This window comes from Clostridium sp. 1001283B150225_161107_B6 (assembly GCF_015556325.1).
Taxonomy (GTDB): Bacteria; Bacillota; Clostridia; order Lachnospirales; family Lachnospiraceae; genus Enterocloster.
The window spans coordinates 57672-115342 of sequence record NZ_JADNMD010000012.1; the positions used below are offsets into that span (position 1 = coordinate 57672).

The following is a 57671-nucleotide window of genomic DNA, read 5'->3' on the forward strand; positions in this document are numbered from 1 at the left end:
AGAGGCGGGAATCATGAAGAACACAGGAGCTGTCCTGGCAGCGGCAGGACTGTCCTCGCGCATGGGGGATTTCAAACCCCTGCTGCCCTTTGGGGACTCTACCATAGCATTTCATATCACGTCCATGCTCAGGAGGCTGGGGGCGGACCCGGTCATCGTGGTCACAGGCTACAGGGCAGAAGAGCTGGAGGACCACCTGAAAGGCACGGGCGCCTGTTTTGTCAGGAATACCGGATACCGTTACACACAGATGTTTGATTCCGTGAAGCTGGGAATTCAGGCTGCACTGGAAGGGTGTGACCGAATCATGGTCATGCCCATGGACCTTCCGGCCATAACGGATGATATCATGTGGGTTTGCAAACAGGAAATAAGCCGAAGAAAATGTAAGAGGCATTGAGGAGCTTTATATTTACAGCCATCCGCCGTATGTGGTATACTCAAATCAACGTTGTTTATGGGATTAAATAACGCTGTTTGAAGAATATGGCCTTTCTGGCTGCCTCATATTGTAATTTAAATGCTTCTGTGTTACACTGGAACTATAAACTAGGTCGGACGACCTATTCGGTATCGGCAATGCATGGAAACGAGGTGGCATATGAGGACGATATACCTGATAAGGCATGGGGAACCGGAACGCACCGGACATGTAAGCAGATGTCTTGGACACACAGATGTTGCACTGAGCATCAGAGGCAGGAAGGAGAGTATGGAGCTGGCTGACTGGTTCAGAAGCCGTCCTGTGGAGGCTGTTTATGCAAGCCCTCTTTCCAGGTGCATGGAAACGGCGGAGTACATTGCCGGAGAGCACCAGAAGGTTCGGCAGGACCAGGGACTGGTGGAGCTGGACGCAGGTGAATGGGAGAATATGGATTTTACTGAAATCCGCAGCCGGTATCCTGAACTCTATGAAGAGAGGGGACGTTCCATGGGCACGGTTCCGCCTCCGGGAGGAGAATCCTTTGCCCAGGGAGGAAAACGGCTTGAAGCTGCCCTGAACCGCATTCTGGAAAAGACCCGGGGGGATGTGGCTGTGGTGACCCACTGCGGCGTGAGCCGCGGCCTGCTGTGCGGTATTCTGGGCTGGGATATTAACTGTGTGCTGGAAGTTCCCCAGCCATACGGGGGTATCAGCCGGATTCTGGTTGACGGGGACGGCGGTTTCAGGGGATTTTATGAGCAGACCGGGGTAAAGCCCCTTCTCTATCCTGACCACGGCATCTGCCGCAGACTGTCGGACCGTTACGGTGTTCCGGAGCATATCCGGCTTCATGAGGCTGCCGTGGCAAGGCTGGCACATCAGTGGGCTGTCAGGCTGGGAGCGCTGGGTTATGACATAGACCCGGAGCTTCTGAGGACAGCCGGGCTGCTTCACGATATTGCGCGTCTTCAGCCGGACCATGCAAGGGCAGGGGCTGAGGTCCTGCGAAAGGAAGGATACCCGGTGATGACCAGAATCATCAAGAGCCATCACAGGCTGGAGGGCGGGGAAGAGTGCGGACTGACGGAGAGCTCCCTTTTGTTCCTGGCGGATAAGATGACGCTGGAGGACAGGATGGTGGATATCGACCAACGTTTCCGGCAGAGCGCGCCCAAATGCACCACTCCCCAGGCCAGAGAGAACCATAGACTTCAATATAATCAGGCTCAGGCAGTCAGACATTGCCTGGAAACAGCCCTGGGAGGCCTAAAGGCAGCGGATGCTTTTAGAGCCAGTCCCCAGGCGTCTGTGGGCATGAAGGTCCGGATACGGGAATGGGCTGCCGGCTGAGCATAAGGAGATGAAGTCACATGGAAGGAAATAATTCAACCAAGACCAAACTGATTAAAGCTGGTATTAAGCTTTTTTCACAGTATGGATATGCAGCCACATCCACCAGGATGATTGCTTCGGAGGCAGAGGTAAACCTGTCGGCCATTGCATTTCATTTTTCCAACAAGGAGAGGCTTTACGTGGCATGCCTGGAATATATGCTGGAAAAGGTAAAGAGCTATTATGAGGCGTCCTACATGGAGATTGAGGGAACCTTTGAGCAGAACGCCATGACGCCCGGGAAGGCCTATGAATTTCTTGAAAAACTGATAGACCTTCAGATAGAGGTGGCCTTTGCGCCCCAGTATAAGACCACCCTTGCCCTGATATACTGGGAGAACAACGGCCCCGGGGATATGAGGCCTTTGTCGGCAGCTGCCTTTGACCGGCAGGAACGGGTGATGGCAGAGCTGATTCAGACCGTTGCCCCTGTTTCCACGGCCCAGGCAGTCATAGCCAGCAGACATATCAACGGCTCCATCATATCCTTTGGCGAGCACCGCGGATTCATAGAGGACCTGATTCCGGAACCCCTGGAGGGGGAGCCCGTGCCCTTCTGGATACGTGAGGAGATAAAAGGAAATTGTATGGCCATTGTAGAGCGGCTGACGAAGCCGGAGCTGTTTCCGCCCCATCTGACTATATGACGGCATCCCGGTTTTTGGCGGATTCTGGGGAAAATAGAGTATAAGGCCAAAATGGTACTTGGACGATATTTACAAATGAGAATAACCCTTTGAGGTGCATTGTGCACAACCTCGAAGGGTTATTTTAGGTCCTGATATATAAAAAATGCACAAATAAATAAATTGATATTTATATATCATTGACAAAAGTGTCTCATTGTGATAAAAATAAATCAAACGACCGACCTAGATTAGCACAATCTTAACAAATATATCCCATTCACTTAATCCAGATAAGGAGGCAAGGAAACGTTATGAAGAAACAGTATGTTACTCTGACGGTAAACGGGAGGGAATATCGTTTCTCAATCGGGGACGGATTCGGACAGGTTCCCCCCTCAGAGACACTATCCCAGACCCTGCGAAAGAGGCTCCAGCTGACCGGCTCCAAGGAGTCATGCAGTGAGGGGGCCTGCGGGTGCTGCACCGTGCTCATGGACGGAAAGGGGGTCACGTCCTGTATGCTGCTGACCGTGGATTGCGACGGAAAGGACATTGTTACCATAGAAGGACTGGAGGACCCTGAGAAGGGACTGGACCCGCTGCAGCAGGCATTCATTGACGAGTACGCATTTCAGTGCGGTTACTGCACGCCGGGAATCATCATGGCTGCCAAGGCCCTGCTGCTGGATAATCCCCATCCCACGGGAGATGAAATCAAGGAAGCCATGTCAGGCAATTACTGCCGCTGTATCAGTCATTACACGGTACTGCGGGCCATTAACAGGGTGGCGGGGAACGAGGAAGACCATCTGGCCGTGATGCACAGGGCCAATGATGATGTGGAAAATCCCATTCCGGTACGCCAGGAACTGTTCTTAAGTCCCTATGCCAATGGTACAAACAGCGACCATTCATTGGATTAGAAGGAGGGTATTGAAGAATGAGCAAGCTTGAATATCGCGATATCAAACAGCCCAATTACCGCCATGTGGGCAAGTACACACCCAGAAAAGACGCAAAGGACATTGTGACAGGAAAGGCTATTTTCCTGGATGATTTTTCAGTGCCTCACATGCTGTACGGAAAGACAAAGAGAAGTCCTTATCCCCATGCCAGAATCCTTTCCATCGACACATCCAGGGCAGAAGCCCTGCCGGGTGTAAGGGCTGTCATTACCCATAAGAACATGCCGGAGCGGTGGGGGCTGGGCCTTCCTGTGCACAGGCTTCTGATGGAGGACAAGGTTTACTATGTAGGAGATTTGGTGGCCCTGATTGCAGCCGACACAGTGGAGATTGCAGAGGAGGCCATAGACCTTATCGACGTGGAATACCAACAGCTGGAAGCCGTGTATACGGCTGAGGACGCCCTGAAGGAAGGGGCGGTGGAGATATATCCCAGGTTTAAAGGGAACCATGTGGACAACGGTATCAAGTATTTCCAGCCCGACGGTCCCTGGTGGCAGATTATCCGAGGGGATGTGGAAAAGGGATTTGAGGAAGCCGCCTATGTGGCGGAAGATAAGGTGGCATTTGACAAGATGCCCTCGCCTCTGGCCCCGGAAACCCCGTCCTGCATCGCCAAATACGAGGGCGGGAATGAATATACCATATGGGCTTCATCCCAGAGCTCCCATATCCTTAAGCTCATGGGCGAGGGAAGAATTCCCAATTCCAACCTGAGCGTAAAGACCTTTAACGTGGGAGGCAGCTACGGCAACAAGCAGTCCCTTATGACAACCGTGCTCTCTGCCTCCATGCTGTCCCTGGTTACCAAGCAGCCGGTAAAAATCGTGCTCACAAAGGCGGAGCAGCTCATGGCCTACGAGGTGCGCCTGGGCAGCACCATTACCGCTAAGGTGGGAATGGACAAGGAGGGCTATGTAAGGGCCGTGGAAGGCGACTGGCTGGTGGATACGGGAGCCATAGCAGACTCCGTACAGGGCCAGGTGGGCGTGGGCCTTGGCGAGGCGCAGCTGGTGTGCGCCAAATGTCCCAACTGGTATATGGACAGCCATATTGCAGTGACCAACAAGCAGGCGGCAGGTATTGTACGAGGCTACGGCGGCCAGGAGCTGAACAGCTGTCTGGAGCGTCTGATGTGCGCCGTGATGAAGAAGGGCAATTTTGACCCCCTGGATGTGTTCAAGAAAAATTATATTGCGCCCGGGGACCGGTTCATCTGGCGGGACGGGCGGTGGTGGCAGAGCCGTTCCTCCCTGTTCTTCCCGGAAGCAATGCAGAATGCGGCGGACCGCTTTGGCTGGGCCGATAAATGGAAGGGCTGGAATGTGCCCACATGCGTCAACGGCACAAAGGCCAGGGGAATCGGCATGGGCGTAATCGGAAATGCCGACATCAGCGAGGACAACACGGAGGCCATTGTCAGGATTGTTCCGGATTTGGTTGGAAGCCGCAGGGCGTCCACAGCCATTATTGAGTGCGATATCACGGAGTCCGGCATGGGAACCAGAAGCAATGCGTGTAAGATTGTGGCCGAGGTTCTTAACGTACCCGTGGAAAAGGTGTCCATCACGGAGCCAGGCTCCAAGTTCAATCCGTCCAACTACGGTCTGTGCGGTTCCAGAGGTACCATCACCACAGGCAAGGCAGTATCCCTGGCAGCCATGGAGGCAAAGAAAAAAGCTCTGGAGCTGGGCGCCCTCTACTTTAAGCGTTCCGTGGACCAGCTGGACACAAAGGACTTTATGGTCTATGTGCGGGATAACCCGGAATTGGTGGTGCCTATGTTTAAGCTGGCTCCCAAGGAGCTCAGCATTGTGGGATACGGAAAGCACATGGAAATGTTCAATATCCCCAGCTGCATGGCCATATTCGTGGAGGCAGAGGTGGACCTGGAAACAGGCAATACCAAGCTGGTGAAGGTGGCCGGAGGTACGGACATCGGCCAGATTATTGATTCCAAGGCAGTGGAGATGCAGCTGCACGGAGGCTTCGGCTCAGCCTGTATCGATACAGCCATATTTGAGGAGTGTATCCTGGACCCGTCCACAGGAAGGCTTTTAACCTCCAGCCTCATTGATTATAAGTGGAGGACATTCAATGAATTCCCGCCATATGACGCCTATATCATGGAATCCCAGATTGATTCCTTCATGTTTAAGGCCCTGGGAATTGGCGAGATTTCCGGTGCGGCAGGAGCAAGCGCGGTGCTGATGGCCATTTCCAATGCAATCGGCGTGGACATCAAGGATTACCCGGCAACTCCGGCAGTTATACTTAAGGCGTTAGGCAAAGCATAAGAGGGGAGGATTCACTGTGAAATATTTTGAACATGAGAGCGCTGTCACCTTTGATGAGGCAGTCTCCTTATTAAAAGAGTCCCCAAAAGGGAAAACCGTAGTAATGGCCGGAGGTTCCGACCTGGTTGGAGTATTGAAGGAACAGATTCTGGAGGAGTACCCGGAAAAGGTGGTTGACCTTAAGACCGTTGAAGGCGGGGAATACATAAAGCAGGACGGGGATATGATTGAAATCGGCGCCCTGACAAAGCTCTGCGACATCGTGAAGTCGGACCTTCTGAATGAGAAGGCGCCTGTCCTTTCACAGGCAGCCCGTTCCGTGGCAACACCGCTGATTCGCAATGTGGCCACCATCGGAGGCAATATATGCCAGGATGTGCGCTGCTGGTTTTACCGCTATCCCCACGGCATCGGCGGCAGGATGGACTGTATGAGAAAAGGCGGAAACGAATGCTATGCAGTCATGGGGGATAACCGCTACCATTCCATATTCGGCGGCATGAAGGTCCACACCACCCCGTGCTCTGTTAAGTGTCCGGCCAATACGGACATACCCGCCTATATGGACCGGCTGCGGGAGGGGGATACAGAGGGAGCCGCCCGCATCCTGATGGAAGCCAATCCCATCCCCATGATTACATCCAGGGTCTGCGCGCATACCTGCCAGGAGCAGTGCAACCGCTGCGACTTTGACGAGAGCGTATCCATTCATGGCGTGGAGCGCTATGTGGGGGATTATATACTGGAGCACGCGGATTTGTTCTACAGGGCGCCGGAAGCCGAGACAGGCCATAAGGTGGCTCTTGTGGGAGCAGGCCCGGCAGGCTTAAGCGCCGCCTATTACCTGAGGAAGGCGGGCCATGACGTGACGGTCTTCGACAAGATGGAGGAACCGGGCGGCATGCTGACCTATGCCATTCCCAACTACAGACTGCCCAAGTCCTATGTGAAGCAGGTGGCTGCGGCCTATGAGAAGATGGGTATCCATTTCCGTATGGGGTGCTGTCTGGGTGAGGATGTGCAGGCCGGGGAACTGGAACAGCAGTATGACAATGTGTTCTATGCAACCGGCGCATGGAAACGCCCTGTGCTGGGATTTGACGGCGAGGAGTTTACGGAGTTCGGACTTCAGTTCCTGATGGAAGTCAACCAGTGGATGAACAAAAAGGACCGCCGCCATGTTCTGGTGGTGGGAGGCGGAAACGTGGCAATGGATGTGGCCATTACCGCCAGGCGCCTGGGTGCGGAGAGCGTTACGCTGGCTTGTCTGGAATCCGAGCCTGAGATGCCGGCCAGCAGGGAAGAGATTGCAAGGGCCAGGGAGGAAGGCATTGAAATCATGCCGTCCTACGGCGTGTCAAGGGCAATCTACGAAGGTGATAAGGTTACCGGTATGGAACTTATGCGCTGCACCTCTGTGAAGGATGAGCAGGGACATTTTAACCCCCAGTACAACAGGGAGGAGACACTGATTGTATCGGCGGATTCCATTCTGATGGCGGCGGGACAGAAGGTGGACTTAAGTTTCCTGGGAGATAAATACGGTCTTGCCCTGGAGCGCGGACTGATTCAGGTGGACAAGGATACGCAGGCCACAAGCAAGACCGGGGTCTATGCAGGAGGCGACGCCACCACAGGACCGGCAACCGTTATCCAGGCAGTCCGTTCCGGGCGCAATGCCGCGGAAGCCATTAACAAAGGCTACGGCATCATGCCGGAGCGCCGCAGGGAGGAGAAGTTTATCCACTTTGACGCTGCAGGCGTAAAGGAAGAGCATGCGGTAAAGGATAAGGAGCTGTCAGCCCAGGAACGGGCTCTGGATAAGGAGGACAGCTTCACGCTGACCGGAGAGGAGGCAGCCAGGGAGGCAGGAAGATGCATGAACTGCGGATGCTACTCCGTCAATGCTTCAGACATATCCCCGGTGCTTATCCTGCTGGACGCCCAGATTGTGACCACAAAGAAAACAGTGAGGGCGGCTGACTTTTTCACCACCCATCTGAAAGCAGTGGATATGCTGGATGCGGACGAACTGGTGACAGCTGTCCGGTTTAAGATTCCGGAAGGCTATACCACGGCCTATGACAAATTCAGGGTGCGTGAGGCAGTGGATTTTGCCATTGTCAGCCTGGCTTATGCTTACAGGATGAAGGACGGCGTTATAGAGGATGCGAGAATCGTTCTGGGCGGCGTGGCCCCGGTGCCCATGGAACGGAAAAAGGTGGAAGCATTCCTGACCGGCAGAAAGCCGGAGGAAGGCATGGCGGAATCCGCCGCGGACCTGGCAGTGGAGGGGACCACGGCCATGGCCAACAATACATATAAGATTCAGGAGGTAAGGGCTCTTATAAAGAAGATGATTATGGACATGGGGGCTATCCAGGCATAACAGCCCGCTGCATCAATGACTGTATATTTATGGTTTCGCCTTCCCGGGGTGTGTTTTCAGATACGCTCCGGCGGGGTGAAGCCGTAAATACGTTTTTCTTGAAAATGTTAAAAAAATAACAAATAATGGCAGGTCTTTTAAGTACAAGGAAGAAGGTATTTTATGGATTTGATGAAAAAAAGGTGGGCGGTTCTGATTGCCAGTGTTATTGTTAATATATGTATTGGTACGGGGTTTGCATGGAGTGTTTACCAGACAGGGCTGTTTAATGAGGGGGCAGTGATATTCGGGGCAGAGGTACAGAAGTCACAGCTGGCTTTGGCCTTTACAATCTGCAGCGGCGTTGCGCCGATTCCCATGATTGCGGGAAATGGGCTTCAAAAGAAGCTTAAGGGGCCAAGGAACGTGGTATGGCTGGGGGGAATCCTGTTCAGCGCAGGACTGATTTGCACCAGCTTCATCCACAGCCTTACCATGCTGTACGTGACATACGGACTTCTCTGCGGCTTTGGCATCGCCTTTGCCTACGGCATTACCATTGGAAACACGGTGCGGTTTTTCCCGGACAAGCGGGGATTGATTGCAGGTATTTCCACGGCTGCCTACGGGGCTGGCAGCATTATTTTCCCGCCAATCATGCAGTCGCTGATTGCTTCCGGCGGCGTTATGTTTACCTTCCGGGTGCTGGGAATCCTGTTTGGGGTAATGATAATCATAGCCGCCTGTTTTATCACCGAACCTCCCGAGGGATGGCTGCCAAAGGGGTGGGCGCCGCCGGCGGCCAAAAACAGTTCCTCTTTAGCGGCTGACGGAAAGAACTGGAAGCTGATGCTGGCTGACGGAAGGTTTTATCTGATGATTATTGCATTTACCATATTTGCCACAGGAGGACTTATGGTGGTGAGCCAGGGCTCGCCCATGGCCCAGGCCATAGCCGGGGTGGACGCGGCAGTTGCAGCAACCGCGGTCAGCATCATTGGCCTGGCCAACACGGGAGGCAGGGTGCTCTGGGGATGGGTTTCCGATAAGGTGGGAAGATATCCGGCCCTCAGCATCATGGCCGTCATTGTGGCGGTAAGCGGTTTTGCCCTGTCCGCTTGTACGGACAGCGGTTCACTGGTCCTGTTCCTTGCATTTGCCATGCTGATTGCCATGTGCTACGGCGGAAGCATGGGCGTATATCCGGCCCTGACGGCCGATGCCTTCGGAATCAGGTATAACGGGGTCAATTACGGCATTATGTTTATCGGATTTGCGCTTGGCGGTTACATAGGGCCGATTCTGGCCAACAGTCTCTACGACAGCACCGGTTCATACGGCGTGCCGCTGATGGCAGTGGGCGCAATGGGCGTGGTGGCGCTGATTATATTGTTTGTTCTGACAGCTATCAATAAACGGGCACAGAGATAGGGGAAGGTTCGATGGAAGACCTGATTGACGGAAAGAGAAGAATACAAGCAGTGGTTTGCAGGGGTGAGAATGGTCCCGGGGACGCCTCCTTTCTCTTTGACAGGGCTGGCCGCCTGCTGGCTTTTGAGGGGACCATGTCCGGTTCAGAGGCTTTCGGGGAAATGCTTTCGCAGATGTGCAGGAACCAGCCCGGAATATCCGGCCGGGAGGGTTTGGAAACCGAGTGGGAAGGCGCGGCGTATCATGTCTGTCTCAACCGGTACATTCACCTGACCCTGGGTGAGCTGGCAGATATACAGGCGCAGCGCTTTCCTGACAGGGAGGCTGTGGTTGACAGCCTGGCAGATGTGCGCCTTACCTTCCGGGAGGTCAAAAAGCGCAGCGACAGTCTGGCCAAGGGGCTGATTCACATAGGTATCTGCAAAGGGGACCATGTGGCGGTCATCATGGATAACTGCTGGGAAAATGTAATCACAAAAATAGCGATTGAAAAAACCGGGGCAGTGATAGTAAACCTGAATATTCACGAAAAAAGGGACATGCTGGAATGTCTGCTCCACCGGACGGATGTGAAGGCGGTCATACTGAAGCAGGGAATCAAAAACCGGGAGCACATGGACATATTTTACCAAATCAGCCCGGAGCTTAAAACAGCGGTTCCTGGAAGGCTCTATGTGCCCCGCCTGCCCAGGCTGCGCCATATAGTTGTCACGGACCCGCTAAGACCCAGAAGCTGCGCCTGGCAGTTTGAGGCGCTGATGGAACAGGGAATGCGGATGGATGACGTGATTTTGGAGGAGAGGATGAGGGAAATCAGTCCCTTTGACGACGCCACCATCATCCATACCTCTGGTACCAGCGGCGTGCCCAAGGGAGTGGTGCTGTGCCACTGCCAGGTCCTGGAAAATGCATGGAGCCATGTACAGTATCTGGGACTGGAGAAAGAGGACCGCCTGTGCATGACGCCTCCCATGTTCCACTCCTTTGGATGCGTGGGCTCGGTGCTCAGCGCCATGATGGCAGGTGCAGCCCTGGTCTGTTATGAGAAGACGGACAGAATCTGTCTGCTGGACATGCTGAGGAAGGAACGGTGCACCGTACTGTGCAGCGTACCAACGGTCTATATCCGCCTCATCAGGGAGATGAGGGAGGGAAAGGCGGGCAGTGAGGATTTATGCCTGCGCCTGTGTGTTACGGCCGGAGCGCCCTGTCCGGAATATACCTTGAGGGACATGAAACATGTTATAGGGGCAAAAGCCGCGGTGGTCATGTACGGCATGACAGAGGCCGGACCGGGAATCAGCAGCACAACCATGGACGACAGCCCGGAGGTGACGGTTTCCACTGTGGGCAGGCTGTGGCCGGGGGTTGCGGGGCAGATACGGGATTTAACCACGGGCCGGGTGCTGGGGCCTGGGCAGACCGGTGAACTGTGCATCAGGGGCTACGGCGTGATGAAGGGATATTACAACAATCCGGAGGAAACAGCCAAAGCAGTGGACCGGGAGGGCTGGCTTCACACAGGAGACATTGGTGCCCTGTCGGAGGACGGGCTTCTGACCCTGAAGGGAAGGTGCAAGGATTTAATCATACGGGGCGGGGAAAACATAAGCCCCAAGGAAATAGAAGATTTTATACGGAATTATGAACCTGTGGAGGAAGTGGCTGTGGTGGGGGCGCCGGATGAACAGTACGGCGAGCTGGTATACGCCTTTATCCGTCTAAAGGAAGGGGCTGTGATTACAAAGGAGGGCCTGAGGGACTGGTGCAGGGGTAGAATCGCCACCATTAAGATTCCGCAGGAGATAGAACTGACAGACCATTTCCCGGTAACAGCTACCGGGAAAATATTAAAAGGACGTCTGCGGAGCCTTGCCAGGGAGCATCTGGAGGAAAGGGCGCCGAAGCGGACGGATGCGGAACCAGGCGGGCCGGAACGGACGGATATGAAAGCGGGCGAAGAAGGTCGGATGCCCATGGAGACGGGAAAGGACGGTATGGATAAATGGCAAAAATCATAACAGTTAAAGAGGCTGCAGAGCTGGTTCAGGACGGCGCGGTGATTGGCTCGGCAGTACAGGGAATGACAGGCTGGCCTGAGGAAATAGGGCTGGCAATTGAGCAACGGTTCATGGAAACAGGGCACCCATCGGACATCACCCATATCCATGGGGCCGGCCAGGGGGATTTCGGACGGATGTCCGAGGACGGAAAGACCTGCCGGGGAGAGTGCGCCCTGGCCCATGACGGACTGCTTTCCTGCAGCATACACGGTCATGTGGGATGTTCCTTTAAGGTGACAAAGCAGATAGTGGACAATAAGATTCTGGCCTACAACATTCCTCTGGGAGTGGTGGGACAGATTTGGAGGGAGATGGGACGCGGATTCCCGGGCCTTATGACAAAGGTGGGACTGGGCACCTTCATGGACCCCAGATACGACGGGGCCATGATTAACGAGAAGACAAAAAAGGAAGGTAAGCAGATTGTTACATACATTCCTGATTTCCTTGGGGAAGAGTATCTGTTTTATACATTGCCAAAGCTGACAATAGCCCTGCTGCGGGCCACCACGGCGGATGAGGACGGCAATCTGACCTATGAAAAGGAATGCATGCCCTGTGAACCCCTGGACCTGGCAATGGCTGCCAAGGCAGCGGGAGCCATTGTCATTGCACAGGTGGAACGGGTGGCCGCCACAGGGACCCTGGACCCCAGGAATGTGAAGGTGCCGGGGATTCTGGTGGATTATGTATGCGTTGCAGAGCATCCGGAGCGCATTATGCAGACCCACATCACTCATTTTAATCCTGCTTTTACCGGAGAAATCCGCATCCCCATGAAGAACAGCTCTGCCCCGCTGCCACTGGATGACAAGAAGGTGTTTACAAGGCGCACTGCCATGGAAATCCATGCAGGGGACAAGTGTAATCTGGGTATCGGAATGCCCGGGCTGGTTCCCAATGTGCTCATGGAGGAGGGCGTGGATTCACAGGTGACCCTCATATCAGAGTCCGGCCTCATAGGAGGAATCCCTGCGCCGGGAGGCGATTTCGGTGCCCATTTCAATCCGGTGGCAATGTATCCCCAGACAGACCATTTCAGTTTCTTTGACCAGGGCGGTCTGGATGTGGCTGTGTTCGGCCTCAGCGAGGTGGACAGGGACGGCAATGTGAACACCACCTTCCTCAATGGAAAGATAGCCGGAGTGGGCGGGTTCCCCAATATATCCGCCAATGCAAAACATTCCATCTTTGTGGGCTCCTTTACGGCCGGAGGGCTGAAATGCCATATTGAGGACGGTAAGATGTGCATTGACCAGGAGGGACGTTTCGACAAGTTCGTGGAATCCTGCGCACAGCTTTCCTTTAATGCGGAGCAGTGTCTGGCAAAGGGAAACCGGGTTACGTTCATCACGGAGCGGTGTGTGATTAAGAGAACCCCGGAGGGCATGGTGCTGGCCGAGGTGGCCCCGGGTATTGATATACAGACACAGATATTGGACCACATGGGCTTCGCGCCCATTATACCTGAGGGAGGGCCTGCTCTCATGGACGCAGGACTGTTCTGGGAGACATGGGGACGCCTGGGAGACCATTTTTAGAAAAAAGAGGTAATATATGAGAAGGATGGAATCAGATAACTGCTTTGTCTGCGGCGCCCTGAATCCCATAGGACTGCACCTGGACATTACGGAAGGGGAAGGCTGGGCCAGGGCGGCCTGGACCGTGGAAAAGCCTTATGTGGGATATGAAGGAATGCTTCATGGGGGCATCATGGCTTCCATTATGGATGACCTTATGGCCCATGCCCTCTACTATACGGACCTGGATGTGGTTACGGCCCATCTGGAGCTGGATTACAAGGCTCCAATCTATGTGGGGGAGCGGATTGAGTGCGAGGCCCGGGTGACAGAGTACGGTAAGGGGCGCTCCATCCGTGCCCAGGGCACCATCAGCCGGGACGGCGAAGTGGCCGCCCTGGCAAAGGGAGTCATGGTAATTGTGAAGGAACCGGGGACCAAGGCAGGGCTGTGACCTGATTAGGAGGTGTATCATGGAGAGAACCGGAGCAGTGATACTGGCGGCAGGGCTGTCATCCAGAATGCATGAGTTTAAGCCCCTTCTGGAGCTGGGAGACAGCACCATGATTGTCAGGGCCATTGAGAATCTTAAGATAGCAGGGGCATCTCCGGTCATCATAGTGGCCGGATACAAAGCAGACCAGCTGATGGATTACCTGTGGCCCCTGGATATCATGTTTGTGCGCAATGAAAATTATGCCTCCGGCCAGATGTTTGATTCAGTCAAACTGGGCATATCAAGGGCCGCGGATTTGTGCGGCAGAATCCTTATTACGCCTGCGGATGTCCCTCTGATTGGGCAGGATACCTTTAAGCAGGTGATGGAATGTCCGGGGGCCCTGGTGCGCCCGGTCTGTGACGGCCGTCCGGGCCACCCGGTTATGGTGGATTCACGGCTGGCGCCGGATATCTGCGCCTATCAGGGGGGCGGAGGTCTTAAGGGAGCCATGGAGAACCTGGGGGTGCCAATCACGGAAGTGGAGGTGGAGGACCCCGGAATCTACCTGGATGCGGATACGCCCCAGGATTATATGAATCTCAGATACTGGAATGATTACAGCCAGGTGCAGAAACAGGGCTCTAAAATGATACATTTCCGTATATCCATAGGAATGACCTCATAGGGAATAAAATGGAAATGGTCAGGTGTGCCGCAGCAATGGAACACCTGGCCATTTTCCTCTGAATGCCTGCATCCGCACCTGTTTTCCCGCGGTCCGGACTGTTACAATAAATTCGCATTTGTAGTGTATGTGTCTTTACAAAATCAAAAGCAGGTGTTATTCTATATGTAATGCGTTATTTGAAAATATAAATAACGGGCGGAGGTTAAACAGAATGAAACTGATACAGACAGTGGATGCGGAAGGCACCGTGCTGTGCCACGATATCACACAAATCATCAAGGGAGTGACAAAGGATGCGGTATTCCGCAAGGGCCATGTGGTCACCAGAGAAGATATCCCGGTCCTCTTAAGCGTGGGCAAGGACCAGCTCTATGTGTGGGAGAAGGAAGAAGGAATGCTTCATGAAAATGACGCTGCTGAGATTCTCTGTGATATGTGCAGAGGACAGCATATGGAGCGTTCCCAGGCAAAGGAAGGCAAGATTGAACTGACAGCTGCATGCGACGGATTGCTGAAGGTGGACAACCGGGGGCTTAAGGCGGTAAACGGATTCGGACAGATGATGATAGCCACCCGTCACGGCAACTTTGCAGTGAAGAAGGGGGACAAGCTGGCCGGGACCAGAATCATCCCTCTGGTGATTGAGAAAGAAAAGATGGAGGCAGCCAGAACGGCGGCTGCGCAGGCAACAGGGGGATGTCCCATACTGGAGCTGAAGCCATTTTTACATAAGAAGGTGGGCATTGTTACAACGGGCAACGAAGTGTTTTACGGACGTATCAAGGATACCTTCACCCCTGTGATAGAGGGGAAGCTTTCAGAGTTTGACACAGAGGTCATAGACCATGTGACATGGAACGACGACGATACCAAGGTGACGGCCAGTATCCTGGACATGATAGAAAAGGGCGCGGATGTGGTGGTCTGTACAGGCGGTATGAGTGTGGACCCGGACGACAAGACACCCCTTGCCATCCGGAACACAGGAGCCCGCGTTGTATCCTACGGCGCACCGGTGCTTCCGGGAGCCATGTTCCTGCTGGCCTATTACCAGGTCAGGGATGGGGAGAATCCCCGTACCGTTGCCATTATGGGACTTCCGGGCTGTGTCATGTATGCAAAGCGCACCATATTTGACCTGGTTCTTCCCAGAATCATGGCAGACGACCAGGTGACGGCGGATGACCTGGCTGCGCTGGGCCAGGGCGGGCTCTGCCTTAACTGTCCGGAATGCACCTTCCCGAACTGCGGATTCGGCAAGGGACTGTAACAAAGGGGTTGAAAGGAAACAGACATGGAATTTACACATTTTGACGACCAGGGAAATGCCCTTATGGTGGATGTGGGGGATAAGGCGGAGACAAAACGGGAGGCAGTGGCCAGGGGCAGTATTTTCATGAGCCCGGAGTGCCTGGAAAAAGTGGCCCAGGGAACCATGGCAAAAGGAGATGTGCTGGGCGTTGCCAGGGTGGCAGGCATTATGGGAGCCAAAAAAACCTCTGAGCTGATTCCGCTGTGCCATATACTGAACCTTACCAAGCTCACCGTGGATTTTACCATTAAGAAAGAGACAAATGAGATTGAGGCAGTCTGTACGGCCAGGACCACGGGAAAAACAGGAGTGGAGATGGAAGCCCTGACCGGGGTGTCCGTGGCGCTGTTGACCGTCTATGACATGTGCAAGGCTGTGGATAAGGCCATGGAAATCGGTGACATTTACCTGGAACATAAGAGCGGAGGCAAGAGCGGGGAATTCCATAACCCCAGATGTGCCCGGAACAGGGGATGAGCAATATGAAGGATGCATTGGGAAGAACCATTGACTATATGAGGATATCCATTACGGACAGGTGCAACCTGCGCTGCAGGTACTGTATGCCCTATGGTGTGGAGTGCGTGCCCAGATGGGATATCCTGACCCTGGAGGAGATTCAGGCCGTGGCTATCTGCGCAGCCGGTCTCGGCATACGCCATATTAAGGTGACGGGAGGAGAACCTCTGGTCAGAAGAGACTGCTGCCAGCTGGTAAAGCAGCTTAAAAGCACTCCGGGGATTGAGAAGGTAACCATAACCACCAACGGCGTGCTGCTGGAGCGTTATCTGGATGATTTGGCGGAGGCCGGGATAGACGGCATCAACATAAGCCTGGATACCCTGGACAGGGACCTGTATCAGAGAATAACGGGGACCGATGCCCTGGGCACTGTGATGGAGTCCGTCAGGCGGGCCAGCGCCATGCCCATATCTGTTAAAATCAATGCGGTATCCATTGATTTCAGCCAGATGGAGGAGGACTGCGGGGAATGTCCGGCCGGAAATCAGGATGGCTGGCAGCAGATGGTGGAGCTGGCAAGGGAGTATCCGGTGGATGTGCGGTTCATTGAGATGATGCCCATTGGATACGGCAAGAATTTTAAGACCATCAACCACCGGGAACTGCTGGAGGAGATGGTGAAAGCATATCCACGCATGGAGGAGGATGACCAGGTCCATGGTTTCGGACCGGCTGTCTACTACCGGATACCGGGATTTAAGGGCAGCATTGGACTAATCAGCGCGATTCACGGGAAATTCTGCAGTGACTGCAACCGGGTGCGCCTGACCTCCCAGGGTTATCTGAAACCCTGTCTGTGCTATGAGGACGGAGCGGATTTAAGGCGGATTCTGAGAAAAGGACAGGAACGGCCGCAAGAGGAGGGGCATTACCGCTGGCCCTATGCAGGCTGTCCGTCGAACCAGGAACTTCAGGGGAAACTGAGAAAGGCCATGGAACAGGCCATATTGTGCAAACCGGCGGCCCATTGCTTTGAACGGCCGGGGCAGATAACAGAAGCGCATAACATGATTGCTATTGGAGGATAACGTATATGTCAGAGCAGGCAAAACAGAGTGTCTGTCCCACCGGAGTGGTGAAGGCTATCTGTATCAGTGATAAAAGGGGAATTGAGAAGCGGGCCATTGACCAGGGCCATTTTCTGGTGGATTTCGGTATTGAGGGAGATGCCCACGCAGGCCACTGGCACCGCCAGGTAAGCCTTCTCTCTTATGATAAAGTGAAGGCATTCAATGAGCGGGGGGCCGATGTCATAGACGGGGCCTTTGGCGAGAACCTGGTGGTGGAGGGCATTGATTTCAGAAGCCTTCCTGTAGGTACCAGGCTGTATGTGGGGACAGTCCAGCTGGAGATGACCCAGATTGGGAAGGAATGTCACAGCCACTGTGCTATTTACAAGCGCATGGGCGAGTGCATCATGCCGAAGGAGGGCGTGTTTGCAAAGGTTATCAAGGAAGGCATAATCCGTCCCGGTGATGTGATGCGGGTGGAGCCGCCGGCAGAGGACAGGCCGTTCACTGCCGCAGTCATTACCCTGAGCGACAAGGGCGCCAGGGGAGAGCGCAGGGACGAGAGCGGTCCGGCTGCAAAGGAGCTGCTGGAAGCAGCCGGTTATGAGGTAGCGGAGCTTCTGCTTCTGCCGGATGAGCCGGCCCAGCTGAAGACACAGCTCATCCGTCTGGCTGACAGCCGTCAGGTTGATTTGGTGCTGACCAGCGGCGGAACAGGCTTTTCCCTCAGGGACCAGACGCCGGAGGCCACCATGGCTGTGGCTGAGCGCAATGCACCCGGAATCGCGGAGTTCATCCGCATGAAGTCCATGGAGGTTACGGACAGGGCCATGCTCAGCAGGGGCGTGTCCGTTATCCGGGGAAGGACCCTGATAGTGAATCTGCCGGGGAGCCCCAAGGCGGTCAGGGAAAGCCTGGGCTTCATCATGAACAGCCTTGACCACGGCCTTAAGATACTCAGGGGAAGCGCATCGGAATGCGCCGGAAACCAGTAATAGAAATCCGGCAGTCAAATCCTAAACCGGCAGCCCAATCCTAAACCGGCCGCCAAGGAGAAATCCGGCAGCCAAATAGGAGTTCAACGGTGATATAAGGATACAGGTGCCTGTTCGGTGCAATGCTCATCCGGTACAGATGGGCATTTATGTGGGGAACGATATGGTCACATAAGTATAACGCATACCTGTATCTGTATATAGAAATTTTAAATCCAGGAGGATGAAATTATGAAAAAACAGCTTTGCATGATGATGGCAGCAATGCTGGCAGCAGCTGCACTGGCCGGCTGCTCTGGCGGGGCAAAGGAAACAACGGCAGCCGCCACGGAAACGGAGACAACGGCAGCAGAAACTACTGCGGCAAAGAAAGATGCAGAGACAGCTAACGGGGAAACCACAGCGGCCCAGGCAGGCGAATCCACGGAGATACTGGTTGCTGCGGCAGCCAGCCTTAAGAACGCCTATGAGGATGAGCTGATTCCCATGTTCCAGGAGCAGTATCCGGGCGTGGTTGTAAAGGGCACCTATGACAGCTCAGGAAAGCTTCAGACACAGATTGAGGAAGGTCTGGAGGCAGACGTGTTCATGTCGGCCGCAACCAAGCAGATGACAGCCCTGGACGAGGAGGGCATGATTGATTCCGGCACCGTCACCAACCTGATGGAGAACAAGATTGTGCTTATCGTTCCCACAGGCAGCAGCGCGGGCATTGAGAAGTTTGAGGATATTGAGAAGGCGGAGAGCATTGCCCTTGGCGACCCGGCCAGCGTACCGGCCGGACAGTATGCACAAGAGGCCCTTACCAGCCTGGGCATCTGGGATAAGATTCAGGACAAGGTAAGCTTTGGAACCAACGTGACAGAGGTGCTTAACCAGGTTGCCGCATCCAGTGCTGACGCAGGTATCGTATATGCAACCGATGCAGCCAGCATGGCTGACCAGGTGGAAGTGGTAGCCGAGGCTCCTGAGGGAAGCCTTGCCAAGAAGGTCATCTATCCTGTGGCAGTGGTGAAGAACACGGCTCACGGGGAAGAGGCCGGGAACTTTGTGGAATTTCTTAAGACAGACGAAGCCATGAAGGTATTTGAGGCATACGGATTCACAAAAGGCGAGTAAGGAAAAGGGGAGGAACCATCCATGGACTGGTCACCAATACTGATATCAATGAAGACAGCCGGCCTGTCGATTTTCATCACGTTTTTTCTGGGAATCTTTGCGGCGTGGGCTGTGGTGAGCATTAAAAATGAGACATGGAAGCTGATATGGGACGGCGTGCTTACGCTGCCCCTTGTCCTTCCCCCCACGGTGGCCGGTTTTTTCCTTCTCTACATTTTTGGGGTTAAACGGCCGGTAGGGCAGTTTTTTATTGAGTATTTCAGCGTTAAGATAGCATTTTCATGGACAGCTACGGTGATTGCGGCCGTGGTCATGTCCTTTCCTTTAATGTACCGCTCTGCCAGGGGAGCATTTGAACAGGTGGACCAGAACCTGGTGGCGGCAGCCAGGACCCTGGGCATGAGTGAGTGGAGCATCTTCTGGAAGGTGCTTATGACCGGAGGCCTGCCCGGAGTAGTCAGCGGCGGCGTGCTGGCCTTTGCCAGGGGCCTGGGAGAATTTGGGGCCACTGCCATGATAGCGGGAAACATAGCGGGCAGGACAAGGACCCTTCCCATGGCAGTCTATTCAGAGGTGGCCGCAGGCAATATGGATACGGCGTACCGTTATGTGGCGGTTATTGTGGTCATTGCATTCCTGTCCATCCTATTGATGAACTGGGCAGCGTTAAGGCCCGTGAACCGGAAGGGATGAAAGGGGAACAGCCGTGAACTCAGAATACAATCTTCATTTGGAAGTTAATATAAGAAAAAAATTAAAGGATTTCAGTCTGGACATAAACTTTGAAGCGGGCCGGGGATGTCTGGGTATCCTGGGACCGTCGGGCTGCGGGAAGAGTATGACCCTGAAATCCATTGCAGGCATCATCCGGCCGGACGGGGGAAGGATTGCCCTGCGATATGCCCAGGGGGAGGCGGCGGGAGGCCGGGTCCTCTATGATTCCGCCCTGAAGGTCAATGAGAGGCCCCAGGTAAGGCGGGTGGGCTATCTGTTCCAGAACTACGCCCTGTTTCCCGGCATGACCGTGGAACAGAACATCATGGTGGGGTTAAAGGGAGGCCGGGGAAACGTGGGGCTTAGAAAACGCCGGCCCATGTCCCAGGAGGCCAGGGAACAGAAGGTGGCTGAGATGGTGGAGCGGTTCAGGCTCCATGGGCTGGAAAAACGTTATCCCGGCCAGCTGTCAGGCGGCCAGCAGCAAAGAGTGGCCCTGGCCAGGAGCCTGGCCTATGAGCCGGAGGTGCTGCTGCTGGACGAGCCTTTTTCCGCCATGGATACATATCTGAGGGAGGGATTGCGCCTGGAGCTGGCGGATGCCCTTAAGGATTATGACGGGGTGACCATTATGGTGACCCATGACAGGGATGAGGCATACCAGCTTTGCGGCAATCTTCTGCTTATGGACAGAGGATGTGTGCTGGCGGCGGGCAGGACAAGGGATATTTTCCAGAATCCCATTACATGCCAGGCAGCCAGGCTTACGGGATGTAAGAACATTTCCAGGATTGAGCGGCTGGGAGAACGCAGGATACGGGCAGTGGACTGGAACGGCCTGGAGCTGGTCACGGACCGCCCTGTGGATGACACCATAACATCGGTGGGAATCAGGGCCCATGATTTCGAACCTCTGTCAGACAGCGGTGCACAGGCCTATATGGAGAGGGAGGATGCAAATCTTATAAAAGTATATGCTCCATCTATTTCCGAAATGCCGTTTGAGTGGTATATTACATTACAGAACGGTCTGTGGTGGAAGAAGGGGAAGGATATCCACACACACGAAACCGCGGGCCTGGTGCCGGATTGGCTCAGGGTGGAGCCGTCCGCTCTCTTGCTTTTGACCGGAGAGCTTTAAGGGGCGGATATCAGGCTATCATATTACAGAGAAAGGCGGAACAGACCTATGAGGACAGGGGCTGTTATTATCGCAGCAGGTCACAAGAGCACAATCAGCCGTTTCCAGCCCATGCTTCCCATTGGGGACAGCACGGTCATACGGAGAATTATCATTACCCTTAAGCGGGCGGGCATTGAGCCCGTGGTAGTGGTTACCGGGCAGAAGGCGGACGAGGTGGAAAAACACATTGCAGGACTCCGGGTCATCTGTCTGCGCAATCAGGATTATGAGCAGACCCAGATGTATTACAGTATCTGTATGGGGTTAAATTATATAGAGGATTTATGCGACAGGGTATTTATCCTGCCGGCCAAATTCCCTATGTTCCTTCCGGATACCATACAGAGGATGATGGGGTCCCGTGCCATGGCTGCCTGTCCTGTGTTTGACGGAAGGCGGGGCCATCCGGTCCTGGTATCCAAGGCAGCCATTGGCCCCCTTTTAAACTATGAGGGGGGAAAAGGATTGAGAGGCGCCCTGCGCCAGCCGGAAATCGATGCCTATCTGGAGGAGATACCGGTGGAGGACGAGGGAATCATCATGGCAGTGGAATCGGACGAGGACTGCGCCCGGGGCAGTCTTGGACGGGAAAAGCTGGCTGTGTATCCCCAGGTGCAGCTGACACTGGAGCGCAATGAAGGATTTTTTGGTCCCCAGGCAGCCCAGTTCCTGAGCCTGATTGACCATACAGGCTCTATGCAGACAGCCTGCAGGCAGATGCATATGTCCTATACCAAGGGATGGAAGATTTTAAAGGAGGCAGAGCGGCAGCTGGGCTATCCTCTCCTGATTACGCAGTCAGGAGGGGCGGAAGGCGGTTTTTCCCAGCTCACACCCAAGTCCAAGGAGTTTCTGGACCGTTATCTGCGGATGGAGAAGGAATTGCGCATGGAAGGCGAACGGCTTTATAAAAAATATTTTTCTGCGGAGGAAGAGGCGGGGTCATGAAAGCATTATTTACAGAGTTAAGACAATTATTGGAGCAGGGGGAGGAGGCTGTTCTGGTGACTATTATTGCCAGTTCCGGTTCCACCCCCAGGGGAACCGGTTCCCGGATGCTGGTGAGGAAGGACGGGTCCATAGAAGGGACCGTGGGCGGCGGCGCTGTGGAGTACCAGGCCATCCAGGCAGCCATCCAGGCTATGAAGGACAAGGCTTCCTTTGCCAGGGGATTCACCCTCACCAGAAACCAGGTGGCTGATATCGGCATGGTGTGCGGGGGAAATGTGGTGGTATATTTCCAGTACATTTGTCCGGGGGACCAGGCGCTGTATGGTTTCTGCGGCCGGGTTCTGGAGGCCTTGGCAAAGGATGAGGACAGCTGGCTCATTCTGGATATCACCGACGAGACATGCTGGCAGATGGGCCTGTACAGCCACAGCCTGGGTCTGGCCGGTATGAAAGGGCTGGGGCAGTCTTGTCTGGGGCCGGGAGAGACTGGGGAAACCAGCGGCGCCGGCTCATGGAGCGGGCTGGAAAAAGAACTCTTTGGCAGCAAGGCCCGGCAGAAAGCAGTGGACGGCCGGAATTATTATATAGAGCCTCTGGTACAGGCCGGGACCGTCTATATATTCGGAGGCGGCCATGTGGCCCAGGAGCTGGTTCCTGTGCTGGCCCATGTGGGATTCCGCTGCGTGGTCATGGACGACAGGGAGGTATTTGCCAATCCCCGGGTATTTCCCCAGGCAGACAGGACTGTGGTGGGAGACATGGAACACATCAGCGAGTATGTGGATATCAGTTCCAGGGACTATGTGTGCGTCATGACCAGGGGGCACCAGTTTGATTATTATGTGCAGAAGCAGGCCATGGCCCTGCATCCTTATTATATCGGTATCATGGGCAGCAGGAACAAGATACGGGTGGTGACGGATAAGCTGCTGGCAGACGGCTTCACATTGGAAGAAATCCAGAAATGCCACATGCCCATCGGCACGGACATTGGAGCTGAGACACCGGCGGAGATTGCCATCAGCATTACGGGAGAACTGATAGCGCAGAGAGCAGCCAGGACGGATGCCCGGCAGTGATGCCGCCGGGATATACAAAAATTTTTAGGTTATCTAAAATATTTTGCATTCATGCACAAAAAACAGAGAGGTGTTCACCAAAAGATTAGATATAATGCGGATTGCTAAACAGGTATGCCTGACATATAATGAATCTATCACAGTGATGGAAAACATATTGGAAGGAAGGAATCGATAATGGCAGTCATCGGAGTTATACTAGTGTTTGGTATCCTGAGTTTTGATTTGTATGGTGTAATCAGGAATAATATCCAGAAATAGGGACGCAACAGGATAAGATAGTCAGCTGAGACAAAACACTGAAATAGAACAGCAGCCGGAAGCAGAGGGGATTCCCCTTGTTTCCGGCTGTTTTTAACTGCCCTTAAAGGGCAGAAAATTATCTTTCCCTATCTTCTGTTTTATGATAGAATAGTCAGAGTATCACAGTAAAGTGCTGCATTAATCTATGTCAACTATAAAATGGAGATTATGCCATGAAGGTCTATTTTTACGAGTGCGGCATATGGACCGGAACCAACAGCCTGTGGCACGGCCTGGGGCTTGAGGGACGGATGAAGCAGGCACGGTCAGAGAAAGGACCGGGCCCTTTTGTGGTGTCTCTTGCAGGCGCGGGTGGCAAGACATCCGCCATACGAAGACTGGCCTGGGAGGCCCTGGACCGGGGGCTTAAAGTTTTGGTGGCAACCACCACCCATATGGCTTGTCCGGATGCATTCGGATGCCTTGAGGGCAATGTGGAAGAAATCAGGGCTGGTCTGGAACAGCGCGGCCTGGCAGTGGCCGGAAGGCCGGCGGAGAATGGGAAGATTGCATTTACAGGCCGGGAGTTGTATGAGGAAGCCTGTTCCCTGGCGGATTTGGTACTGGTGGAGGCTGACGGTTCCAGACGCCTGCCTTTGAAGGTGCCAAGGGCTGGGGAGCCGGTGATTCCGGAGAATACAGATATGATTCTGTGCCTCAATGGCCTGACATCCCTTGGGAAACAGGCCGGGGAATGCTGCCTGAGACTGGAGGAAGCCCTGGACCTGATGAGCCGCCACGGCCGGAAATTGTATGGGCATGAGTGTGTCCTTTCCGGCAAAGAACCGGATGGACCGGACCGGAATAGGGAATATAAGAGCGACTGGGTCATACAAAAGGAAGACATGATGACGCTGATGAAGCATGGATACCTGGTCCCCCTGCGGGAAGCCCATCCGTATATGGAGGTGCTGCCTGTATTCAACCAGGCCGACACTGCGCAGAAAGCAGCGCTGGCCAGGGAAATGCTGGACGGAATGGGTGAGACAGCAGGGATTGCAAGCGGACAGCTGGACCAGGATGGGTCCGCCCGGTTATTTTAAAGGATGGTTATGAGGGATGAAGATATCATTTATCTATATGGCTTCCGGATTTGGAAGCCGTTTTGGCTCTAATAAGCTGCTGGTGCCCTTTAAGGGAAAGGAGCTTTACCGCCATGGGCTTGACTGCATCTGCCGGGCGGCAGGGGAGCTGGAGAAAGATGGGCACCAGACAGAGATTCTGGTGGTCAGCCAGTATGAGGAGATTTTAGAGCAGGCCGTAAGCCAGGGGCTTGCGGCAGTCCACAACGGATTCAGCGGGGAGGGAATCACTGCGTCCCTCAGGCTGGGAATTGCTTCGGCTGCTCCTGGGACAGAGGCTCTTTTGTTCTCAGTGGCAGACCAGCCCTATATGAGTCCCTTCACCCTGAAGAGGTTTATTGAGGGGTACTGGCTGTCCAAAAAGGGGATGGGCTGTGTGTGCCATCAGGGAAAGCGGGGGAATCCCGCCATCTTCAGCCGCACCTACAGGCAGGAGCTTATGGGGCTTCGCGGGGACAGGGGGGGAAGCGTAATCATGAAGGCCCACCCTGAGGATGTGTGGACCATGGAGGTGCCGGAGGAGGAGCTTAGGGATATAGACAGGGCAGAGGATTTGTAAGGAAAAGTGGTGGAAACATGAAACAGTCGGATACTCAGTTGGCTAAACAGCCGGATACTCAATTGGATAATCAGAAGAAAAACGATTTTTCCAAAGGCAGCGTGGTGGGCAATATCATGAAGCTGGCGGTCCCCATGACCCTGGCACAGCTCATCAATGTGCTGTATAATATTGTGGACCGCATTTACATAGGAATGATACCGGAGAATGCCACCCTGTCCCTTACGGGGCTGGGGCTTTGCCTGCCCATCATATCCATTGTCATTGCCTTTGCCAACCTCTTCGGCATGGGCGGCGCTCCCCTGTGTTCCATTGAACGGGGCAGGGGGAATGAGAAGGAGGCAGAGGCCATCATGGGCAATTCCTTTGTGATGATGGTGGCGGTGGGAATCCTGCTGACGGTCCTGGGTCTGATTTTTAAGCGGCCCATGCTGTACCTTTTCGGCGCCAGCGACGCCACCATTTCCTACGCAGACGCCTATGTGACCATCTATCTCCTGGGCAATATTTTTGTGATGACAGGCCTGGGCATGAACAGCTTCATCAACTCCCAGGGCTTTGGGACCGTGGGCATGATGACCGTGCTGCTGGGGGCGGTTGCCAACATTGTCCTGGACCCCATTTTCATCTTTGTATTCCACATGGGGGTACGGGGCGCGGCCCTGGCTACCATTCTTTCGCAGATGCTGTCAGCCATATGGATTCTGGCCTTCCTGACCGGCAGGCGGACCATCCTGAAGCTGCGGCCCGCGGCCATGAGGCCGGACGGCGGCAGGCTGCTCCGCATTGTGGGCCTGGGCATGTCCGGGTTTACCATGTCCATCACCAACAGTCTTGTACAAATCATGTATAATTCCATGCTCCAGAAATTCGGCGGCGACCTGTATGTGGGAATCATGACCGTCATCAACTCAGTCAGGGAGGTCATTTCCATGCCTGTAAACGGTCTGACCAACAGTGCCCAGCCTGTACTGGGATTTAACTACGGGGCCAGGGAGTATAAACGGGTACAGAAGGCCATTGTATTCATGTCAGTGGTCTGTATCCTGTATACAGTGGTGGCCTGGGGATTCGTGGACTGGTTTCCGGAGTTCTTCATCCGTATTTTCAACCGGGAGGGGGACATGGTGGAGGCGGGAATTCCGGCTATACGCATGTATTTCTTCGGGTTTTTCATGATGTCCCTCCAGTTCGCGGGCCAGTCCGTGTTCGTAGGCCTGGGAAAATCCAGGAATGCGGTATTTTTTTCCATTTTCAGGAAGGTTATCATCGTTATACCGCTTATTATCATACTGCCCACTGTATTTGGATTGGGGACCCAGGGCATACTGATGGCGGAGCCCATATCCAATTTCATCGGAGGAGCCGCCTGTTTCGGGACCATGCTGCTGACAGTATGGCCTGAGCTAAAGCGGGGCGGGGAAAAGAACCAGCGCTAAAGGAGAAAAACCAATGAAAAGACCTTATATAAAGGCCGCAATGATACTGGGGGCGGCAGCGTTCCTGTTCACAACCGGGTTTGCCAGGGCAGAGGAACATGCTGCGGGAACAGCAGGCTGCCTTAAATCAGCCACCTACTATTCCGATGACTGGGTCATCAATTTCTGGAACAGTGAGAGCCGCCATATGGACCAGGAGCTGGCCCGCATTGCGGAGGATGGATTTAACAATATTATCCTGGTGGTTCCGTGGAGGGAATTCCAGCCCGGTATGTCGCCCTGTACATACAGCCAATATGCCTGGGACAAGCTGGACCGCGTCATGGATGCCGCTGGGGCCCAAGGACTGAGCGTGATGCTGCGTGTGGGATATACCTGGGATTACTGCGGGGCAGGCAATGTGATGGACCGGTACCAGGGGCTGATGCAGAAGGGGACGGAACGGTCTGCCTGGATGGAATATGTGGGCCGCCTCTATAAGGCGGCATCCTCCCATGAAAACTTCTGCGGAGGATTCCTGACCTGGGAGGATTTCTGGAACTTCACGGATTCCAGCGCGTCCCTGGGAAACGGGGTAAAGGGACGCAGTATGGCCAAGGCCTGCGGATATGTGGATTATGCCAGGGAGAATTATGAGCTGGAAGAGCTGGAGGAAATGTATGGCCACAAGCTGTCCGGGTATGATGATTTGTATTTTCCTGCAAAGGATTCACAGGCCAGAAGCGTGTTTTACGGATTTTACGACCATTTTTTAAATGAACTCCTGGCCGACAGCCAGACCGTGTTTCCGGGCCTGTCCATGGAAGTGCGCCTGGATGTGGACCCGGTGGAGCACAAGGACGGAAGCCAGGAGGGCTTTATGCATTCCTCCACCTTCCCCAGCGGAAGCGCTGCCTATACCAGCGCAATGTACGGCATTCCCATGGGCTTTATGAATGAACATGAACGCGTAACAGCCCAGGAGGCGCTGGAAAAGGTGCCTGTGTTCCTGAACCGTCTTCACGTGTACAGCGGAGGCAAGCCGGTGTACCTGGACCAGTTCCTGTTTACGGACAATACGGTTGGATACGAGCATAACGCCCAGCTGCGGGACGATGAAAAGGCGCTGTATCTGGAAGGCGTTGCGCCCATCCTTAAAAATTCCACCATGGGATACGGTATTTGGACCTACCGGGATTACGGGGACAATAAGCTGTTCAATGCCCAGTTTGCCCTGGGCATGGACGGATGGCGTTTTTCAGGAGGAAGCTATATTGCGGAGGATGCAACCGGAAAATCAGCCATGCTTCCCTCCGGCGGAACTATTTACCAGAACCTGGGCAACCGGATGACAGGCAATACAGGAAAGGATACCTATGTAAAGCTGCGCACCGGGGCAGAGGAAGCATGCAGGCTGACCATACGCATGGGTTCCCAGACAAGGACCGTGGACGTGAAGGAGGAACGGAAGGTGGAGCTTAAATTCAGCAACTGCCAGCCGTCGGATTTCACCATCAGCGTAAGCGGCGGCAAAGGCGCTTTTGTGGACGACATCCAGGTATATACCTTTGTGACCCAGGGCGAGCTTTACAATATGGACGGCAGCGAAGGAAAATGCATTGAAGCCCTGCGCCTCATGAATCAAAAATTATAATCCGTACATACTATCCTTGTCATTGGTAAGAATGGTACCGCACATAAGAAACCGGGCTTCGGCTTCTTATGTGCTCATAACAAGGAGGTAGGGATGATGACCAAGCTGGAATGTAGTGTAAAGAACTGTGTGCACAACGCTGACAACTGCTGCTGTAAGGCTGCTATTGCAGTGGATGGGAACAAGGCCGGGACTGCGGAGCAGACCTGCTGCGCAAGCTTTGACGAGAACAAGGGCGGTAAGTTCACCAACCTGTTCAAGACCCCTGAGACAAGGCTGGAGATTGCCTGCGACGCGGTAAAATGCGTCTACAATGAAGAACACCGCTGCTCCGCGGAACGTATTGACATAAGCGGTGACGGAGCCTGTGAATGTACGGAGACAAGGTGCAGTACCTTTAAGGCCAGATAAATTCAGAATCAGGACAGGATGGGTGCAGGGACGTCTTCCGGGAACCGGGAGGCGTTCCTGCTGTATTTGGATGAATCATATCGAGGAAACGTATCCGGAAGAAAAGTTTGAAATTATGGTTGACAAATACGTTCAAATGTAGTAGATTAATATAAGTTGTGAGAACGACTGACAGGAAAGCAGGTATCCGCCTCACCCTGGCACAAGTAAGTGACCCGGGTTCATAGATGAAACAATGTGCTGTAGTATCTCCTTGGATTTCCGGTGAGACAGGGCAGCAGATGGTTTTATGTGAGGAAGTGGATAGCCAGGCTGTCCGCTTTATTTTTTGCCCTACAGGGAAAGAACGGGGCATGCTGATTCCAGAACAACATGACTTATTTGGAGGTGTACGACTATTAGCGAATTAATGATTAACGAGCAAATCAGAGACAAGGAAGTACGGCTGATTGGCGAGGACGGGGAGCAGTTAGGCATCGTGCCGGGGAAAGAGGCACTGAGAATGGCTCAGGAAGCAGAGCTTGACCTGGTGAAGATTGCACCTACGGCAAAGCCGCCGGTATGTAAGATTATCGACTATGGCAAGTACCGTTATGAACTGGCACGCAAGGAAAAAGAAGCCAAGAAGAAACAGAAGGTAATCGAGATAAAGGAAGTTCGTTTGTCACCCAACATTGACACCAACGACCTGAACACCAAGGTGGGAGCAGCCAGAAAATTTTTGGAGAAGGGCGATAAGGTGAAGGTGACACTTCGTTTCCGCGGTCGTGAGATGGCCCATATGTTCAAGTCCAAATACATCCTGGATGATTTCGCTGAGAGTTTAAAGGATATCGCAGTTATCGATAAGCCCTCCAAGGTTGAAGGAAGAAGCATGGTTATGTTTTTAACTGCAAAACGTTAAAATAGAAAGTTTTAAGGAGGAAATTTACAATGCCAAAGTTAAAAACCAGCAGAGCAGCAGCAAAGCGCTTTAAAAAGACAGGAACCGGTAAGTTAGTTCGCAATAAAGCTTACAAGTCTCACATCTTAACTAAGAAGTCCACTAAGAGGAAGAGAAATCTTAGAAAAGATATTGTTACCGATGCAACTAACGCACAGGTAATGAAGAAGATTTTACCATATCTGTAAGTTTGAATTGTAGAAGGAGGAATTACCGATGGCAAGAATAAAAGGCGGTTTAAATGCTAAGAAGAAGCACAATAGAGTATTAAAGATGGCTAAGGGCTACAGAGGCGCCCGTTCCAAGCAGTACAGGATTGCAAAGCAGTCCGTAATGCGCGCCCTGACAAGCTCCTATGCAGGCAGAAAAGAGAGAAAGAGACAGTTCAGACAGCTGTGGATTGCACGTATCAACGCTGCAGCACGTATCAACGGCCTGTCCTACAGCAAGTTCATGTACGGCTTAAAGTTAGCTGAGGTTGACTTAAACCGTAAGGTTCTGTCCGAAATGGCTATCAATGACGCAGAGGGATTCGCAAAATTAGCTGAACTGGCTAAGTCCAAAATTGCTTAATTGAGAATTGATATAAGATTACCAGAGGGTATTGCAGGACAAGCTGCAGTGCCCTCTTTTTGAGACAGCCGGTAAAGGCCTGAGGAAGAGAGGGGGCGGATGAATTGAAAAAAGCGCTTATATACGGGATTCTGGCATCCTTTTTCTTTGCATTTACCTTTATCCTGAACAGGAGCATGAATCTGGCCGGAGGATACTGGATGTGGTCGGCCAGCCTCAGGTACCTGTTCACATTTCCTGTATTGTGGCTTATGCTGGCACGAAGCCGTTCGGCAGGTAAGGTGTGGAAGGCTGTAAAGGAAGCGCCTGTTCCCTGGCTGGTATGGAGCACGGTGGGATTCGGGCTGTTTTACGCGCCTCTCACCTTCGGCTCCGTATTGGGTGAATCATGGCTGGCCGCGGCAACCTGGCAGCTGACCATAGCGGCGGGCGTGCTTCTGACGCCTCTGTTTGGAAAACAGATACCAATCAGAAACCTGGGATGGTCTATTCTCATACTGGCAGGCATATTCATGATGCAGGTGCCTCATCTGGAACGGATGGAAGTGAGGACCGTGGTCCTGACGCTGGTGCCTATATTGGCGGCGGCATTTTCCTATCCCCTGGGGAACCGTAAGATGATGGCCCTTTGTGCGGAGACCATGACCACCCTTGAACGGGTATACGGCATGACACTGTGCAGCATGCCGTTCTGGATTGTTATGTCGGTATGGGCCTGGGTAAAGTCCGGACCGGCGCAAGGCGGACAGATATTCCAGTCTCTGTGCGTGGCGCTGTTTTCAGGCGTTATTGCCACGGTCCTGTTTTTTAAGGCCACAGACATGGTAAAGGACAATCCGCGCCATCTGGCCGTCATAGAGGCCACCCAGTGCGGCGAGGTGCTGTTTACCCTGCTGGGAGGCATCCTGCTGCTGAAGGACAGGATTCCGGAGCCGGTGGGACTGGCCGGTATCGCTGTGATTGTGGCCGGTATGGTGGGAAACAGCCTGTCGGCAGGAGAGTAGCCCGGAGTCCCCGGGGCTGGTCCGCCGGATTGCAGGAAGGAAATAAGGGAAAAAGCAGCCTCCAAACGTTATAATAACCAAAGGAGGTTGTGGGCAATGATTAAGGATGCATATGTACAATACCAGTCGCCAAAAGCGGCAAAGGACCTGTTTGATGCAATGGAACTGCTGCCGGGGCGGGTGAAGATGGAGCAGGATGTCCACTATATTGACGATGAGACGGCTGCCATGAATCTGCATCTGGCTCTGATGATGGCGGCCCTGGAGGACGGGCTGTGGCAGTAAGGCTGTTTAGGTGACGGTATATGAGGCAGGTTACCGGAATGAAAGGAAGAATGAGAGGGACCATGAATAAGGCGGACAACAGGGATAAGAACCGGAATGAAAATCTTTTATGGAAAGTACTGGATGAAACCACTGTCATCAAGGACGCATGGATTGATATGCGCGCCAGCACCTGCAGGCTGCCGGGCGGCATGGTCATTGCCCCCTTTTATGTCAATCATCTGCCGGATTTTGCGGTGGTGGTGGCTGTAACGCCGGAACACAAGGTGATTTTGGTGCGCCAGTACCGCCACGGTGTGGAGAAGGTGCTTCTGGAGCTGCCCGCAGGATGTATCGAGCCGGGGGAGGACCCGGAGGCAGGGGCTGCCAGGGAGCTTTTGGAGGAAACGGGATACAAGGCGGGGAGTATGGAATTTCTCTTTAAAATTGCCCCCAATGCCAGCAACTGCACCAGCTACGCCCAGTGCTACCTGGCCAGGGATGTATTTTCGGCTGCGGCCCAGCAGCTGGATGATACAGAGGCACTGGAAGTGGTGGAGATGGAGGGGGAGGAAGTAAAACGGTTCCTGAGAGAGGGAAGGTTTGAACAGGCCGTGCATGTGGCGGCCCTGTACAGGGCCGCGGAGTTAGGGGCACTGGGATAAATGGATGACTGTAAATGTGATGTGTGATGCCCTTCCTGGGTGAGCGTCCCATCAATTGTTTGCGGTCATTTTTTGTTTGTACGCCATTACAGGGACAATCAGTGAAAAATCTCTACGGTTTCAATTATCACCGGTTTTGTAATCATCCCTTGCCCAGTTGGGCGCATTGACGGGACCGGCTTTGGCGTTGCCGTTTTTGGCGGCTCCCTGGATTTCGGGAACCTGGGCCTGCTCATTTTTGGGATGGTTCATTTTATGGTGATTTTCAGTTCCATGATTATCTGCGCCGTAAGGGCTGGGTCTTCTCATTCCTGCTTTTGCCATTATCATACCTCCTTTCCATAGTAGTTTTTGAACCATTGGCTGAAAATATTCGGAAAAGTAGAAGGAAAATATCAACTGAACCTATAGGTATTTTTGGTAATCACTGGACATTGATAGTTTCATATTGATAGTTAGTATTTTTTCGTGTATCCTATTTTTAGTAAATCGGTATCTGTAAAGGAGTGTTTAATATTGGATTATAAGAAAAAAGCAATTGATTGTGTTAAGGACACGGTTTTACCCATTCAACGTGGCCAATTTGAAGAATGTGGATGCAGCTTAGATGAGCAGTATAAAAAATACGGCAACACAGAAATGCTTATAGCGAGAATAATTGACCCGGGGCATATCTATGAAATAGGCTATCCTAAATGCGTTTGTGATGAGGTGCTGTCTGGCAAAGTAACAGAAGTGTCCCATTGCGAATGCTCAAGGAACAGCATTTTATATATTTTACAAGATTTATTACCGGACAAGGATATACAAGTTGAAATAATACATACGGTATTAGGTGGAGCTGATGATTGCCGATTTAAGGTAACTATTTGCTGAAACAGATTATATTAGTAATGGTCAATTTGGAGCCGTTAACCATCGAAATGTTGGCAGCCAAAAACAAGTCTCCCCTTAAGGCTGAAATACCTAAAGGGGAGAATGACAATGAGCTATGATGGATGATAAGGAACTCCATTCGCCATATAAGGTGTGCCCTGCCAATTAAATGCGATAATTGCTTGCCAGGTAGGGGGAACAGCGGCGAGCGCTGCGGTGAGAGCCGCATCACCGGCAGTCTTATAAAAATCTTCCTGGGTACGGCTATTTTCATCAGCATAACTTCATGCTATATTCTACCTATATATATTACTCTATCAGACATGGTAAAGTCACAAACATGCAAAAAAACAACGTAAAAACGTACTTTTTGACCCCGCAATATTAAGGAATCGTTAATAATTATTATTTTGCATTCCCACCCAATATATGGTACACTGAGTCCTGTATCATAGATTGTTTTACAGGAGTGGTTGCAGGAATGCTGGAAATATCAGGAATTTATAAATCCTATCACAGACAGAGTATTTTAGCGGGAGTGGACCTGACGGTGGCTCCGGGAGAATGTGTGGGTATAGTGGGGTATAACGGCTGCGGCAAGACCACTCTTTTATCGATTCTGGCAGGCGCCCAGAAAGCGGACAAGGGCAGTATCCTCTACAACGGCAGGCAGGCGTCAGGCCATCCCCGGGTATTTGCGGAGGAGGCAGCTTATGTGCCCCAGGAGAATCCGCTTATGGAGGAACTGACCGTAAGGGATAACCTGCTTTTGTGGTACAGGGGAAGCAGGAAGCAGATGGAATCGGATTTAAAGGGCGGAGCAGCTTCCATGCTGGGCGTGGACCAAATGCTGGAACGCACAGTGGGAAAGCTTTCCGGGGGTATGAAGAAGCGGCTCAGCATAGCCTGTGCCCTGTCCAACCACGCACCGGTCCTTATCATGGATGAGCCTGGGGCGGCACTGGATTTGGAGTGCAAGGAAATCATCCGGCACTACCTCAGGGAATATATGGCTTCAGGCGGGGCTGTCATACTGACATCCCATGAGCTGGCAGAGCTGGCGCTGTGTACGAAGATGTGCATATTAAAAGGCGGAGTTTTAAGTGAAATCGATTGTGGTCTGTCAGCGAATGAGCTGATTGGCCAGTTTCGATAGATACATAATAAAGGGCAGCCGGTGCGGTATGATGCAGGGCAGCGGAAAGGTCCTTTTACAAGGGAGGAGAGAGAAATATGAAATGCACCAAGTGTGGAGCAGAGCAGGAAGCAGATGTAAAATTCTGTACCCAGTGCGGAGCTCCGATGGAACATGACAATCAGGCGCCGGAAGACGGCGGCTCTGAGCCGGTAAAAGAAGAGGCGGCAGCTGAGGCAGAGACTTTAAAAGAAGAGCCGGCAGCTGAAGCGGGAACTGAAAAAGAAGAGGAATCATCAGCCGGGGCAGAGACTGCAGAAAAAGAGGAGCCGGCAGCTGAGTCCGGGTCTGCAAAAGAAGAGGCGCCGGCAGCTGTCTGTGCGCCGGAAGAGCCTCAGCCGAATAAGAAGTTCGTCAAGGTACTGGCTGCTGTGGTGGCCATTGCGGCTGTCATTGCCATCGCGGCCCTGGTTTATATGAAGATGAACACAAAGGACCCCAAGCAGGTGGTTATTGATGCCTTTGAAAATGTGTTTCCAGAAGGCCAGGTATATCCTTCTGAGGAGCTGTTCGGGCTGAAGGATTTTGCTGAGACAGTGAAGACAGCCGACAGCCAGGGCGGGCTGACCCTCAAGATGGACAGCTGTTCGGATGAGACAGTCAATACCTATGCGGGAAGCGGCCTTCGCTTTGAGACAAAGGATGACAAGACCAATGGAAAAAGCTTCTTTAACATGGGCGTAATCTATAACGGCATGGACCTTGCCAATCTGAATGCATATTATGGGGACGATACCCTGATGCTTGCGGTTCCGGAGCTTTCCGGCAAGGTGTTTACCGTGGACCTGGGAGAAGGACTGGCGGACCGCATTAAGAATTCGCCTACCGTAGGTCCGCTGCTGGAGCAGAACGGCGTGGATGTAGAAGGCATGGCGGCTTATTTCACGGAGCTGGTAGATGAGGCTGAAAAAGCCCAGTCAGAAGGCAAGCAGCCCTTTGATGTGGAAGCGCTGATTACCCGTTATAAAGAGGGATGTAAGGCCCAGGAGAATTTCAAGGCAGCCCTGACCGTTGAAAAGGCCGGTAAGGGAACCTATGCCATGGACGGCGCACAGGTGAGCTGCCAGGGATACAATGTAACTGTCAGCAAGGATTCCATGATTGAATTCCTTCGCCTTTCCACTGATTTCTTCCTGCAGGATGAGACTCTGAAAGCAGATTTCATGCGCCAGCTTGAGACTACTGTGAAGATGAGTGAGCTTATGGGCGGAACCATGTCAGGCACAGGAAACCTGTCCGCGGAGGAGATGCAGCAGCAGTCCTACGAGGAGGCCAAGGAAATGGCGGACCAGATGATAGAATATCTGGATAAGGCGCTGACCGATGTGAATATGACGGTTTATGTGGATAAAAAGGGACGTCTGGCAGCAGTGGAGGGCTCTACCAATCTCCATGTGGATGATTCGGATGTTTCCGAAGAGGGCTTTGTGGCAGTGACCTTTAGCTGCCAGCTTCAGGGCGGTTCTTACCTGACACAGAATGCACTGGCCAACATTACCCTGGAAGATGCCACGGATACAGTGAGCATTGATATGGTAAAGCAGGGAACCTATGACGGAAGCGTACTGACCAGTGACCTTTCACTGGACCTGGCTGTGCCGGATGATGAGGCTTATAATTTTACATATACAAGCACCTATGATTCCAAGGACGGAAGCTACCACCTGTCCGGCGAGGTAGGCGGAAACGGTTCGCAGCTTGTGAAGATATCCGCAACCGGCGCAGTGGACCAGCTGGAAAAGGGCAAATCTGTGCATGTGAACATTGATTCCCTGGAGACATCGGTTCTGGATGATTCCGTGAATGTGGTTCTCAGCGGCGAATACTATTACCAGCCTCTGTCAGGAGAAATCACTCCTTTAGAGGGCGAGGCCATGGATATGCTGTCTGCCACGGAAGAGGATTGGACCAATGTGGGAATGGAAATGCTGTTTGGCGTCATGGGATTAGGCAGCCAGCTGGGAGTATCCATGTATTAATAAGATAAAAAGGAATGGGAAGATATGTCTGCACGTCTGGTTTATCTCAGGCTTGAGTTAAAACGAGCATGTAAAAAGCTTCCCCACATCTTTGCAGGGGCAATCGTGCTGTTACTTTTAGCGGGTACGATTGCCCTTTTGTCAGCCAGGATGCTGTATGGGGAAAAGTCAGCAGGAAGGATTGCCGTAGGGGTAGTGCTTCCGGAAGGCGATGCCGTTGCGAAGAAGGCGCTGGCCATGGTCAGTTCGCTGGAAAGCGTCAAGAGCATCTGCGATTTTGAATATATGAATAAAGAGGAATGCCTGGATAAGCTGAAAGCAGGGAAATTGTATGCGGTGATGGAAGTGCCGGAGGGATTTGTGCAGGACATCATGAACGGAACCAATACGCCGGTGAAAATTCTGCTGCCCAGGGGGGCGGGCCTGGAAAGCCGCATCTTCAAGGAATTGACAGATGCAGGCGCCTCGACCCTGGGAGCAAGCCAGGCGGGTATCTATGCAGGGGATGAACTGCTGTACCTTTATGGCATGGCGGATTCCGTAAGCAGCCTGGAGGCGGACCTGAACCGGATATACATGGGCTACAGCCTGCCCCGAATGGATTATTTTAAGAATGTCAAGGTCAGTGCAACAGGAGATGTGGATACGATTCATTTTTACGGTATCAGCACAGCGGTGCTGTTTCTGCTGCTCTGCGCCATTCCGGTGTCCGCCTATCTGGCTTCAGGCTCTGTGTCCATGAAGCGGAAGCTGGCGCTTATGGGAGTGGGAAAGGGGACCCTGATGGCAGCCAGGATATTGGGAGTGGGAATGCTGTTTCTGGCAGTGGCTCTGTGTACGGCCCTGGGAGCCTCCTTCATGGGACTCATAAAGCTAAGCCTGCCCGGACTGGCAGCCCTTGTGATGGTCTGCCTGGGGGCGGCGTCCATGGTGGTATTCCTTTATCAGGCAGCCGGAAGCCTTATGGGTGGCGTTATGCTGCTGTTTCTGGCAGTGACTGCCATGCACTTTTTGGCAGGCGGATTCCTTCCTCTGGTATTCCTCCCCACCACGTTCCGGGCTGCGGCCCCGTTTCTTCCCTCCTACGTGCTGATGGAGGGGATGAAGCTTGTGGTCACATCGTCCTTTAGTCTGGCGGTATTCATAAAGCTGGCAGTACTGGCCCTGGCCGGTTTCCTGTTCAGCGTGGGAGTGGAGGTGGTCAGGGAATGAAACGGGTTGCTATGTGGTTTTTGCTGTCGTGCAAACGATATATGAGAAAATGGTCCTTTCTGTTCATCCTGCTGCTCCTTCCTGCCGGGGTTCTGGCAGCGGGCCAGGCCCAGAAACAGGGCAGCCAGGAAGTGAACATCGCCATCAGTGTGGAGGAAAGCGGTGAGAATGCGCTGGGAGACGCCCTGGCGGACAGTCTTCTGAACCGGCCGAGGGGGGAGGAGGCAGGCATGTTCCGCTTCTATCTGTGCAGTGACGAGGAGGAGGTCAGGGCGGAGGTGGCATCCAGGCGGGCTGAATGCGGTTACGTGGTCTACGGCGGACTGAGAGAGAAGCTGGATTCCAAATCCTATAAGCGCTCCATTGGCGTTTATTCGGCGCCGTCCACAGTGGCATCCGCCCTTTCCACGGAAACTGTGTTTGCAGCCCTCATGAAAATATATGACGGGGAACTGCTGGCGGTTTACGTGGCTGAAAATGAGCTGTTCGGCCCGGTGGGAGCCGCAGGCAGCGAAGCCAGGGAAGCCGCTGCCGCACAGGCCGGAGAGCTATACACAAAATGGCTGGACAATGGCTCCACATTCCGGTTTCAGTACCAGTTCCAGGGGCAGGAAGGGGAGGCGGCGGCCTTTGGGGACAGCCGGACAGATGTATTTCCTGTCAGGGGTCTGGTGGCTGTGTACGTGTTCATCACAGGTCTGTACGGGGCTGTGGTTATGTGCAGCGATGAGGAACGCGGCTTGTTTCTGCCCCTTTCATACGGATACAGGATTCCCTGCCGTCTGGCCTCCATGGCGGCGCCTGCCGTGATGGTCTCTGTATCGGGTCTGCTGGCCCTGAAGGCAGGAGGCGTGATGACATCCCTGCCAGGGGAAACACTGGCCATGGCAGGTTACTGCTGCGCTGTCATAGCGTCAGCCTGGGTCCTGCGCCTGGTATGCCGCAGGCCCCAGGTCCTCTGCTGCATCATTCCATTCCTGGTTATTGGGAGTCTTGTGTTCTGCCCGGTTTTTGTGGATGCAGGAAGGTTTTTCCCCGGGCTGGACCAGGTGGGGAGGCTGTTTCCGCCGTGGTATTATTTGCAGGTGTTCAGGTAAAAGAATGGGATAAGAAGAGGGATGAGAAAGCTGATATTGTTTTCTCGTCCTTTTTTCATGACCCATTTTATATTTTACCTATATATAAAGTGCGGAGAATGGTGTTATGCTTTTAATAAACTAAAATGATTTTGTGATAATTGCACAAATAGCAGATGGAAATGTGTTTATAATTGACAAAAAGAAGAAAAGCTGCAATATCTGATTGCTTTTTTGTTAAAAAGCGGCTATACTCTTCAATAAGAGGTAGGACCAGTTTCAAAGACTAATAAAATAAATCTTTTTTTTAGATAAAGTGGTCCTACCAATCAGAGAGGAGGGAGGAAAAATTGAAGTTTTCAAAGTTTATTGAGACCATTGATTCCCATACATTTGGTGAGCCCACCAGAAGCATCATTGCAGGCGTACCAAGGTTAAAGGGTGATACAATGACACGTAAACAGGAGTACTTTAAAGAACACTGCGATTGGATACGCACCATGACTATGCTGGAACCCCGGGGCGGGAATGTAATGTCAGGCGCGGTAATCACGGAGCCCTGTATGGAAGAAGCGGATGTGGGCGTTATTTTCATTGATTCCGGCGGATATTTTCCCATGTGCGGTCACAGTACCATCGGTGTGACAACCATGCTGGTGGAAACAGGAATGGTTCCGGTAATAGAACCATGTACGACTGTAAAACTGGAAACACCGGCAGGTTTAGTTACGGCTGTGGCCCAGGTGGAAGGAGGACGCGTCAAAAGTGTAACATTTGAAAACATTCCTTGTTTCCTTTATGAAAGTAAAACACTTTTCTTTGAGGGAGCCGGAGCTGTTTCCATTGATGTGGCCTATGGAGGCGGAAGTTTTGCCCTGGTACCGGCGCAGGCATTTGGGATAAAGCTGGTGGCTGGGAATCTTCCGGAGATTCTGCGCTGGTCAAAAATCATACAGGACAGAGTCAATGAGGATATCGGGTTCCGACACCCTGAAAAGCCGGAGATTTGCGGTGTTTCCCAGGTTCATTGGTATTCTCCGCCTGTGGAGCGGGAGGATGTGGATGCCCGCAGCGTGAATGTTTTTCTTCCGGGGGTAGACCGTTCTCCCTGTGGTACAGGGACATCTGCCCGGGCAGTGACATTATTTGTCCAGGGAAAACTGGGACTGGGCGAAGAATTTTCCCAGGAGAGTCTGACCGGAGGAAAATTTACCGCAAAAATCAAGCAGTCAGTAAGTGTAGGCGGATATCCCGGAGCTGTGCCCACATTAACCGGTGCGGCGCATATTACCGGATTCCATAAATTCGTAGTTGATTCAGAGGATTCTCTTGCATTTGGATTTCCTTTCTGAATCCATTAACGCCATCATAACAAAATATAGGAAGGGAGGTGAAACATATGATAGAGAGATACGGAGGAAACGGAAGATACCATAATGCAGTCATTTGTAATGGCGTTCTCTATTTGTCAGGTCAGACAGCCACGGAAGCCGGTGATGACATTGCATTGCAATCGGAAGGGACCTTAAAAAAAATCAGCAGAATTCTGGAAGAGTATGGTTCAGATAAAGACCATATTCTTCATGCAGATGTCTATGTCCGCAATCAGACAGATGTGCAGGCATTCAATGCTGCCTGGGATGCCTGGATTAATCCGGATACTGCACCGTCGCGGGCTTGCATGGTGACGGCCCTGGGACGTCCGCCGATTCTGGTAGAGGTGGTAGTTACCGCATCCGTTAAGTAAAACACGGGGTAACAAATTCTGGTTGCATTTTTCTCATGAATCATTATAATCAAGAGATAGAAGTAAGTTGATTAGGAGAGAACGATGCAGAGTCAGAACAGTGTGATATTCAAAGAAAATAAGAATGTTCAGAAATTGATGGCCTTTATCACGGACAAGGGATTCTGCCTGGATGAACGGCTGCCGTCAGAAAGGGAGATGGTTTCGCTCCTGGGAATCGGGCGCAATTCATTGCGGGAGGCACTGAAGGTTTTGGAAGCAATGGGGGTCGTGGAGATTAAGCATGGAAGCGGTATTTTTCTGCGCAAGACGGATGTGTCCCCCAATGGAGACTCGGCTGTGTGGCTTCTGATACATAAAAATGAGATATTCAATATGATTACGGTCCGTGAGGCTCTGGATTTAAAGGCTATTGATTTGATTCCCGAGGACAATTATTCAGGGATACGCGACCAGCTGAAGGCCTGTATCACTGCTGTGAGAAAGACAGGTCTGAGCAATGGAGAGCTTCTGCAGCACGATTTAGAGTTTCACAATATCATCCGCAGGGCATCCGGCAATGACATTCTGCTAAATATCTGCGTAGCGCTGACGGGCAATATTTATGACGAGCGCAAGGTACTGTTCAGCCAAAACCAGCGTATAGAACAGTCGCTGTGGGAGCACAACCAGATTGCCAATGCTTTTGGCTCCAATGATATCAATCAGATTAAACAGGCATATGTAGCCCATATGGCCAGTACAAGGGCCAGTATCGAAAACGCACAGCCTACCAATATATAGGCACGGCTGTTTAGAAGGCGGAGAACTTGGTATTGTGCCTAAAGTCATCCTACCAATTTTTGAAAAAACTAAAAAAGAAACTATGTCATCCTGCCAATTTTGCCGGAAATAGTGTGCCGGCTAAATTCAGCACAACCAAAACAAAGTCGTAAAGGAGAACGTATATGCAGGAAATAACCAATTTACAACGCGAAATGTTAAAAAAGTATGAACTGGATGCAATGGTCACCATGACGCCGGAGAATATCACCTATGTTACCGGAGCTTATATCCCGACGCAGGTAACGGTCAGAAGCCGTAAGGTCATCCACATTATCACGGCCCAGCATAATCCGGTTGTCATTGTGGTGAATATTGAGGAACCCATTATGCGCATGCAGAGCTGGATGCCTGGAGATAAAATCATCAGCTATAATGAATTTACTGAAAATCCCGTACTCATAGCCATTGAGAAGCTGAAGGAATTTGGTATGGAGAATAAAAGGATTGGCATGGAATTGTCCTATCTGTCCGCCATAGACAGCGATTTGGTTCGCCGGGAGCTGCCTCATGCGATGATTGTGAATGCCGACCCTGCCTTTGAGGAGATGCGATTCCTTAAGCTTCAGTTTGAGATTGACCGTATTGTGGAGTTCGGTTCCCACATTGAGGATGTGATTTACAATGCATTTGCCAATGTGTCTGCCGGCATGACGGAAAAAGACATCTATCGTTTTATTGCCAATGGGTTTAACGATATCGCCAAGGGCGACAAGATGTCCATGCCCATGGTTGGCTCCGGTGTCAGAAGCTGCCTCTTAAACGGTGAGCCTACGGATAAGGTATTGGAAAAGGGCGATATAGTGCGGGTGGACGTGATGGGAACCAAGCAGAATTATTACTGCGACTGCTGCCGTACAGCGGTGGTTGGGCAGCCGGAGGCACGTCATGTAAATATCTGGGAAAAGATGGTCAAGGCCCATGATGATGCCATTGCCCAGATTAAGCCTGGCGTGAGCACTAAGACAATATATGACAATTTTGCAAAGCAGTTTAGCGGATGGGGATTTGAGCCTGTTGCATTCATTGGCCATGGACTGGGGCTGACCCTGCATGAGGAGCCTTATATCAATACATATAAGGATACTATACTGCAGAAGAATATGGTGCTTTGTGTAGAGCCTATCCATGTAATTGACGGCCAGTGCGGGTACCAGCTGGAGAACGAGGTGCTGGTGACAGCAGATGGACACCAGATGATTACCGGCACCAGACATCCATATCAGCAGCTCCCTGTCATCAAGGCGGATTAAGGAGGAAGGTATGAAAGTAGCGGTACTGGGCGGTGGACACGGCGGATATGCAGCAGCAGCAGATTTAACCATAAGGGGGTTTGATGTGAGCCTGTTTACTTTTTCAGCGGACAGAGCCGCAGCATTCCGCAAGCAGGACAACCAGCTTATGTATGAGGGCGTCTGGGGAAATGGACAATGCCGTATCGGATGTGTCACCAACCACATAGGGGAGGCGGTAGACGGAGCAGACCTGGTGGTCATGAATGTTCCGGGAACCGGTCACGAAACATATCTTGAGGCGTTGCAGCCGTATCTGAATGAGGATACGGTCCTGTACATGAATCCGGGCCACAGCGGAGGCGCACTTCGGGCAGCCGGAATATTGAGGAGAGGAAGGATTGCAGAATCCAACACCCTTAGCTATATTGCAAGAAAAACCAGCGAAACAAGCGTTCGTGTCAGCAGCAGCGATAAACCGGTTACGGTAGGTGTCTTTCCGGCAGACCAGACAGAGGATGTGCTGTCGGTAATCCGCAGGGCGTATCCTCATGTTGTGGCTGCCAGAAATGTGCTGGAGTCATCTCTCTGTAATGTCAATGCCATGTTCCATCCCCCGGGAATGCTGCTGAATGCCGGCTGGATTGAGCACACCAAGGGGAATTTCCGGTTCTACTACGATGGCATTACGCCTGCTGTGGGAAACGTCATACGGAAGCTGGATGAGGAACGGCTGTCAGTTTCCAATGCCTTTGGCCTGGGTCTGGATGATTTCTGCACGGTTTTATACCATGCCGGTTCCACGACCAGGGAAGCAGCAGAGAGCGGGGACCCCTACCGGGCATGCCAGGAGAGCAGAGCGAACCAGTTCATATTGGCTCCTCCGGGTCTGGACCATCGCTATATGCATGAGGATATTGGCTCCGGTCTGGTTCCTATTTCAGAACTGGGACGGCTGGCAGAGGTTGGGACGCCTCTGACCGATGCGCTGATATCTGCGGCAGAAGCGCTGATGGGTAGGAATTATCGCAGGGAAGGTGTTAATCTGGAGAAGATGGGAATAGAAGGAATGTCTGTACAGGAAGCTATTAACTATGTAAAAAGGGGAATGGAGTTCTAACTATGGAAGAAAAAAAGATTACCGCACAGGAGGAAAACGTCCTGGCAGCTAGTGAATATGCATATGAAGCAATTCCCGACGGGGCGAAGAAGAGCGCATGGAGTATGGTTATTGTTCTGGCAGGTTATCTGATTGCAATGTCAAATTTTGTTACCGGCGCAGCCGTCGGATACAAAATGACCTTTGGAGACGCTGTGAAGGCGCTCTGTGTATCTGATATTTATCTGGTATTCATCTGTATCGCCATGGGGCTGATTGCTTTTAAGTTCGGCATCACCACCACTGTAATGTCCAGAAAGGTCCTGGGGAAGAAGGGCTCTCTGGTGTTGTCTGTAATTTTGTCGCTGTCTGTTGTCTGCTGGCTGGGAACCAATGGGGATACGTTTGCTAAAATGATTGTTGCAGCCTTTCCCATATGGCCCATACCCGTTGGCATTACTGCCGTGATTCTGATGTTTGTATGGCTGCAGTCTGCCTCCCGGGGATACAAAGGACTGGAGGTGGTAAGTATGCTGGGGGTACCTGCTGCAATCCTGCTCTGTATCTGGGTTGTCATGGCGGCATATAAGGCAACCAATAATTTTGAATCCGTCCTCGCCTATGTGCCGGAGGGAAATTATTCCTTTACGCAGGCCACCACAGCCGGTGTGGGGTCATGGATTTTCGGCGCTATCTCATCCATGGATGTAATCCGGTTTGCCAAGAAAAAGTCTCATTTTGTGGTTGGAGGCATTGTTTCTTTCTTTATTTGCCTGCTGGCCCTGCAGCTGACCGGGGTTATCTGCGCCCAGGCTACGGGTAAGAGCGATTTTGTCAGTTCGGCAGCCGGTCTTGGCATAGCGCTTCCTACTCTCATTTGTTCTTTTTTTGCCCTGTGGACGACTCAGGACAATAATATTTACAGTGCTACCTTAAGTATACAGAATATCCTTGGCCAGACTTCCCTCAAAGGCAGGTTCAAACACAAAAGCATTGCGTATGCCCTGGCAATCCTGGCCGCAGCCTTTAGTCTGACCGGAGCCCTGAACCACGTGCTGACCTTTGTGTCCACGCTGTCTGTTTTATTGGCACCCATACCCGGTCTGTATCTGTCGGAGGTATATATTATTAAGAATTCTTCAGAGGCAAGGTCCTTCAGTTCCTGGGGATTCATCTCCTGGATTGCAGCCGGGGCAGCCGGATATTACTGCAATGCAAATAATGTCCTGGTGCCGCCTGTAATTAGTTTCCTGGTAGCATTCACGTTCTATACCGTGCTGGGCAAGCTGTTGGGAAAGGAGTCATCTCAATGACACATATTCTTATTATTAACGGAAGTTCCAGGAAAGAAGGCAATTGTCAGATTCTGGCCGGCCAGGCATCTGCTGGGGCAGCCCTGGTTAAGGATACGGAAATACGTCAGTTTACATTCGCCGGAAAGGCTTTTGCAGGATGCAGGGCAGAATGTTCAGCCTATTGTATGAAAAACGGCGACTGCTCCATTAAAGACGGACTGCAGGAACTGTGGGAAGATTTTATATGGGCAGATGGAATTGTCTGGGTGGTTCCTGTTTACCATGTAGGGGTTCCGGGGCAGGTTAAATGTGCAATGGACCGTCTGTGCAATATGCAGTACAGCTACTTCCAGGGAAAATACCCGCGCTGGAATAAGGCGTGGGGCTCCATTGTACAGGGGTCAAGCAGGTGGGGCGGTCAGGAATATACCATTCAGTGGCTGATTGAATCCGCATTGCTGATGAAGTGTATTCCTCTTGCAGCGGATGCCCCCGGAAGTTATTTTGGGGTGGCAGGCTACGCGCCCACCTGGGAAAAGGACAGTATACGCGGGGATACCGCGGCTATGGAGCTCTCGGTCAACATGGGCAGAAGGACAGCGGAACTGGCCCGTATCATCCAGGCCGGTCTGGGATGCCTGGGGGATGAGCTGGAACAACGGTATTTTCCGGCTAAGTGTATGGAAGCCAGAAGTAAGACAGAACTGGAAATCTCTGATTCATGGCAGACCAATCATCAGAAAGGAGTATCAGAATGAAGATTACGGGATATAAAATATTTGAAGTGAGCATACCAACCAGACGCAAGCACACATGGGCAAGCAGCACGGCAGACGTGGGGCAGGGCTGGGTTATTCTTCAGCTTACAGCGGACAATGGTATTATTGGCTATGGCGAGGCCACTGCCATGCCGGAGTGGGGGGGAGACTTTGGCCGCTATTTCGGTGAGTCGGCAGGAACAACCCGCGTGGTAATGGAAGAAAATCTGTTCCCGGCCATTGAAGGCATGGACCCGTTTGACATTGACTTAATTCACCATAAAATGGATTTAGCAATCCGCGGCTATAACTATGCAAAGGCTGCTATTGATATTGCATTGTATGATATGATGGGAAAGGCGGTGGAAAAACCTGTCTACCAGCTATTGGGCGGACAGCACAGAAAAGCGATTCCCATTGCCCACAGCCTGGGGGTCGTGATGGATATTGACGCGGCAGTGGAGGAAGCTGTGGCAGCCTGTAAGGAAGGGATAAAGAACATTAAGATGAAGGGTGGACTGAATCTTGTCCGCGATGTGGAACTGATGCAAAAACTCCGGGAAGCTCTCGGCCCTGACATCAATATCCTGGTGGATGCCAACCAGGGATATCCTTCTGCCAAGGAGGCTGTAAAGTGGGGCAAACGGATGGACCAGTATAATCTGCAATATCTGGAACAGCCTGTGGAAGGCCTGTATCAGCTGCAGGAGGTCACGCGCATGCTGGAGGTGCCTGTATGCGCTGATGAGAGCTGCTGGACGGTTCCTGATGCGCTGGACATTGTGGCTAACCGAGCAGCGGATTACATTTCCATCTATACGACAAAAGCAGGCGGTTTGTATCCTGCCCGCACCATTGCAAAGATTTCCGAATGTGCAGGCATACGCTGTAATGTGAATGGGTCAGGAGAGTTTGGGGTCGGCAATGCGGCTAATTTACATATGGCCTGCTGCGGAAAAAATATCAATCTTGCGTCCGTGTTCCCTATAACCCATGTGGAAGGCTGCCCGGAACAGACAAAGGTGGCTGCGCGCTGGTACATGGATGATATCATTACAAAGCCTTTCCTGTATGAGGACGGCTGCCTGATTGTTCCGGACGGTCCGGGTCTGGGAATTGAAATCGACATGGAAAAACTAATGAAATATACTGTGAAGTAGTCCTTAGATATGACAAAACAGCGATAGCGTACCGGTCCGGCCGATACGCTATCATTGTCAATTATAAAAACAAAAAAACCGCAGAGCCTTTTCAATCAAGGTCCCACGGACTTCTAAATGAATGCGGGAGATGGGACTTGAACCCACACGAGCATACACCCACAAGATCCTTAGTCTTGCCTGTCTGCCAATTCCAGCACTCCCGCAACACGAATGGTAGTATATCATAGATTTTCCAACTTGGCAACTATTTTTGACAATTTTTTTTAATTTTTTCTAATTATCAAATTTGGTAAAAAATTTGAAAAATAATGTTGACAAATTGGCATTCCTCATTTATAATAACCTTCGTTGCTTGAGACAAGCAGCAACACAAAATAAAATGCAGAAGTGGCGGAATTGGCAGACGCGCACGGTTCAGGTCCGTGTGGTAGTAATACCTTGTGGGTTCGACTCCCATCTTCTGCAGCTGGAACAGGAATCTCTTAAGTGAGACTCCTGTTTTTTGTTCCGGTTTGTAATACTCATTTCCTCATATCGTTGCACAATTCCCCCCAACCTGCTATAATTTAAACAATATGTTATACTTTTTTCGCAAATTTCATCTGACAGCGGTTTCTGTGACCAGAACCGGAATGAGGAGGATTTCCATGGATTTAAATACGATACTTGAACTGCAGAGGGCGGGAGTGGATACAGAGGGCGCTTTAAGGCGCTTCAGCGGGAACTCCGCACTGTACGAACGGTTCCTTAAGAAGTTTCTGGAGGACGGTACATTTTCAAAGATTACAAAGGCGTTTGAGGAAGAGAGCAGGGAGGATGCCCTGATGGCAACCCACACCTTGAAGGGGGTGACAGCCAATCTGGGCATGGATAAGCTCTTTAACATATCATCTTCCATGGTGGACTGCATCAGGGCGGACCGCTTTGAGGATGCTGCCGGCGCATATCCGCAGTTGAAAGAGGCTTATGAGGAGATATGCGGAATTCTTGCAAATGACTAGCGGCAGCACGGGTCTGAAGGCTGCGGAGAGGAAGTGACGATATGCGTCAGCGGGATACCATACTGATTGTGGATGATATGGAGATAAACCGCGTGATTCTGGACGGATTGTTTCAGGAGGAATACCATCTGCTGGAGGCTGAGAACGGGGAGCAGGCGCTGCTTCTGCTGCGGCAGTATCATGAGAATATTGCAATCATGCTGCTGGATGTGGTGATGCCTGTGATGGACGGATACAGGGTGCTGCAGGAGATGGGGGCCAATGGGCTTCTGGACGAGGTGCCTGTGGTGGTAATCACGGCGGATAATTCCCTGGAAGGAGAGCTGAGGGCCTTTGATTTGGGGGCTTCCGACATCATTGTCAAGCCCTTTGAGCCCCATGTGGTCAAACGGCGGGTACATAATATTATTGAACTCTATCTTCACAAACATAATCTGGAAGACATGGTGGGCCAGCAGGCCCGGAAACTGAGGGAATCCAATGATGTGCTGGTGGATGCCCTGTCGTCTGTCATTGAGTACAGAAGCCTGGAGTCGGGACAGCACATCAAGCGCATCCGCCTGCTTACGCGGGTGCTTTTGGAGGAGGTGTGCAGGAACTGTCCTGAGTACGGGCTGGATAAGAAAAAGATAGAGGTCATTGCTTCTGCCTCGGCCCTTCACGATATCGGCAAGATTGCCATTGAGGATAAGATTCTTAACAAGCCGGGACGTCTTACAAAGGAAGAGTTTGAAATCATGAAGACCCATACGGTCAAGGGATGCCAGATTCTGGAGGGCCTGGGACGTATGAGCGATAAGGAATACCTGGAGTATGCCTATAACATCTGCCGCTACCATCATGAGCGCTGGGACGGCAGGGGGTATCCGGACGGGCTGTGCGGGGATGCCATTCCCATCTGCGCCCAGGCCGTATCGATTGTGGATGCGTACGACGCCCTTACATCGGACCGGGTGTATAAGAAAGCCATTCCCCATGAACAGGCCTTCAACATGATTCTGAACGGCGAGTGCGGATGCTTTTCCTCCAGACTGCTGGACTGCTTTAAGAATGTGGAGCCGGAGCTGGCTGAACTGTGTAAGCGGTACCGGGACGGCAATGTCCCTGCGCCAGCGGAGCTTTCCCGCCACAGCGGAATCCCCGGGATGGGGGACGGCAGCCTGAGCGCCCTGCAGCTGGAGCAGATGAAGTATTTTGCCATGCTGCGGTATGTGGACACCACGGTGGCGGAGGTGGATTTTTCCACGGGAAGCTATCATGTGGTATATGCGCCGGATGAACGGATTAAGAAGCTGTTTCAGGGAGAATGCCTGGAGGCTGTGGTGGACTGCTATATAAATGATTTGGTGGCGACTGAGGAAAAGGACTATGTGCGGCGTATATGGAAATTAGAGATACCGCGGTTCTTTGAGGAGGGAATGCTGAAACAGAGCTGGAAATACCGGCTGAAGGATGAGAGAGGGTCTGAGGAAGCGTGTTATGAACTGACACTTCTGCGGGTGGACATTGAGCATCCGCGCCGCCGCAAGGCACTTCTGCTGTGGCGGCTTTTGGAAAACCTGCAGCCGGAGGCCAATCCCGACGAGAAGAGGCTCCGAGAGGACCGGCGGGTCCTCCACCAAATATTGAAGGGAATCATACGCTGCCGCAATGACCGGTGGTTCACCATGATGGATGTGGATGACGGCTTTCTCGGGTACACCAGGAAGGAAATAAGGAAGCGGTTCAATGACCGCTACATGGAAATGATACATCCGGATGACCGGGAGAGGATGCGCAGGGAACTGACGGAGCAGATAAACCGGGGCGGGGATTATGAAGTGGAATACCGGGTTCAGGACCGCAGCGGACGCATCAACTGGGTGCTGGACAAGGGGCGCCTGATGTACGATGCCGGGGGCAAGGAGTATTTTTACAGTGTAATCATTGATATTGACCAGACCAAGCATGCCCAGGAGGAACTGCGCCTGGGACTGGAACGGTATAAGATTGTTATGGAGCAGACCAATGACATTTTCTTTGAATGGGACATAAGCACGGACACCGTGGTGTACTCCACCAACTGGAAGAGCAAGTTCGGATACGACCCCATCTCGGAGCAGGCGTCGGTCCGCATACCTAAGATATCCCATCTGTATCCGGAGGACATGGCTCCTTTTGGGCATCTCATAAAAGAGATACGGGACGGCAGGCGATATGGGGAGCTGGAATTCCGGGTGTCTGATTCCAAGGGCCGCTATCAGTGGTGCAAGCTGAGAGCCACCACCCAGTTTGACGACCAGGGAGTTCCCTGCAAGGCAGTGGGAATTGTCATTGACATAAATGATGAGAAACTGGCGGCCCAGGAACTGAAGGCGCGGGCGGAGCGCGATACCCTGACCAGACTGTACAACAAGGCGTCTGCCAGACAGAGAATTGAGCATCTGCTGGCGAACCGGGAGGACGGGGAAGGGGCTGCCCTGTTTGTCATTGACATAGATAACTTTAAGATGGTCAATGACCAGTACGGTCATATGTTTGGGGATGCAGTGCTGACAAAGATTGCAGGACAGCTTTCAGGACTGTTCCGGAGCAGCGACATTGTCTCCAGGATTGGAGGGGACGAGTTCATGGCCCTTTTGCAGGGGGTGGTCAATGATGAACGGGTGAAGGCTGTGGCCGGACGGCTCATTGAGTGCTTTGAACGGGTGCTGGAGGAGCTGCCGAAGGATTGTTATATTACATGCAGCATCGGTATAGCCGTATGCCCAAGGGATGGGGAGGATTTCCAGACCCTGTTCCGGCGGGCCGACGTGGCGCTGTACCAGGCTAAGGCCTGCGGTAAAAAGCAGTACCAGATTTACGACCAGTCCATGGAGAACAAGGCCTTCAGCCAGGGCGCAGGGCGGGGGGCAACGGTGAATACTGCCATTGAATCGGAGCAGAACGGCGGTCTGGTATTAAATGACCTGCTGCCCAGGGCGTTTAACATTCTGGCCAAATCAGAACAGATGGATAAGGCTGTGGAAAGCGTGCTGGAGCTTCTGGGGGAACGGCTTCAGGTGAGCCGCGCCTACGTATTTGAGAATTCAGAGGATGGGACCTGCTACAGCAATACCTTTGAGTGGTGCAAGGAAGGAATCCGGCCCCAGAAGGACATGATGCAGGGGTGTTCCTACGCAGAGCTTAAGACGGATTATAAGAGCTGTTTTAATGAGCGGGGCATTCTGTACTGCGATGATATAGGGCAGCTTCCCGAAGATATCCGGAAACGGCTGAAGATAAGGGGGGTTAAGTCCATGCTCCAGTGCGCCATCAAGGATAACGGCGTGTTTAAGGGTTGGGTTGGATTTGATGACTGCACCTCCCACTGTCTGTGGACCATAAGCCAGATTGAGATTCTTTCCTTTGTGTCCGAGCTGCTGTCGCTGTTTCTTTTAAAGCAGAGGGCCCAGGACAGTGCCGTGGATTTGGCGGAGGACCTGAGGACCATACTGGACCATCAGAATTCATGGATTTATGTGGTGGACATGGAGAGCCATGAACTGCTGTTTATCAACAACAAGACCTATAAGATAGCGCCGGATTCAAGGCTGGGCATGAGCTGCCACGAGGCATTTTTCAACAGGGATAAGCCCTGTGAACAGTGTCCCATGAAAGAGGTGGAAGATAAGGTCAATTACACCATGGAGGTATATAATCCTGTCCTTAAGGTCTGGTCATCCGCTGACGCTTCCAGGATTCACTGGGGTGGCAAGGAGGCATGCCTTTTGTGCTGTCATGATATCACCTGCTATAAGACAGCGGAAGAAAATGGAGGGAATCAATCAAATGGGTGAGCAGAACGTGGAAACTGGAATATTCTGACAGTAGAGACTGTTGTGAAGAAGGAGTTCCATATGAAACGTTGTGTACCGTTAGAGCCGGCGGCAGAGGAGGTCTGTCAGGCCAATTCCAAACCGCCCCTTATATTTGAGCTGCCGCCGGCCGAGGGAAGGCTGGTTCTGGAAAAAGCCCAGGATACCCCTGTGTACAAATATCCGGCCCGCACCAGCAAGGTGCGGGTCAATACAGGAAGATGGGGGACCATTCCCGTGTGGCTGGTGGACCCGGGTGTTTCCTGCCAGCCTGCCAATGTCATCTTTTTTATCCACGGAGCCGGCTGGGTGTTCGGAAGCTTCCACACCCATGAAAAGCTGGTAAGGGAGCTGGCTGCCAGAACCGGCTGCCTGTTGATTTTCCCGGAGTATTCACGTTCCCCGGAGGCGCGTTATCCCACCGCCATTGAGCAGTGCTACAGCGTCATGTGTACGGTTCCGGACCTTGTGAAGTCCATGGGATATACCATGAATCCGGGAACCTTCACCGTGGCAGGGGACAGCGTGGGAGGCAACATGGCCACAATCATGACCCTTATGTCCAAGTACAGGAAGGGGCCCTTCATCCAGAAACAGCTTCTGTATTATCCGGTTGCCAATGCCTGCTTTGATACCTGCTCCTACAATGAATTCGCAGCGGGCTATTACCTGTACCGGGCAGGCATGGAGTGGTTCTGGAACCAGTATGCCCCATGCCAGAGAGACAGGGGACAGATTACGGCCTCTCCTCTCCGGGCTTCCAGGGAACAGCTGCGGGGCCTGCCGGACGCCATGATACTGAACGGCGAGGCAGATGTGCTCAGGGATGAGGGGGAGGCCTATGCCAGGAAGCTGCGCGACGCCGGGGTGGATGTGACCGCCCTGCGGTTCCAGGCTATTATCCACGATTTTGTCATGCTTAATTCCCTGGACCAGACAAGGGCCTGCCGTGCAGCTATGGATGTGTCCACGGAATGGATTAACCGGAAGAACCGGGAAAAGCAATAAACCAGCAAACCGGAACAAAGGCGGAGACAGTACGGAGGTCTCTGCTTTTTTGTTTCCCAAGGAAAAATGGAGGGTAAGGCATGGGCTGGAAGAGGGGCCGCAAGAAGGGAAGGGATGAAAAAAGGGGAAAAATAGGCACAAAGAGGTAAAAAGACGGACCGGAATTACCTTGAAAATGAACGTGTTATATTTTATACTGAAAGACAGCAATTGGAAGGTGTGGAAAAAAATACATAAGAGGGGGGACTGGATTATGATAAAGGTTTTTCTTGTGGAAGATGAGATTGTCATGCGGAACGGCATTAAAAACAACATCCCATGGGAGAAAGAAGGGCTGGAATTCGCAGGGGAAGCCAGTGACGGTGAACTGGCCTATCCGCTTATCAGGAAGACGCAGCCGGACATTCTCATCACGGATATCCGTATGCCCTTTATGGATGGACTGGAACTCTCGGAACTGGTGAAAAAGGAATTTCCCAGAATCAAAATCATCATACTCAGCGGGTATAATGAATTTGACTACGCCAAGCAGGCCATACACATCGGGGTGACGGACTACCTTTTGAAGCCTATCACAGCAGCCAAGCTTCTGGAGGCAGTGAAGAAGGTGGCGGATGTAATTGAGAAGGAGAGGGAGGACGCCCGCCTCATGGACAAGTACCGACTGGAGATGGCGGAGAATACAGTGCTGGAACGCCAGCGCCTGCTGCGGGACCTGGTGACAGGACGGGTCAATTTTAAAGAGGCCCTGGAACGGGGCGCGCAGGTGGGCATGGAGCTGTCCGCCTCCTTTTACCAGCTTATGCTGTTTAAACTCATGCCAATGGGTTCTGCTGTCGCCTATTCCGACCGGGTGGTATGCTGCCAGGAGGCCATTGAGGAGCGGATGGAGGGCCGGGAACACATACTGGTATTTGACCGCGGGGACGAGGGTTGGGCTTTCATACTGACAGGGGAGTCTGAGCAGGAGGTGGAGCGCAGGATGAGTGAGTGCGCCGTCAGCCTGGGGGAACTGGCCGGGGCCTATAAGGACATACAGTATTTCGGAGGAATCGGAAGCTGCGTAAACCGTCTGGGAGATTTGCAGATGTCCTATCTGCAGGCGGGACGGGCGTTTGCAGCCAGGTTTTTCATGGAAATGAACCGGGTTATCAGCTACAGCCAGATGGACGGCATGGTCCACGGCTCCGGGGAAGCCATTGATATCCACTCCGTGGATGCGTCAAAGGTGAACCGGAAGACTCTGGAGAATTTTCTGAAACAGGGAACCGTTGGGGAGGCTGCCGGATTTGTGGAGGAGTATTTCCAGAATGTGGGAGAAAAAAACTGCCAGTCCTTTATGTTCCGCCAGTACATTGTCATGGACTGCTATCTCTGCGTCAGCACCTTCCTGGAGCAGCTGGGCCTGGACATGGCGCGCCTTCCGCGGGAACTGTCGGACATGGAAAAGGTCCTTAAGGACAATTGTGCCCTGGACATGCTGAAGGATAAGCTGGTGCGGCTCTTTGAGGAGGTCATGACCTTAAGGGACAGCCAGACAGCCAGCAAGTACAGCCAGGTCCTGGACGAGGCTAAGGCGTTTATCCATGAGAATTACGCCAAGGAGGAGATATCCCTCAATACAGTGGCGGCCAGGGTCAATATAAGCCCCAGCTATTTCAGCTCTATCTTCAGCCAGGAGATGGGGGTGACCTTTGTGGAGTATCTGACCGGGGTGCGCATGGATAAGGCAAAGGAGCTTTTGATGTGCTCCAACCTTAAAACTTCTGAAATCGGGTACGAGGTGGGATATAAGGATTCCCACTATTTCGGCTATCTGTTCAAAAAGACCGTGGGATGCACGCCCAAGGAGTACAGGGCCGGAAGCAGGGAGGGTTCATGAAAGGAAAATGGAGGACCGGGGCCGGCAGGAAGGAGTGGGACGGAAACCGCATCCTGGAGCGCCTGCCTCTGGAAAAGCGCCTGAATCTGATGACATTCATCATCATCATACCCCTGGCAGTGCTGGTCATCTATCTCATGGCCACAGTGGCCAAGTTCTGCAATGCTTATACCCAGAGCATCACCAACATTACCCAGGCCAACAGCGTCACGGCCAATCTGCGGGAGGATGTGGATTACAGCATGTACCGCATTGTCATAGGCATGCGGACCTACCAGACCATCCATGACCTGATGGAAGAGGAACGGCCCTATGGATGGGAGCAGATTAAGGACCCCCATCAGGTCGTAAGCGATGCCAGGAAGACCTACCGGCAGCTGTTAAAACGGACGCCGGAGGGCGCCAACCGGACCAGGATTAACTGGCTGCTTCATTGCCTGGACCAGCTGGAACAGAGAGTGGATGAGATAGAAGACAACCTGCCCCACGGTATGTATGATAAGAACATGGAAATCCTGGATTACGGCGTCCGGGTGCTGACAGCGGACATAGAAAAGCAGGGCAGGGAGTATGTATACTACGAGACTCTGCATGTCCAGGAGATACAGAAGGAGCTGGAGAGCCAGGAGCACACGGCCATAGTGGTCAGCCTGACCCTGCTGGTATCCATCCTTCTCATCAGCCTGATTCTCAGCCGCAGGATAACCAAGAGCGTCACCGAGCCCATTCAGAAGCTCTGCAATGAGACGGAGAGGGTTGCAAAGGGAGATTTCACTCCCGGGCCCAAGATTGAGGCGGGGGATGAGCTGGCAATCCTTACGGGAAGCTTTGACCATATGAAGGAAGAAATCGGACGGCTCATAGAGGACATACGGCAGGAGCAGAACCAGCGCCGCGTCATGGAGCTGCAGCTTCTCCAGGAACAGATTAACCCCCACTTCCTCTATAACACCCTGGATACCATTGTGTGGCTGGCGGAGGGGGGACAGAACCGGGCCGTGGTGGACATGGTCACCTCCCTGTCGGAATTTTTCCGCACAACCCTCAGCGGCGGAAAGGATTTCATTACCATGCGGGAGGAAATCGGCCACATTGAAAGCTATCTCCAAATCCAGAAAATCCGCTACCAGGATATAATGGACTATGAGGTCACGCTGGAAAAAAACCTGGAGGAGTGCAGAATCCTGAAGCTTACCCTGCAGCCGCTGGTGGAGAATGCCCTCTATCACGGCATCAAGAATAAGAGGGGGAAGGGACACATCTGGGTCCGGGGGTATGCCAGGGAGGACATGGCCGTGCTGGAGGTGGAGGACGACGGCGCCGGCATGACACAGGAGGAGATGGAGGCCGTAAGGCGAAAGCTCAGAGGGGAAAAAGACCGGCCTTTACGGGAAGGACCGGCTCCCAAGGGCGGTTTCGGACTGTTTAACGTGGCGGAGCGCCTGCGGCTGAACTACGGTTCCCGGTGCAGCCTGGAATTTCACAGCGTCCTGGGCAGGGGCACAAGGGCCGTGGTGACCATTCCTCTGGAGGCCAGAGATAGCGGGCCGGAGATAATGGGGGAAGGGGAGAATTGAAAAATATCCCACCATAATCGTAAAAAAACACCCAAATGTATGAACAAACTATGAAAATTCTAAAAATCGTGTACAAAACAACGGAGAAATTCCGTTGTTTTTGTTATTAACAACTGCTATGATTATACCAACAAGGGGAAACAAAATACAAATCAAGGAGGTTTACGTATTATGAGGAAAAAAGGATTAAGCGTTATGTTATGTGCAGCAATGGCAGCATCCCTGCTGGCAGGGTGCGGCGGAAACAAGCCTGCAGAGACAACAGCTGCTCCGGCAGCAGAGACAACCGCAGCCGCAGCCGACACAACGGCAGCTCCTGAGAAGTCAGAGGCTGAGACAGAGGCAGAGGCAAAGGATGAAGCAGCATCCGGCGATTTGATTGTAGTGGGATATGCACAGGTTGGCGCTGAGTCTGACTGGAGAACCGCTAATACAGAGTCCTTTAAGTCAACCTTTACAGAAGAAAACGGCTACAAGCTGATTTTTGACGACGCACAGCAGAAGCAGGAGAACCAGATTAAGGCCATCAGAAGCTTTATCCAGCAGGATGTTGACTACATAGTAGTTGCCCCCGTGGTTGAGACCGGATGGGAAGCAGTTCTCCAGGAAGCACAGGAAGCAGGAATTCCGGTTATCCTGTCCGACCGTCAGATGGACGTGGATGAAAGCCTGTATGAGTGCTGGGTAGGCGGCAACTTCATCAAGGAAGGCGAGACAGCAGGAAACTGGCTGGCTGATTACTTAAAGGCACAGGGAAGGGACGGCGAGGACATCAACATCGTTACCCTTCAGGGAACCATCGGAGCATCCGCGCAGGTTGGCCGTACAGAAGGTTTCGGAAACATCTTAAAGCAGCATGACAACTGGAAAATGTTAGATATGCAGACCGGTGAATTCACACAGGCTAAGGGCCAGGAAGTTATGGAGTCCTTCCTTAAGTCCTATGATAACATTGATGTGGTAGTTGCAGAGAATGACAACATGGCATTCGGCGCTATCGATGCAATCAAGGCGGCCGGCAAGACCTGCGGACCCGACGGCGACATCATCATCTTCTCCTTTGACGCAGTTAAGGCAGCATTTGACGCTATGATAGCAGGCGACTTAAACGCAGCATTTGAGTGCAACCCGCTGCACGGACCGCGTGTAGATGAAATCATCAAGAAGCTGGAGAAGGGCGAGAACGTTGAGAAGATTCAGTATGTAGACGAGGCTTACTTCGATACATCCATGGATTTGGAATCCATCAAGGCTGAGCGCGCTTATTAATCAACATTTTCGTTACAGTTCAGGAAAGGCGGTGGGGAGAGTCGTTGCACGGCTCTCCCCACTTTTCAAGCCCGGGACTGGATGTATTCTGGCAACTGAGCCCTGGAAATGGGGCGAATTACGGTAGAAAGGCGGAAATCGCATGGAGCAGAACGTTGTTTTGGAAATGCGGGGAATCAGCAAAAATTTCCCCGGAGTAAAGGCACTGCAGGATGTGGATTTTACTTTAAGAAAAGGCGAAATCCACGCCCTTATGGGTGAGAATGGTGCCGGGAAGTCTACATTAATCAAGGTGCTGACCGGCGTGGAGGAGTTTGAGACCGGTACAATCCGAATGGAAGGTTCATCCGATACCATCGTCAACCGGTCGCCCCAGGAAGCGCAGGAGAATGGCATCAGCACGGTTTACCAGGAGGTGAACCTGTGCCCCAACCTGTCCGTGGCTGAGAATCTCTACATTGGCAGGGAACCGAAAAAGGGGCCCATGATAGACTGGAGGTCCATGAAGGAAAATGCCAGAAAACTGCTGGAAGGCCTGGACATCCGCATTGACGTGACCATGGCGGTGGAGAACTATTCCCTGGCCATACAGCAGATGATTGCCATTGCCAGGGCGGTGGATATGTCGGCCAAGGTTTTGATTCTGGATGAGCCCACATCCTCCCTG

General features: G+C 52.5%; 52 protein-coding genes and 2 tRNA genes (1 of these 54 only partly in view). 52 read left to right on the forward strand and 2 right to left on the reverse strand.

The genetic code is table 11. The features are described from left to right. The first annotated feature begins 13 nt into the window (after positions 1–13). From I2H39_RS22385 to I2H39_RS22535, 31 genes are all read left to right on the forward strand, one after another. Positions 14–400 carry an NTP transferase domain-containing protein gene (locus I2H39_RS22385; RefSeq protein ID WP_227146064.1) on the forward strand — a complete coding sequence of 129 codons (387 nt, stop codon included), beginning with the start codon at positions 14–16 and terminating at the stop codon, positions 398–400. Between the two features lie 201 nt (positions 401–601). Continuing rightward, positions 602–1774 (forward strand): histidine phosphatase family protein, encoded by a 1173-nt coding sequence (locus tag I2H39_RS22390; protein ID WP_195627565.1) that lies wholly within the window; start codon positions 602–604, stop codon positions 1772–1774. Positions 1775–1794: 20 nt separating this feature from the next. Further along, positions 1795–2463: a TetR family transcriptional regulator gene (locus I2H39_RS22395; protein WP_138310894.1), complete on the forward strand. Its 669-nt coding sequence runs from the start codon at positions 1795–1797 to the stop codon at positions 2461–2463. 293 nt (positions 2464–2756) lie between these two features. Beyond that, a complete protein-coding gene (locus I2H39_RS22400; protein WP_138310895.1) occupies positions 2757–3368 on the forward strand; it encodes a (2Fe-2S)-binding protein in 612 nt (203 codons plus the stop codon). Positions 3369–3385: 17 nt separating this feature from the next. Continuing rightward, positions 3386–5707, forward strand: coding sequence for a xanthine dehydrogenase family protein molybdopterin-binding subunit (locus tag I2H39_RS22405; RefSeq protein WP_138310896.1), 2322 nt, complete (start codon positions 3386–3388; stop codon positions 5705–5707). Positions 5708–5723: 16 nt separating this feature from the next. Beyond that, entirely contained in the window at positions 5724–8096 is a 2373-nt protein-coding gene (locus I2H39_RS29345; protein WP_195627566.1) for an FAD-dependent oxidoreductase, read from the forward strand. A gap of 162 nt (positions 8097–8258) precedes the next feature. Then, positions 8259–9506: an OFA family MFS transporter gene (locus I2H39_RS22415; protein WP_138310898.1), complete on the forward strand. Its 1248-nt coding sequence runs from the start codon at positions 8259–8261 to the stop codon at positions 9504–9506. A gap of 11 nt (positions 9507–9517) precedes the next feature. After that, positions 9518–11527, forward strand: coding sequence for an AMP-binding protein (locus I2H39_RS22420; protein ID WP_195627567.1), 2010 nt, complete (start codon positions 9518–9520; stop codon positions 11525–11527). Further along, positions 11512–13110 (forward strand): CoA-transferase, encoded by a 1599-nt coding sequence (locus I2H39_RS22425; protein ID WP_195627568.1) that lies wholly within the window; start codon positions 11512–11514, stop codon positions 13108–13110. The genes I2H39_RS22420 and I2H39_RS22425 overlap by 16 nt, the downstream gene beginning before the upstream one ends. A 16-nt stretch (positions 13111–13126) precedes the next feature. Then, positions 13127–13543 carry a PaaI family thioesterase gene (locus I2H39_RS22430; protein WP_195627569.1) on the forward strand — a complete coding sequence of 139 codons (417 nt, stop codon included), beginning with the start codon at positions 13127–13129 and terminating at the stop codon, positions 13541–13543. 19 nt (positions 13544–13562) lie between these two features. Next, a complete protein-coding gene (locus I2H39_RS22435; protein ID WP_195627570.1) occupies positions 13563–14213 on the forward strand; it encodes a nucleotidyltransferase family protein in 651 nt (216 codons plus the stop codon). A 214-nt stretch (positions 14214–14427) separates the two neighbouring features. Beyond that, on the forward strand, positions 14428–15486 hold the full coding sequence (locus tag I2H39_RS22440; protein WP_138310902.1) for a molybdopterin-binding protein: 1059 nt from the start codon (positions 14428–14430) through the stop codon (positions 15484–15486). A 24-nt stretch (positions 15487–15510) separates the two neighbouring features. After that, positions 15511–16005, forward strand: coding sequence for a cyclic pyranopterin monophosphate synthase MoaC (gene moaC, locus I2H39_RS22445; RefSeq protein WP_138310903.1), 495 nt, complete (start codon positions 15511–15513; stop codon positions 16003–16005). Between the two features lie 5 nt (positions 16006–16010). Continuing rightward, positions 16011–17078 (forward strand): GTP 3',8-cyclase MoaA, encoded by a 1068-nt coding sequence (gene moaA, locus I2H39_RS22450; RefSeq protein ID WP_347563883.1) that lies wholly within the window; start codon positions 16011–16013, stop codon positions 17076–17078. Between the two features lie 5 nt (positions 17079–17083). Further along, the gene (locus I2H39_RS22455; RefSeq protein WP_195627571.1) at positions 17084–18055 is read left to right on the forward strand and encodes an MOSC domain-containing protein; all 972 of its coding nucleotides are present in this window, start codon (positions 17084–17086) and stop codon (positions 18053–18055) included. Positions 18056–18286: 231 nt separating this feature from the next. Then, positions 18287–19174, forward strand: a complete 888-nt coding sequence (gene modA / locus I2H39_RS22460) for a molybdate ABC transporter substrate-binding protein (protein WP_195627572.1) — start codon at positions 18287–18289, stop codon at positions 19172–19174. A 21-nt stretch (positions 19175–19195) separates the two neighbouring features. Beyond that, positions 19196–19867, forward strand: a complete 672-nt coding sequence (modB, locus tag I2H39_RS22465) for a molybdate ABC transporter permease subunit (protein WP_195627573.1) — start codon at positions 19196–19198, stop codon at positions 19865–19867. A gap of 37 nt (positions 19868–19904) precedes the next feature. Continuing rightward, complete coding sequence (locus I2H39_RS22470) at positions 19905–21029, forward strand: ATP-binding cassette domain-containing protein (protein ID WP_207746942.1); 1125 nt, start codon at positions 19905–19907, stop codon at positions 21027–21029. A 48-nt stretch (positions 21030–21077) separates the two neighbouring features. Next, on the forward strand, positions 21078–22019 hold the full coding sequence (locus I2H39_RS22475; protein ID WP_195627575.1) for an NTP transferase domain-containing protein: 942 nt from the start codon (positions 21078–21080) through the stop codon (positions 22017–22019). After that, a complete protein-coding gene (locus tag I2H39_RS22480) occupies positions 22016–23101 on the forward strand; it encodes an XdhC/CoxI family protein (protein ID WP_195627576.1) in 1086 nt (361 codons plus the stop codon). The genes I2H39_RS22475 and I2H39_RS22480 overlap by 4 nt, the downstream gene beginning before the upstream one ends. A 476-nt stretch (positions 23102–23577) precedes the next feature. Next, a complete protein-coding gene (gene yqeC / locus I2H39_RS22485) occupies positions 23578–24447 on the forward strand; it encodes a selenium cofactor biosynthesis protein YqeC (RefSeq protein ID WP_195627577.1) in 870 nt (289 codons plus the stop codon). Between the two features lie 16 nt (positions 24448–24463). Then, positions 24464–25045, forward strand: a complete 582-nt coding sequence (locus I2H39_RS22490; RefSeq protein WP_195627578.1) for a nucleotidyltransferase family protein — start codon at positions 24464–24466, stop codon at positions 25043–25045. A gap of 116 nt (positions 25046–25161) precedes the next feature. Next, on the forward strand, positions 25162–26484 hold the full coding sequence (locus I2H39_RS22495) for an MATE family efflux transporter (RefSeq protein ID WP_347563885.1): 1323 nt from the start codon (positions 25162–25164) through the stop codon (positions 26482–26484). Between the two features lie 13 nt (positions 26485–26497). Beyond that, positions 26498–28117, forward strand: a complete 1620-nt coding sequence (locus tag I2H39_RS22500; protein ID WP_195627579.1) for a hypothetical protein — start codon at positions 26498–26500, stop codon at positions 28115–28117. A 96-nt stretch (positions 28118–28213) separates the two neighbouring features. Further along, positions 28214–28528 carry a DUF1540 domain-containing protein gene (locus I2H39_RS22505; protein WP_138310949.1) on the forward strand — a complete coding sequence of 105 codons (315 nt, stop codon included), beginning with the start codon at positions 28214–28216 and terminating at the stop codon, positions 28526–28528. A gap of 409 nt (positions 28529–28937) precedes the next feature. Further along, on the forward strand, positions 28938–29432 hold the full coding sequence (gene infC / locus I2H39_RS22510) for a translation initiation factor IF-3 (protein WP_002565217.1): 495 nt from the start codon (positions 28938–28940) through the stop codon (positions 29430–29432). A 29-nt stretch (positions 29433–29461) separates the two neighbouring features. Then, the gene (rpmI, locus tag I2H39_RS22515) at positions 29462–29659 is read left to right on the forward strand and encodes a 50S ribosomal protein L35 (protein WP_007713120.1); all 198 of its coding nucleotides are present in this window, start codon (positions 29462–29464) and stop codon (positions 29657–29659) included. Positions 29660–29687: 28 nt separating this feature from the next. Beyond that, positions 29688–30044, forward strand: a complete 357-nt coding sequence (gene rplT, locus I2H39_RS22520; protein ID WP_002565215.1) for a 50S ribosomal protein L20 — start codon at positions 29688–29690, stop codon at positions 30042–30044. 104 nt (positions 30045–30148) lie between these two features. Beyond that, on the forward strand, positions 30149–31048 hold the full coding sequence (locus tag I2H39_RS22525) for a multidrug resistance efflux transporter family protein (RefSeq protein WP_138310915.1): 900 nt from the start codon (positions 30149–30151) through the stop codon (positions 31046–31048). Between the two features lie 96 nt (positions 31049–31144). Then, positions 31145–31333, forward strand: a complete 189-nt coding sequence (locus tag I2H39_RS22530) for a hypothetical protein (RefSeq protein ID WP_138310916.1) — start codon at positions 31145–31147, stop codon at positions 31331–31333. Positions 31334–31371: 38 nt separating this feature from the next. After that, complete coding sequence (locus tag I2H39_RS22535) at positions 31372–31977, forward strand: NUDIX hydrolase (RefSeq protein WP_227146061.1); 606 nt, start codon at positions 31372–31374, stop codon at positions 31975–31977. A gap of 120 nt (positions 31978–32097) precedes the next feature. Here the strand turns inward: I2H39_RS22535 and I2H39_RS22540 are convergent, their stop codons facing one another. After that, positions 32098–32301 carry a hypothetical protein gene (locus I2H39_RS22540; protein ID WP_138310917.1) on the reverse strand — a complete coding sequence of 68 codons (204 nt, stop codon included), beginning with the start codon at positions 32299–32301 and terminating at the stop codon, positions 32098–32100. 192 nt (positions 32302–32493) lie between these two features. Here I2H39_RS22540 and I2H39_RS22545 point away from each other — a divergent pair, with 192 nt between their 5' ends. The 13 genes from I2H39_RS22545 to I2H39_RS22605 all read left to right on the forward strand — a co-directional run bounded on the left by I2H39_RS22545 (position 32494) and on the right by I2H39_RS22605 (position 46428). After that, the gene (locus I2H39_RS22545; RefSeq protein WP_195627580.1) at positions 32494–32853 is read left to right on the forward strand and encodes a hypothetical protein; all 360 of its coding nucleotides are present in this window, start codon (positions 32494–32496) and stop codon (positions 32851–32853) included. A 481-nt stretch (positions 32854–33334) separates the two neighbouring features. Further along, positions 33335–34009, forward strand: coding sequence for an ABC transporter ATP-binding protein (locus I2H39_RS22550; RefSeq protein ID WP_195627581.1), 675 nt, complete (start codon positions 33335–33337; stop codon positions 34007–34009). Between the two features lie 77 nt (positions 34010–34086). Continuing rightward, positions 34087–36027, forward strand: a complete 1941-nt coding sequence (locus I2H39_RS22555; RefSeq protein WP_195627582.1) for a zinc-ribbon domain-containing protein — start codon at positions 34087–34089, stop codon at positions 36025–36027. Positions 36028–36051: 24 nt separating this feature from the next. After that, positions 36052–37239 (forward strand): ABC transporter permease, encoded by a 1188-nt coding sequence (locus tag I2H39_RS22560; RefSeq protein ID WP_138310921.1) that lies wholly within the window; start codon positions 36052–36054, stop codon positions 37237–37239. Beyond that, positions 37236–38336, forward strand: coding sequence for a hypothetical protein (locus tag I2H39_RS22565; protein WP_195627583.1), 1101 nt, complete (start codon positions 37236–37238; stop codon positions 38334–38336). Before I2H39_RS22560 ends, I2H39_RS22565 begins: the two co-directional genes overlap by 4 nt. Before the next feature lie 329 nt (positions 38337–38665). Next, positions 38666–39667, forward strand: a complete 1002-nt coding sequence (locus I2H39_RS22570) for a proline racemase family protein (RefSeq protein WP_195627584.1) — start codon at positions 38666–38668, stop codon at positions 39665–39667. A gap of 47 nt (positions 39668–39714) precedes the next feature. After that, complete coding sequence (locus I2H39_RS22575; RefSeq protein WP_138310924.1) at positions 39715–40062, forward strand: RidA family protein; 348 nt, start codon at positions 39715–39717, stop codon at positions 40060–40062. 84 nt (positions 40063–40146) lie between these two features. After that, positions 40147–40845: a GntR family transcriptional regulator gene (locus tag I2H39_RS22580; protein WP_138310925.1), complete on the forward strand. Its 699-nt coding sequence runs from the start codon at positions 40147–40149 to the stop codon at positions 40843–40845. 194 nt (positions 40846–41039) lie between these two features. Further along, positions 41040–42137 (forward strand): Xaa-Pro peptidase family protein, encoded by a 1098-nt coding sequence (locus tag I2H39_RS22585; protein WP_171042709.1) that lies wholly within the window; start codon positions 41040–41042, stop codon positions 42135–42137. Positions 42138–42147: 10 nt separating this feature from the next. Further along, a complete protein-coding gene (locus I2H39_RS22590; protein ID WP_138310927.1) occupies positions 42148–43236 on the forward strand; it encodes an NAD/NADP octopine/nopaline dehydrogenase family protein in 1089 nt (362 codons plus the stop codon). 2 nt (positions 43237–43238) lie between these two features. Further along, on the forward strand, positions 43239–44528 hold the full coding sequence (locus I2H39_RS22595) for a cytosine permease (protein WP_195627585.1): 1290 nt from the start codon (positions 43239–43241) through the stop codon (positions 44526–44528). Then, the gene (locus tag I2H39_RS22600; RefSeq protein ID WP_138310929.1) at positions 44525–45268 is read left to right on the forward strand and encodes a flavodoxin family protein; all 744 of its coding nucleotides are present in this window, start codon (positions 44525–44527) and stop codon (positions 45266–45268) included. The genes I2H39_RS22595 and I2H39_RS22600 overlap by 4 nt, the downstream gene beginning before the upstream one ends. Continuing rightward, entirely contained in the window at positions 45265–46428 is a 1164-nt protein-coding gene (locus tag I2H39_RS22605; protein ID WP_171042710.1) for an enolase C-terminal domain-like protein, read from the forward strand. Before I2H39_RS22600 ends, I2H39_RS22605 begins: the two co-directional genes overlap by 4 nt. Positions 46429–46550: 122 nt before the next feature. On the opposite strand, the gene I2H39_RS22610 is transcribed toward I2H39_RS22605, so the two are convergent. Beyond that, a tRNA-Leu gene (locus I2H39_RS22610) sits at positions 46551–46634 on the reverse strand. Positions 46635–46812: 178 nt separating this feature from the next. Between I2H39_RS22610 and I2H39_RS22615 the strand changes: the two genes are divergently transcribed. From I2H39_RS22615 to I2H39_RS22650, 8 genes are all read left to right on the forward strand, one after another. Continuing rightward, positions 46813–46896 (forward strand) — tRNA-Leu (locus I2H39_RS22615). A gap of 182 nt (positions 46897–47078) precedes the next feature. Then, positions 47079–47432 carry an Hpt domain-containing protein gene (locus I2H39_RS22620; protein ID WP_138310931.1) on the forward strand — a complete coding sequence of 118 codons (354 nt, stop codon included), beginning with the start codon at positions 47079–47081 and terminating at the stop codon, positions 47430–47432. 41 nt (positions 47433–47473) lie between these two features. After that, positions 47474–51250 (forward strand): diguanylate cyclase, encoded by a 3777-nt coding sequence (locus I2H39_RS22625; RefSeq protein ID WP_195627586.1) that lies wholly within the window; start codon positions 47474–47476, stop codon positions 51248–51250. 60 nt (positions 51251–51310) lie between these two features. Continuing rightward, positions 51311–52276 carry an alpha/beta hydrolase gene (locus I2H39_RS22630; RefSeq protein WP_138310933.1) on the forward strand — a complete coding sequence of 322 codons (966 nt, stop codon included), beginning with the start codon at positions 51311–51313 and terminating at the stop codon, positions 52274–52276. 253 nt (positions 52277–52529) lie between these two features. Beyond that, a complete protein-coding gene (locus I2H39_RS22635) occupies positions 52530–54158 on the forward strand; it encodes a response regulator transcription factor (protein WP_195627587.1) in 1629 nt (542 codons plus the stop codon). Beyond that, positions 54155–55735, forward strand: coding sequence for a sensor histidine kinase (locus I2H39_RS22640; RefSeq protein WP_195627588.1), 1581 nt, complete (start codon positions 54155–54157; stop codon positions 55733–55735). The genes I2H39_RS22635 and I2H39_RS22640 overlap by 4 nt, the downstream gene beginning before the upstream one ends. A gap of 171 nt (positions 55736–55906) precedes the next feature. After that, positions 55907–57004, forward strand: coding sequence for an ABC transporter substrate-binding protein (locus tag I2H39_RS22645; protein WP_195627589.1), 1098 nt, complete (start codon positions 55907–55909; stop codon positions 57002–57004). 142 nt (positions 57005–57146) lie between these two features. Beyond that, positions 57147–57671: the beginning of a sugar ABC transporter ATP-binding protein gene (locus tag I2H39_RS22650; protein WP_195627590.1), read on the forward strand. 990 nt of this gene lie beyond the right edge of the window; the window shows 525 of its 1515 coding nt (coding positions 1–525); it begins with the start codon at positions 57147–57149; its stop codon lies beyond the right edge, outside the window.

What these genes read in the sequence shown, in the direction of transcription:
- I2H39_RS22385 (WP_227146064.1), top strand. Translation starts at nt 14, where the DNA reads ATGAAGAACACAGGAGCTGTCCTGGCAGCGGCAGGACTGTCCTCGCGC.
- I2H39_RS22390 (WP_195627565.1), top strand. Translation starts at nt 602, where the DNA reads ATGAGGACGATATACCTGATAAGGCATGGGGAACCGGAACGCACCGGA.
- I2H39_RS22395 (WP_138310894.1), top strand. Translation starts at nt 1,795, where the DNA reads ATGGAAGGAAATAATTCAACCAAGACCAAACTGATTAAAGCTGGTATT.
- I2H39_RS22400 (WP_138310895.1), top strand. Translation starts at nt 2,757, where the DNA reads ATGAAGAAACAGTATGTTACTCTGACGGTAAACGGGAGGGAATATCGT.
- I2H39_RS22405 (WP_138310896.1), top strand. Translation starts at nt 3,386, where the DNA reads ATGAGCAAGCTTGAATATCGCGATATCAAACAGCCCAATTACCGCCAT.
- I2H39_RS22415 (WP_138310898.1), top strand. Translation starts at nt 8,259, where the DNA reads ATGGATTTGATGAAAAAAAGGTGGGCGGTTCTGATTGCCAGTGTTATT.
- I2H39_RS22420 (WP_195627567.1), top strand. Translation starts at nt 9,518, where the DNA reads ATGGAAGACCTGATTGACGGAAAGAGAAGAATACAAGCAGTGGTTTGC.
- I2H39_RS22425 (WP_195627568.1), top strand. Translation starts at nt 11,512, where the DNA reads ATGGCAAAAATCATAACAGTTAAAGAGGCTGCAGAGCTGGTTCAGGAC.
- I2H39_RS22430 (WP_195627569.1), top strand. Translation starts at nt 13,127, where the DNA reads ATGAGAAGGATGGAATCAGATAACTGCTTTGTCTGCGGCGCCCTGAAT.
- I2H39_RS22435 (WP_195627570.1), top strand. Translation starts at nt 13,563, where the DNA reads ATGGAGAGAACCGGAGCAGTGATACTGGCGGCAGGGCTGTCATCCAGA.
- I2H39_RS22440 (WP_138310902.1), top strand. Translation starts at nt 14,428, where the DNA reads ATGAAACTGATACAGACAGTGGATGCGGAAGGCACCGTGCTGTGCCAC.
- moaC (WP_138310903.1), top strand. Translation starts at nt 15,511, where the DNA reads ATGGAATTTACACATTTTGACGACCAGGGAAATGCCCTTATGGTGGAT.
- moaA (WP_347563883.1), top strand. Translation starts at nt 16,011, where the DNA reads ATGAAGGATGCATTGGGAAGAACCATTGACTATATGAGGATATCCATT.
- I2H39_RS22455 (WP_195627571.1), top strand. Translation starts at nt 17,084, where the DNA reads ATGTCAGAGCAGGCAAAACAGAGTGTCTGTCCCACCGGAGTGGTGAAG.
- modA (WP_195627572.1), top strand. Translation starts at nt 18,287, where the DNA reads ATGAAAAAACAGCTTTGCATGATGATGGCAGCAATGCTGGCAGCAGCT.
- modB (WP_195627573.1), top strand. Translation starts at nt 19,196, where the DNA reads ATGGACTGGTCACCAATACTGATATCAATGAAGACAGCCGGCCTGTCG.
- I2H39_RS22475 (WP_195627575.1), top strand. Translation starts at nt 21,078, where the DNA reads ATGAGGACAGGGGCTGTTATTATCGCAGCAGGTCACAAGAGCACAATC.
- I2H39_RS22480 (WP_195627576.1), top strand. Translation starts at nt 22,016, where the DNA reads ATGAAAGCATTATTTACAGAGTTAAGACAATTATTGGAGCAGGGGGAG.
- yqeC (WP_195627577.1), top strand. Translation starts at nt 23,578, where the DNA reads ATGAAGGTCTATTTTTACGAGTGCGGCATATGGACCGGAACCAACAGC.
- I2H39_RS22490 (WP_195627578.1), top strand. Translation starts at nt 24,464, where the DNA reads ATGAAGATATCATTTATCTATATGGCTTCCGGATTTGGAAGCCGTTTT.
- I2H39_RS22495 (WP_347563885.1), top strand. Translation starts at nt 25,162, where the DNA reads ATGAAGCTGGCGGTCCCCATGACCCTGGCACAGCTCATCAATGTGCTG.
- I2H39_RS22500 (WP_195627579.1), top strand. Translation starts at nt 26,498, where the DNA reads ATGAAAAGACCTTATATAAAGGCCGCAATGATACTGGGGGCGGCAGCG.
- I2H39_RS22505 (WP_138310949.1), top strand. Translation starts at nt 28,214, where the DNA reads ATGACCAAGCTGGAATGTAGTGTAAAGAACTGTGTGCACAACGCTGAC.
- infC (WP_002565217.1), top strand. Translation starts at nt 28,938, where the DNA reads ATGATTAACGAGCAAATCAGAGACAAGGAAGTACGGCTGATTGGCGAG.
- rpmI (WP_007713120.1), top strand. Translation starts at nt 29,462, where the DNA reads ATGCCAAAGTTAAAAACCAGCAGAGCAGCAGCAAAGCGCTTTAAAAAG.
- rplT (WP_002565215.1), top strand. Translation starts at nt 29,688, where the DNA reads ATGGCAAGAATAAAAGGCGGTTTAAATGCTAAGAAGAAGCACAATAGA.
- I2H39_RS22530 (WP_138310916.1), top strand. Translation starts at nt 31,145, where the DNA reads ATGATTAAGGATGCATATGTACAATACCAGTCGCCAAAAGCGGCAAAG.
- I2H39_RS22535 (WP_227146061.1), top strand. Translation starts at nt 31,372, where the DNA reads ATGAAAGGAAGAATGAGAGGGACCATGAATAAGGCGGACAACAGGGAT.
- I2H39_RS22540 (WP_138310917.1), bottom strand. Translation starts at nt 32,301, where the DNA reads ATGGCAAAAGCAGGAATGAGAAGACCCAGCCCTTACGGCGCAGATAAT.
- I2H39_RS22550 (WP_195627581.1), top strand. Translation starts at nt 33,335, where the DNA reads ATGCTGGAAATATCAGGAATTTATAAATCCTATCACAGACAGAGTATT.
- I2H39_RS22555 (WP_195627582.1), top strand. Translation starts at nt 34,087, where the DNA reads ATGAAATGCACCAAGTGTGGAGCAGAGCAGGAAGCAGATGTAAAATTC.
- I2H39_RS22560 (WP_138310921.1), top strand. Translation starts at nt 36,052, where the DNA reads ATGTCTGCACGTCTGGTTTATCTCAGGCTTGAGTTAAAACGAGCATGT.
- I2H39_RS22565 (WP_195627583.1), top strand. Translation starts at nt 37,236, where the DNA reads ATGAAACGGGTTGCTATGTGGTTTTTGCTGTCGTGCAAACGATATATG.
- I2H39_RS22575 (WP_138310924.1), top strand. Translation starts at nt 39,715, where the DNA reads ATGATAGAGAGATACGGAGGAAACGGAAGATACCATAATGCAGTCATT.
- I2H39_RS22580 (WP_138310925.1), top strand. Translation starts at nt 40,147, where the DNA reads ATGCAGAGTCAGAACAGTGTGATATTCAAAGAAAATAAGAATGTTCAG.
- I2H39_RS22585 (WP_171042709.1), top strand. Translation starts at nt 41,040, where the DNA reads ATGTTAAAAAAGTATGAACTGGATGCAATGGTCACCATGACGCCGGAG.
- I2H39_RS22590 (WP_138310927.1), top strand. Translation starts at nt 42,148, where the DNA reads ATGAAAGTAGCGGTACTGGGCGGTGGACACGGCGGATATGCAGCAGCA.
- I2H39_RS22595 (WP_195627585.1), top strand. Translation starts at nt 43,239, where the DNA reads ATGGAAGAAAAAAAGATTACCGCACAGGAGGAAAACGTCCTGGCAGCT.
- I2H39_RS22600 (WP_138310929.1), top strand. Translation starts at nt 44,525, where the DNA reads ATGACACATATTCTTATTATTAACGGAAGTTCCAGGAAAGAAGGCAAT.
- I2H39_RS22605 (WP_171042710.1), top strand. Translation starts at nt 45,265, where the DNA reads ATGAAGATTACGGGATATAAAATATTTGAAGTGAGCATACCAACCAGA.
- I2H39_RS22620 (WP_138310931.1), top strand. Translation starts at nt 47,079, where the DNA reads ATGGATTTAAATACGATACTTGAACTGCAGAGGGCGGGAGTGGATACA.
- I2H39_RS22625 (WP_195627586.1), top strand. Translation starts at nt 47,474, where the DNA reads ATGCGTCAGCGGGATACCATACTGATTGTGGATGATATGGAGATAAAC.
- I2H39_RS22630 (WP_138310933.1), top strand. Translation starts at nt 51,311, where the DNA reads ATGAAACGTTGTGTACCGTTAGAGCCGGCGGCAGAGGAGGTCTGTCAG.
- I2H39_RS22635 (WP_195627587.1), top strand. Translation starts at nt 52,530, where the DNA reads ATGATAAAGGTTTTTCTTGTGGAAGATGAGATTGTCATGCGGAACGGC.
- I2H39_RS22640 (WP_195627588.1), top strand. Translation starts at nt 54,155, where the DNA reads ATGAAAGGAAAATGGAGGACCGGGGCCGGCAGGAAGGAGTGGGACGGA.
- I2H39_RS22645 (WP_195627589.1), top strand. Translation starts at nt 55,907, where the DNA reads ATGAGGAAAAAAGGATTAAGCGTTATGTTATGTGCAGCAATGGCAGCA.